Consider the following 57,671-nt stretch of genomic DNA (forward strand, 5'->3'; position numbering starts at 1 on the left):
TTGAGGATTATATTCGTTCTCAAGAGCCTGTTGGTTCTGCAGCTTTAGCAAAACATCATCAGCTTGGTGTAAGTTCCGCTACTATTCGTAACGATATGTCGGCTTTGGAAGAAGAAGGCTACCTTGTGCAGCCGCACACTTCCGCAGGTCGCATCCCTACCCAAAAGGGGTATCGCTATTTTGTTGACGGCTTGGCTGCAGTTATTCCACTTTCTGAACCGCAGCGTCGCGCTATACGCAACTTTTTAAGCGGATCTGTTAGTTTGCAAGATACTTTGCAACGTTCCGCGCGTCTTCTTGCAAGTATTACGGGTCAAGTCGCTCTCGTAGCATCTCCAGCATTGTCTAAGTCAAAAGTAAAAAGAATTGAGATTGTTCAAGTATCGTCTTCTACGCTTTTGGTTGTTGTGATTACAGATACTGGAGGCGTAGCTCAGCACATGATTCAAGCAACTACTATAAATTCAAATGACTTATTGCATCTAACTAATATGGTTAATGAGTGCTGCATTGGGCTATCTCTTTCATCTGCTTCACAACGCGTTTATGCGCTCGCAAATCGCAAGGATTTAGCGTCAGCTTTGCAAATTATTAGTCAACTTGCTAACGCTTTAGAAGATATGCATGACGGTGAGCATACTCACGACTTATATATGGCTGGAGCTTCTCAACTTGCGCATAGACAAAGTATTGTTGATTTTGCTTCACTTTTTGACGCACTCGAAGAACAGGCTGTTATTATGCGACTGATGACTTCGTTAAGTGAGGAAGCAAGCGATTGTGCAAGTGGTGTTAGTGTTGCAATCGGCTCGGAAACGCACACTCCTGGTTTGCTTAACGCTTCTGTTGTAACAAGCACTTACGGATACAATGCTGATTCTGACTCTGCGTTTATTGGATCAATTGGTCCTACGCATATGGATTATGCTGCAACGATGACTGCTGTTAAGGCTGTTGCGCGCTACCTTAATTCGTTTATATCCGAAAATTCATAAAACGTGGCTGGTTTATGGCTGGTTATTCGGCTTATGTCTGGCTGTGCCTTATGCAAGAATGATTTTAGAAAAAGGTAAAAGGGGAATTAATTGACTGATTACTACAAAGTTCTAGGCGTTGATCACAATGCTAGCGACGACGAAATTCGCAAAGCCTATCGCAAAATGAGCCGCAAATATCATCCTGATATTGCAGGCGCTGAGTTTGAAGAAAAGTTTAAGGAAGTAAATGCTGCCTACGACGTGCTTTCTAATCCTGAAAAGCGTCGAATGGTAGACATGGGTGTTGATCCTAACGATCCTTCTGCAGGAAGTGCCGGAGCTTCAGGTGCTGGTTTTGCAGATATGGGCATGGGCGACATTTTCAGCCAGTTCTTTGGCGGTTCTTTCGGTAATTCGCAAGGACCAATTTCGCGTGTGCAGCCTGGCGATGATGCGTTAGCTGAGGCTCGTATTGATTTGAAAACCGCTATTTTTGGCGGAAATGTTAGCGTACGGTTAACTACTTTTGGCGTTTGCAAGGATTGCTCTGGTTCCGGTTCTGCCGACAATTCCGCTCCAGAACAGTGCTCTGTGTGTCACGGTTCTGGCTTCTGCCAAAAAGTTGTGCGCACTATGCTCGGTCAAATGATGTCTTCGATGCCTTGTGAGCATTGCGAAGGTCACGGCACGATTATTAAGAATATTTGCCAAAACTGCCACGGTCATGGTCGTGTGCGTTCAATTCGTGAAGTTGGAGTGAACGTGCCGGCTGGAATTCGTGACGGTAGTCGTTTGCGCTTAGCTTCCCAAGGAAGCGTTGGTGAGTGCGGCGGTCCTGCCGGCGATTTGTACGTTGATATTCATATTCGTGCAGATAAGCAATTTACTCGTAACGAGGATGATTTGCATTGTTGGATTACAGTTCCTATGAGCTGGGCTGTTCTTGGTCGTAGTCTTGAAATCGACACTTTTGATGGTGCTCAGAAAATAACGATTCCTGCAGGCTGCCAAAATGAAGACACTATTACTTTGCCAAATCTTGGTGTGACGAAGCTTCGTTCTAAAGATCGCGGAAATATCGTGGTTCATGTGCTAGTGCAAACGCCTTCTAAGTTGAATGATGAAGAGCGTGCTTTGATTGAAAAATTTGCTAAATTGCATGATAGTTCTATGAAGCAAGTGCAGCAGCATTCGTTAAGTGAGCAGTCGAGTGAGCGTAAAGGTTTCTTTAGTAAATTAAAGGAAGCTTTTGCCGGCTGATTTTACGGATTTAATTTACTGCTTTAAACGGCTTTAATTTACGGCTTTGATTTAAAATAGTGGGGAAATATGGCATTACCAATATTGTTTGCTGGAACTCCGGAAGTTGCGGTTCCGTCTCTTCGCGAGTTAACTAAAGATAGTGAGCATTTTGATGTTCGCGCTGTTCTTACGCGACCGGACGCTCCGACTGGTCGCGGTAGAAAGCTTGTGCCAAGCCCTGTGAAACAGGCTGCTCTTGAGCTCGGCTTGCCAGTGCTTGAGTCGGATCCTAAAAATGAAGATGTGTTTCTTGAACAGCTTGCGGCAACCGGTGCAAAAGCTGCAGCAGTTGTAGCATACGGCAAGATTTTGCGACAGAATGTTTTAGACGCGTTGCCGCTCGGCTGGTATAATCTTCATTTTTCGCTTCTTCCGCAATGGCGAGGTGCAGCTCCTGTGCAGCGCGCAATTTGGGCTGGGGATGATATTACAGGTGCTACGGTTTTTCGCATTACGCGCGGCATGGATTGTGGGCCTATTTTGGCGCAGTTTACTACAAAAATTGAGTCTCACGAAAATTCTGGCGATCTTCTTGCACGACTTGCAAACGACGGCGCGCCGCTTCTTGCAGCATCTCTTCGCGGCATGGAAACTGGTGAAATTGTGCCGGTTGAGCAAGATCAAACTCCTCAAGAAGTTGCGCAAAAAATCACTGTTGAAGATGCTCATATTGATTTTCATGCGCCAGCTTTTGCAGTCGATCGTCAAATTCGCGCTTGTACGCCAAATCCGGGCGCGTGGTGCGAGCTTCATGCGGACGATGAACATAATGCGGATCCGATTACTTTGCATGTTTTACGCGCAGTTCCGGCAGATGCTAACGATCCGCATGCTCAAGATTTTAATCAGCTTGATCCTGGAAAATTGCTTGCTGGCAAGAAGCAAGTTTGGGTCGGTACTTTAAGCGGCGCACTTGAGCTTTTGGAAGTAAAAGCGCAAGGTAAGAAAGCTATGAAAGCGGCAGACTGGGCGCGCGGAGCTAGGCTTTCGGCAGCAGCTTACTGCGCATAAAATTATGATTATGAACTTTTCTTCGGTGTTGCCAACTTTGTCTAAACCAGGGCTTTTGGTTATGGATGTTGATGCAACGCTTATTGAGGAAGAAGTTATCGATTTGCTCGGTGCAGAAGCTGGATGCGGCGATGAGCTTTCTGCGATTACAGCGCGAGCAATGCGTGGCGAAATTACTTTCGATACTTCCTTGCGTTCGCGCGTGAGTATGCTTCGCGATTTGAATATTGACGAGTGCAAAAAGCGTATTATTTCTAAAATTCATGTAACTAAAGGCGCGAATGTTTTAATTGACACGCTTCATGCGCACGGATGGAAAGTTGGCGCAGTTTCTGGCGGTTTTCATGAGATTTTGGACGAATTTTTGCCGAGTTTGAATATTGATTTTTGGGCGGCTCACCATTTAGAGTCTATTGACGGCAAGCTTACTGGCAACGTACTTGGAAATATTGTTAATGCTAATGCAAAAGTTGAAGCGCTTAGAACTTGGGCAACTAATCTTGGAATTGATCGCGAACAAACTGTTGTAGTGGGGGATGGAGCGAACGATATTTCAATGATTAAATTCGCTGGATTAGGCGTAGCTTTTTGCGCAAAACCAACAGTTCAAGCGGCTACTCCTTACTGCATTCTTACTCGCGATTTAAGCGCTGTCTTACGTTTTTTGAATGCGAATTAATACGTTTTTAAAAGTAAAAGTTGAGTAATGTACGTAGGCAATGTAAAATTGCGAATGATGATTAAAGATTAATGATTAAATTTTTTGTGAAAGTTCTGTATCTTTTAACCGCAGAGCTTAAATGTGTTGGTGAATCTTTCTATTGTTGAGTAAAATAAAGTTAATTTATGGGAGAGAGAGTGTGCATAAATACGGGAATTTATGCATTTAGGGTAGGGAGTGTAAGTTGAATTTACGAGAAGTTGCGCTTGAAGTTGCGCGTATTTTGGAAGATGTTGGTAAACATGCGTATCAGGATCAATTAAGCCCTCAAGATATGACGTCGATTGCGTTGGGTGATCCTAATAAATCTGAATCTGGTTTTGGCGATAAGCTCGTGCGTTTTATTCAAAATCGTTTGACTTATGTGAATCCTTTCCAAGGTTTTTGGCAAACTAAGCCGGAGCAGTGCAATCCAGGAGAACGTTTTTGGTGCGTTGGAAACGTTGACGGTGCTATTAATTTTAATCGCGATATGGCTGAGTGGACTCTTACGGTTTCGCTTTTTGAGTTTAACGATGAAGGCTCCGCTCGTCCGGTTCTTGGCGTTGTGCACGCTCCTGCGTTGGGATTGACTTATTTGGCTGCAAAGGGTCAGGGTGCTATTCGTATTCGTAGAACTCCGCAAGGAGAGAAGCGTGAGAAGATTACGCCTTCCACAACTTCTACTTTGCAAGGATCTGTGGTTTGTTATGGAATGTCTTATATACCTGGTGAATCTAAGCGCGCGCTTGACGTAGTCGCTTCTGTTGAAGAGGGCTGCCCTGCGGATATTAAGCGTATTGGACCTGCGTCGCTCGACTTGTGCAAGGTGGCAGATGGCACTTATGACGCTTATTTTGAGCCTCACTTGCATCATTGGGATATTCCAGCTGTTTCTGCTGGTGCCGTGGTTGTGCTAGAAGCGCAGGGTCAGGTTTGCCAGTGGGATGGAAACCCTATTCATTGGCGACGCGAAAATGACGTAGTTGCTTCTAACGGTTTGCTTATTAACGAGTTAAAGCCGTATCTTAAATAAGCAATATTCTTGCGTAAGTAACTAATATTCTTGCGTAAGTAGTTAATAGTCTTACGTAAGCAGTCAATAACATTACGCAAGTAACTCGTAGCCTTGCGTAAGCATTCAATTATCTTGCGGCGTATCGTAATTTTTTTTCATAAATATTATGACGTCTTAACATGTAATTTATACGTATTCATGCGTGATTTGCGAATTATGTGATTTACGCTACACAAATTATTGCATGAAAAGGTTTGCAATGTATGAATAGTTGAGTACCATATAACTTGTACGAATGTCAGTTTGCACATTTTTATGCATGCTTGAAACGTATTAAGAGAGTATGAAGCGTTGTGTAAATAGCAAATTGGTATGAAACAAAGAGGCGAATGCTAATTTGTTTGGCTGCTGCATTATTGCATATTACAAGTTATGCATAAGCAGAAACATAAAGAATACACATTATTGAAGTGAGGAATAATGACGAAGAAGATTATGAGTGCGAAGCATCTTGCCGATTTGCAAAAGTCTATGCAAAAGTCGAGTAACAGCGTTATTTACGCGCCACTTTCTAAGAGCGTGTGCGCAGCTATGCTCGCAGGTGCTATGGTGCTCGGGGGGGGGGTATTCGTTTCCTCGCCTGCCTATGCTGACGGTTATGTAGACGGCACTGGCAACAATGTTTATTACGGTTTCAAAACTGATGCAAAATATGCCGAGGCTCATTTCAACATTGACGTTGAATATTACGATACCTTTGAGCACGCCAAAGCTGGCGGTACTGAAGGCATAGACCCTCTTGGTAAATTTGTTCGCGTTCATTATCTTTCTAATTGCCACAACAATGCTACAGCTGACGATTGGCGATTCCGTCCAATGTGGTGGTTTGGTGTTCCTGCTGGTTTGAAAGATCCTCAAGATATTCAATTTAAGCGTATTGAAAAGTTAACAAAAAATGGCAAGGAGCAGGTTAAACCTGCTGGTTCTTCGCAATATATTACAACCGACGCAAACGGTTATGGCGTTGTTTCTGACAAACATTTTAATAGTCCTAAGGAATGGACTAATATTTCTAATTATTATTTTAGTGACGAAAATATTCTTGCCAGCAAAGGCTGGAAACAGCTTATGGGCTTGGGTACCAAAGACAATAAAGGCTACGATAATGCGGGCAATACCGCACAACAATGGGAAGAATACCAAAAGCAAACTCAAGGCCTTAAGGGTATTTTCGTAGACTGGGAGTCTGCTGGTCAGCGTTGGTATGACATGACTTACGTTTCCGAGATGGAAGACAATGCATGGAAAGAGCGTGACACCAATCCGCTTCGTTTTGCCGCTGGCGTTTACCGTTTTGCAGGTAACTGGCACTATGCGGTTGGTCAAAAGCACAATACGCCAAAGATTGCGGATTATTTGAAGCTTGCGTATCCAGAGGTTACAAAGGTTAAGAAGACTAACGCTTTAAGTGAAGCCGAGCAAAAGGCTATTAAAGAAAAAATTGAAAAAGCGAATGAAAACACCAAGTACTTCAAGGAATTAGTTGCTGATAATGGTGTTGTGGTAAATAAGGATGGCTCTGCAACTATCACTTTCAAAGACAAGACGACTCGCACGATTCCTGCAAGCCTTCTTGTTGCACAAGATGAATCCGACAGCGACAGATATAAGCCAGTTATGCCAGATCGCATACCTGTTGTAAAGCCTGATTCGTTAAGTGATGATGATAAAAAGGCTGTTATTGATGCGTTCAAGAAGGCGAACCCTGATAGCAGCGAATTTAGCAAGCATCTTGCCAAGGATAATGCTATTGCTTTCGATAAAGACGGCAAGAACCTTGTTGTGACTTACGAAGATGGCTCAAAAGCTACGATTCCTGCGTCTGAGCTTGTGTTCCAAGGGCCAAAAATCTCCGATTGGGCGCCTTACGTGGTACCTGATCCAATTGAGGTTGGGAATCTTTCTAGCTTGACTACAGAAGAGCAAAAGCAAGTAACCGATGCTTTTGATAAAGCAAACGCTGACTTGGATGTTTATAATGCAGCCAAGAAGGATGGCAAAACTCCTGTAAGCTTCGATAAAGACTTCAAGAACGCCATCATCACTTGGGCAGACGGTTCAACAACAGAGATTCCTTCTTGGCAATTCTTAAAGCAAAAGGCTGCTGAGGAAAATCCAACTCCAAAGCCGCCTGCTCCAACTCCTGCTGCTGAAAAAGAGTTCATCGTTGAACGTCCTGAACAACAATCAAGGGTTAATTTCGATCCCTTTAACGCTACACAAAAAGACGTAAATGATAATAAGGCGCAGCTTGATGCTATTGTCTCTCAATTTATGAAGAAGCTTAAAGCTAAGGATGCTAAGAATCCTGATACGTCTGTAACAATCAAAGGTGTTGAATTTAAGATAGTAGAGGGTAAGGGCGTAGTAGTATTCCATGCTGACAACTACAAAGATGCTACATACCCAATGAGCGTATTCCTTAAGCAAATGGCAAATAAGCAAACGCCTCAGACACCTTCTACGGAAACTAAGACGGAAACTGACAAAGACAATCCAGGGAATACCTTTACTTATAAAGTTACAAAGACTGAGATTAAGGGTAATACACCAACTGTTCCAGAAGCTGTGAAGGCATTAAAGCAGTTTGTAAAAGACAATTACGATAATGTAACTGAAGATGATTTAGCTACTGTTGCAGATAGCGTTGAGGTTAAAAAAACTTGGACTCCAAAAGCCGGTACTAAGAATATGGGTCCTTACGGTGTACATGGTAATAATGGTGGACCTATGCTTAGTATCAGTTTACGCGATGATAAGGGTATCAAGGTTATTGGTCGTCCATGGGCTGACAACGATGATGGGGGAGATTGGGATTCTGCCTCGCAAACCGAATTGATTACCATCCAAGCTAACGATTTGTATGTTAAAAAGAACAGCTCTCAACCTCAAAAAGACAATACGATTGACAATCTAAAGCAGCAAGCCAAGGATTTGCTGAAAAAGCGCACAGATGAGGGTCTTACTAAAGATGATTTGAAGCGCGCTGGCATCGACAATCCTGATCAGTTGGATGATTCCAAGATCGATAGCATGGCTCAAGGTCAAACAGCCGAGAAGGACCTGCGCGATCTTATTCGCAAGCTCACCGATGCCAAGAAGGCTGAGCGCAAGTACAATCCAATTCCTGAGATTGAAGTTACCGACCCAGAAAATCTGTCTGAAGCTGATTTCAAGAAAGCTGCGGAAGCATTCTTGAAAGCCAATTACGATGGCACGGATTCACTAGCAGGAGATAAGGCGCCGTATACCGTTCCTACGAGTCTCACGCCAAAAACAGATACAGTTAAGATGGAGCTTAGCTCAACTTCTAATGCTAATGGCATTGCAAAGGTTACATATAAGAATAGTGATTTTACAACACTTGTGTTCCAGGATTCTGCTAATAATGATTTGTTCTCCGTTAAGGTAACTTATAAGAAGGCGGGAACCCCTGCGCCAACGCCTGATGCTGGTCAACTCCAGCAGATGAAGGATGATGCGAAGAAGATTATCGACCGCAATCCAAAGCTTACTGAGGAGCAAAAAACCCAGTATAAGAATGAGATTGATAATGCTAAAGGTGCTGATGATATTCAGAATATTCTTAAGAAGGCCAACGAGCAGGCTGGCAAGAATAATGTAACTCCTGAACAGTTAAAGGAAAAAGAAAAGAAAGACAAAGAAAATAAGGAAAAAGAGCAGAAAAAAGAGGAAGATAAAAAGCAGGAGCACCAGAAGAAGCAAGAGCTACAGGATAAGAAAAAGAAAGCTTCTGATGCAATTGATGGTCTTGGCAATCTGACTCAAGATGAAAAGGATAAGCTCAAGGAAAAGCTGAATGGAAAGAGTGGGGATGCTACCAAGCCTGGTGCTAAGACTCCTGAAGAAGTTCAGCAGATTTTAGATGAAGCTAATAATCTTAATGAAGCGCACAAGGATGTTAGTGCTGGCGCGCTTCCGTTCCTAAGCCACGGCAATTCTAGTAGCGAGGACGATAAGGCTCTTAAGGAGTTAATTGGTTCTGATCCAAGCAAGAAGGATGCAGCACTCACTGCTTTGGAAGATGCTCTTGCAAAGAAGGATCCTGCTGCTACTGCAGAAGAGATTAAGAATGATCTTGACGCAGCCAAGCGCCAGAATGCGATTAACGAGCAGAATGCTAAGAATGCTGGTATTGCCAAGCTTGATGCTAAGAAGGCAGAACTTGATGCAGCATACAAGGCGTTGAATGATGAGCAGAAAGCAAAAGCTAAAGATAAGTATGAAGCTGCCACTAAGGCAATCGATGATGCCAAGAACACTGTTAACAGTGCAACAAAGCCTTCTGAAATCAAGGATGCTGTTGATGGCGTGAAAACTTCGTTTGATGACGCAAACAAGGCAATCGAAGATGCTAAGGGCAAGCGCGATATTTCTCAGAACACATACGATGATCAGTCTGTACTTAATAAAGAAAAGGAAGATCAGAAGAAACGCATTCAAGATAGTGATCTTCCAGATGCTGAAAAGCAGAAGGCTATTGATGACATCAATGATGCAAAGAAGATTGGCGACCCAACTGCTATTGCTAATCGCGCTTTGAAGGCTAAGAAGATAGAGGATGCTAAGAAGCAGATTGCTGCGCTTGATCATTTGAACAATGCGCAGAAGGAAGCTTTCAAGAAGATTATTGAAGATACTGATGCTTCTGATCACAAGAACGCTGACGGTACAACTTCTGACGACATCGACGACGCGCTTGCCAATGCTACTGCAACCGATACTGCCATGGCTCGTCTTGAAAAGCTGAAAGAGATCGCTGATAAGTTCGCTAAGGGCGACAAGTATAAGGGTCTGCAAGAAGGCAATGAGCAAAAGAAAGCGTTTGACGATGCTGCTACTGCTGCTGGAGCCGTGCTAGACAAAGCTAATGGCGATCCTAAGGATGCGGATCAGGTTAATGAGCTGTATAAGGATCTTCTTAAGGCAATGCAGGATCTTGACAACACAGTTAAGGGCGTTGGTGTTAATACCGCTAATCTTCAGGCGGAAGTTGATAACGATAAGGCTCTTAAGCCAGACGCTACGGCAACTCCTGCAACTAAGGGTGATTCGGTTTATACCACCGCTTCTAAAGATAAGAAGGATGCGTTTGACGCGGCTTTGACTGAGGCTGAAGCTGCTTTGAAGACTGCTAACGAAGAGAATGAGAACGCGAAGAATCCTAACTCGACTCCTCTTACTCCTGAGCAGGAAGCTCAAAAGCAGAAGGCTGTTGACGACGCTCTTGACAAGCTCGTTAAGGCTCGCCTTGCTTTGGATGGTGTTAACACCAAGCCGTTGCAAGAAGAGATTGATAAGGATAGCAACGTTAAGAACTCAGATAGGTATACGTATTCTACTACGACGGAAAAGAAGACTGCGTTTGATCAGGCTCTTCAAGATGCTAAGGATCTTATCGATAAGCTAACTGGTACGAAGAAGGCTGCTGCAGGCGAGGAAGATGTAACAACTAAGACTCAAGCTGAAAAGCAGAAGCTTGTTGATGATGCTCTTGCAAAGCTTAAGACAGCTGAAGAGGCTCTTGACGGTAAGAAACCAACTCCTGGTTCTGGTTCTGAAGCTGGTTATGGTGTGAATGATAATGCGCCTACTACTGTGGATAAGGGTGAGTTGAATGTTCAGATTCAGGGTGCTGAGTCTGATTCACAGCCTGGAAATGCTGGTAATGGTAACGCTGGTGCTGGCGTAAACTCGGGTAATGCAGGTAACGCTGCTAACACCAATGCTGCCAACGCTAACGCTAATAATGCTAATGGCGCAAGTTCTGCTGCTGTGAACGCTGCGGTTGAAAGCAATCCGGCTGTGAAGCAGGCTGATGCTCAAGTTTCTAAGGCTCAGGCGGCTTTGGATGCTGCTTTGGCTGAGGCTAAGAAGGTTGCTGCTGATCCTAACGCAACTCAGGCTCAGGTTGATGCTGCGGCTAAGAAGCTTTCTGCTGCTCGTAAGGCTTTGGCGTCTGCTAAGGCTCATGCGGCTGATGTTCATGCTTCTGTGCGCGCTCAGGTGTTGAAGAGTGGTAGTGTTGCTCAGCTTAGTAAGACTGGTAGTGACGTGTCTGTGTTTGGCTTGTTTGCTGCAACTCTTAGTGCTGCTGGTGCTGCGCTTTTCTCAACTAAGCGTCGTGGTACTTCTCGTCACAGTAGTAAGTAAAATATTTGCTAGCTGGTCTGGTTATTGCAGATCAGCTAGTTTTAGAACTGCTTAATGTTTGCTTAATTGTATTCAGTAAGTTTGCTGAGTATTGAGTTAATCAGCATAATGAAGTTAATGTAAAAGTGCCTCACTTTGCGTCTTTCTTTACTACGCAAAGTGAGGCATTTTGCTATGCGAATATTTTTATCTAACACGAATTGAAACAGTCGTGAAAATATGGGAGAATTACCACATGACTACAGTTATTATGCATACTTCTGAAGGCGATATAAAAATCAATTTGTTTGACAGTAAAGCGCCTGAAACCGTCAAAAATTTTGTTGGCTTAGCTACTGGTGAGCGCGAGTGGCTTGACTCATTCAGTGGAAAACCTTCGCATGAGCCATTCTACGATGGTTTAACTTTCCACCGCATCATTAAGGATTTCATGATTCAGGGTGGCTGCCCACTCGGCAATGGAACTGGCGGTCCTGGATACGAGTTTGACGATGAAATTGACGCATCCTTGAAGTTCGATAAGCCTTATTTGCTCGCTATGGCAAATGCTGGAAAGCGTCGCGGTCGTGACGGTCGTTTGCATGGCACTAACGGTTCGCAGTTCTTCATTACAACTGTGCCAACTCCATGGCTTGATGGCCACCATACAATTTTCGGCGAAGTTGCTGACGATGAATCGAAGGCGGTTGTCGATAAGCTCGAGGCTGTCGCAACGGATCGATCTGATGCTCCTCTTGAGCCTGTAGGTATTATTTCTATTGAAGTTTTGTGATTAAACGTTATTTGATTTAATACTCTTTAATATTCTTTAGTACTAAAGTTCTTAATTGCTAATCCGACATTTTCTATACGCTTGTGTACAGAAAATGTCGGATTTTTGCTGTAAGGCGGCAGAAACTTTACAACGCATGCAACGGAAAGGTTGTATTAATAGAATTTAAATGCGGATATAAAGAAAGCGAGTCTTATAGCAAGCATAATAGCTCACTATAAAACTCGCTTTGGTTCATATCAACCTTCTTCTATTATTATTCGTTGTAAGTATTGTTATTGAAGCACTTGCAATTCAGTTTTTGCTTCCGCACTTCCGTACCTCATCATTTTATGCTTTCACGCTTTGATACAACGATGAGCCGGATTCTTGGAACTTTTTGCTCATCTCTTTCATACCATCGGCAATTGCCTGACTGCGTGCTTCTTCAACGAGCTGCTCCTGCTGAGCTGCTCCGCCAAAACGCTTACGAATATTTTGCGAAATAGCCATCGAGCAGAACTTTGGTCCGCACATCGAGCAGAAGTGCGCCATTTTTGCCGGTTCTGCAGGAAGTGTTTCGTCGTGGAAGGCGATTGCGGTATCTGGATCATAGCTTAAGTTGAACTGATCCAACCAGCGGAACTCAAAGCGAGCCTTACTGATTGCGTTGTCGCGATCCATAGCATGTGGATGATGCTTAGCAAGATCAGCTGCGTGACAAGCGATCTTATACGCAATCACGCCTTGCTTCACGTCATCCTTGTTAGGCAACCCCAAATGTTCCTTAGGAGTCACATAGCAAAGCATTGCGGTGCCGTATCGCGCAATCTCCACGCCACCAATTGCGGAAGTAATGTGGTCATAGCCAGGTGCGGTATCCGTAGTCAAAGGACCAAGCGTATAGAATGGAGCATTCTGGCAAATTGCCTTTTCCATCTCAATATTCATACGCACAGTGTCGAATGGCACGTGACCAGGACCTTCAATCATCACCTGTACGTCATGCTTCCAAGCGATCTTCGTAAGTTCGCCAAGCGTCATAAGCTCGGAAAGCTGAGCCGCATCGTTAGCATCAGCCAAGCTACCTGGACGCAAACCATCACCCAAAGAGAATGCAACATCGTACTTTGCGAAAATCTCGCATAATTCTTCAAAGTGCGTATACAAGAAGCTCTCTTGATGATGTTGCAAGCACCATTCAGCCATAATTGAGCCACCACGAGAAACAATACCGGTTACGCGGTTTGCAGTAAGCGGCACGTAGCGAAGAAGCACGCCAGCGTGAATAGTCATGTAGTCAACGCCCTGCTCGCACTGCTCAATAACAGTGTCGCGGAAAAGCTCCCAGCTGAGCTTAGAAGCATCATCCTCAACCTTTTCCAAAGCCTGATACATTGGCACTGTTCCAATTGGCACAGGGGAGTTGCGCAAAATCCATTCGCGCGTTGTGTGAATATCGTTACCGGTGGAAAGATCCATAACGGTATCCGCACCCCACTTCGTGGCCCACGTAAGCTTTTCTACTTCTTCGTCGATAGATGACGTAACAGCAGAATTACCCATGTTTGCGTTGAGCTTAGTCAAGAAGCGCGAGCCAATAATCATAGGTTCAGCTTCAGGATGGTTAATATTGCAAGGAATTACAGCACGTCCGGCTGCAACTTCTTCGCGAACCAGCTCTACATCGCAATTTTCGCGCGTTGCAACATATTGCATTTCCGGAGTAGTGATTCCGTGGCGAGCGTACCACATTTGTGTAATCGGATGATCCGCGCCCTTCATTGGCTTATGCGTGCGTCCACGCCATTCTTTAGAAGCTTTGCCTCGCTTAATTGCGCGCTTGCCGTCGTCTTGAAGATTGCGCCTGCGACCCTCATATTCCACAACGTCACCGCGGTCGCGAATCCAGTCAAGGCGAAGCGGAGCCAAACCTTCCTTCGGATCGCACTTTGGACCTTCTGTATTGTAATCCTTAAAAGGCGGGTTAGGACCTAGGCCAGGAGTATCCGAAAGCTTAATTTCCGTATAAGGAACTTCCAAATCATAAAAACCATATTCATACTCAAAATGAACTGGAGTTGTTTTGCGAATATGAGCTTTATCGCGCTGAGTGCATCCGCGAGCTGCAATGTCAACTCGCTGTTGTTTAGCTAATTTCGCAGCATCCTTTGCTTCTTTCGCATTAATAAAAGTTGGCTTCTTTTCTTGAGTTTCTGAAGATTTTGATTCAGAATTTTCTGCAACTATCACTCGCTTAGCGTAGCCGTGCTTTTCTTCACCTCGCACAGCTTTCCAATGTTCAACAAATTCACGCATAGTTGATTCTGGTGTTTCTGAAGAATACAATGCTTCAGAAACGAACCATCCTGCAGCCTTGGTGTGAGCGATTGTATCGATATCGTCGAGTGCAGTTCTTCCGCCAACTAGAACTGGAAAATCACTTGCGGAACAAATCGTATTAATTTTCGCTTCGTCCAGCGTTGTGTGATTTGCTTCCAATTCGTAAGCGGCAGTGGTGCTTTCGCATCCTTCTTCAGGATTGCGCATTGCTGTTACGCAAATGTAATCAATGCATCCATCTGGAAGTTCGTTTATTACTTTAACTAAGCTTTCGGTTTCAACAGATAAGCCGATTACAGCATCTTCGCCAAGAAGAGCGCGAGCCTCTCTAGGCTCCATGTCGCTTTGTGCTAAATGCACTCCGTCAACTTTGATGCTTTGATTGCGAGCTTGCCAAACGACATCAACACGCTCGTCGATAACAAAAGTTACAGAATCGCATTTGTTATTGTCTTCGATGATTTGTGCAATATCGCGTGCAATAGTAGTGATTTCTTTAGCGTTTTCATTGTTGCAATGAAGACGAATAAAAGTCGCTCCAGCGCGCAAAGCATCATCGACAATATCGGTAAGCGGACGATTATTACAAGCTTGTGGGTCTGCAATAAAGCAGGCGCTTAGATTAAATTGATTACGCATTGATGCGTACGGATAATTCGATGTCATACTAAAATCGTTGCTCCCTACGTTGTATTAACTAACAGGTTCGAAGGGTTAGGCAAACTAATACCATCTCAGCCTTCTTTCGAAAGCACCCCTGCAAAATGTCGAATTACCAGCAAGTTTACACGATTATGTGCATTTAATTGGTGGTGGGTATGTTGCGAATTTCTTTAGCGTTCGTGATGATTGATTGCGCGTGAAATAAAATCTCCCAAGCTTTGCACAATCTGCACGAGGATAATGCAAAGAATAACAGCCACTGTCATCACATCGTATTGATAACGCTGGTATCCGTATCGTATTGCAATATCTCCGAGTCCGCCTGCGCCAACTGTTCCAGCCATTGCGGAGAATCCAAAAAGCGTAATAAATGTAAGCGCAGCTCCGCGAATTAGCGAAGGTAAAGCTTCCCACAGCAACACTTTGCAAACAATTTGCAATTTGCTTGCTCCAAAGCTTTGTGCTGCTTCAATTAAGCTTCCGTCAACTTCGGCTAAAGATTGTTCAACTACTCTAGCAACGAATGGTGCAGCCGTAATCACCAGAGGCACAATAGCCCCAGGAACTCCCAAAGAAGTGCCAACTATGAGACGAGTGAAAGGAATTATTGCAACTAATAAAATAATAAACGGCACAGAACGCACGATGTTAACAATCCAGCCTAGAACTGCGTTAATTGGCGCGTTGGGGCAAATGCCTTTTTTGTTTGATGTAATGAGAAGTACGCCAACTGGAAGTCCAATAAGGTATGCAAAAAGTGTTGCAACTGATGTCATTACGAGTGTGTCTTGCACGCCTTCAATAAGTAAGTTGCCGTAGTCGTTAAAAAATTGTGTAGCAGCTTCTAACATTGTTATTTCACCTCGTTGGTAAGCGCGTTTGTTTGTTCGTCTGTTTGTGCGTTTTCTGGCTTATTGTTAAGCTCGCTTGCAATCGTGCTTGTAATTTTAGCGCGATGATTTTCCTGTTTTTCATCTGCAATAAGAGTTCGCAAAATATCGCTTTGTGGATTTGCAAAAAGCGTATCAGTGTCACCTAATTCCACAATGCGTCCGCCATCAATCATTGCAACTCGGTCGCAAATATTTCGTGCTACAGCCAGCGAATGCGTAATAATAACAAGCGTTACGTTGAGTTCGCGGTTAATTCGGCTCAATAAATCAAGGATTTGCGCAGTAGTTGTGGAGTCAAGTGCGCTTGTTGCTTCGTCGCAAAGCATAATCGACGGATTATTCGCCAATGCTCGTGCAATTGCTACGCGCTGCTGCTGTCCGCCTGAAAGCTGGCTAGGGTAGCGGTTTGCAAAATCTTGTAAACCAACTAAGTCAAGTAAGTAGTTTGCGCGTTCTTCTCGTTCCTTTTTTGCAGTGTGATTCAGCTCTAATGGGAAAGTGACGTTTCGCAATACTGTACGCTGCTGGAAAAGGCTAAAATTCTGGAAAATCATGCCAATATTAGTGCGTACTTTTGCAAGTTCTTTATCTTTTACTTCGCTAATATCATTTCCGTCAATAATAATTTTGCCGGAAGTTGGTCGCTCAAGCAGATTCATGCAACGAACTAGCGAAGACTTTCCTGCACCAGAAGAACCAAGGATTCCGAATACTTCTCCCGATTCAATAGTCAGATTAATGTCGTGTAATGCTTCGTTCGCTTTGCTACCTTTGCCGTAGCTTTTGTGAAGATGTTCGATCTGAATCATGCTTTTCCTTAACAGATTATTGCTTTCTGTGTGAAATATACTTCGTTACTAACTAGAGTTACTAACTAGCGTCATTAACTAGATTATTAACTAGCACGCACATTACGTATATTACACGCTTATAAAATAATGCCGCAAAGCATACACGAAGCATACACATGCGGCATTAGGTGGCTACATTGTGAGTATTTTTTAGAAAACAGGGAGCACAGCGCCTTTGTAAGTTTTAGTAATATAGTCGCGCACTTCGCTTGTCTTCAAAGCTTTGAGTAAGGCTTTGATTTTTGCAAACTTTTCAGAGCCCTTCTTTACTACAATAATATTTTCATAAGTTTTAGCCGCAATGCCTCCAACTTTTTCTGAAGTAAGTGGGTCTTTAGTTGGGTTAAAACCAGCTTGAATAGCGTAATTGCCGTTCATGGCAGCAAGATCCACATCCTTAATGGCAGTAGGAACTGTTGCCGCTTCAAGTTCTTTAAACTTCAAATTCTTAGGATTCTCAGTAATATCTTTTGTAGTAGCGTTAATATCCTTTGGATTCTTCAACTTAATCAATCCGGCATCTTGCAAAAGAAGCAATGCGCGAGCCTCATTAGTAGGATCATTTGGAACTGCAACAGTTGCTCCGTTTGCTAATGCTTTAATCGTCTTGGTTTTTCCTGGATACAATCCAAATGGTTCAAAATGAATTCCACCTACTGAAACAAGGTGAGTTCCCTTTTCCTTATTAAAGTTGTCAAGATAAGGCAAATGCTGATAGTAGTTTGCGTCAACTTCGCCTTCTTCAGTAGCTGTATTTGGCTGCACGTAGTCAGTAAATTCCTTTACTACTAGCTTGTAGCCTTCTTTTTGCAAGATTGGCTTTACAACTTTATTTAAGATTTCAGAATGCGGGGTAGGTGAAGCTGCAACAGTAATGGTCTTGTCATCCTTTGCGCCTGCTTTTGAGCTACCGCAGCCACTTAAAGTGAAAGTCGCTAATGCTGCCAGTGCTGTAATTGATGCAATAACTTTAATTTTTCGCATATTTCCTGCTCCTTGTTCGGTGAAATTTGTTTAAAGTTAAATCCCCTTCGCGAGTAACGAATTATCAATATAGGCGAGAAAAATCAATAATTCTACACTTTGCTTATTAGTATTATTTATGACGTGTTAATAATTCGCATACTTGCAGTGTGGAAAGAGAAAAAATAAGTTTTTCAACACGTCGCTTACTTGCAATGAAGCTATCTACTAGACTGTAATGTATGAGTTTTTTGCGATTGGCGTTAGCGCAGATAGATACCTGCGTTGGGAACATTGATAGCAACGTTGAAAAAGTTTTGAAGTATGCTGCGCGCGCAAAGCAGTCGGGTGCTCGCATGGTTGTGTTTCCTGAGATGACTTTGACTGGGTATCCTATTGAAGACCTCGCCTTGCGTGCCACGTTCCGCACAACTGCACAAAAAGCTGCAGACTTGCTTGCAACAAAACTTGCGGAAGAAGGCTTGGGGGAGCTTTACGTAGTAGTTGGAACTGTTGGCTTTGACGAGTCTGCTGGAAAGCCTCGAAACAGGCTTCTCGTATTGCATGAAGGTAAATCTGTGTTGCAATACGACAAGCATTTCTTGCCAAATTATGGTGTTTTTGACGAGTTTCGTATTTTCTCTTCTGGCAATAAGTGTGAGCTGCTGGAAGTAGATGGAATGCGTCTAGGTTTTGCTATTTGCGAAGATATTTGGCAAGACGGCGGTCCTGTTGCGCGTTTGGCAAAACTTGGTATCGATGCGCTAATAACTATGAACGGTTCTCCATATGAGGAAGGTAAAACTCATGTGCGCTTGAGTTTGGCTCAAAAGCGCGCTGTTGAAGTCAATGCGCCAGTCGTATATGTGAACCAAGTCGGCGGCCAAGATGATTTGGTTTTTGACGGTGGAAGTTTTGTTGTTGATGCTGACGGAACTTTACTTGAACGCTCGGCAATGTTTGATGAAGATTTGTCGTTTGTTGATTTTGATAACTCGCTGAAAAAGCAGAAAGTTTCAAGCATTGCTCCAAAACTTGACGCAGACGAAGAAGTGTATTGTGCGTGTGTTGTAGGTCTTAGAGATTACATGCGTAAGAATGGTTTTAAGGGTGTGTGCTTAGGACTTTCTGGAGGAATTGATTCTGCTTTAGTAGCTACTATGGCTGCCGATGCTTGCGGTGGAGCAAATGTGTATGGCATTTCTATGCCAAGCATGTACTCTTCGGACGGTTCTAAAGACGATGCGCGCGATTTAGCAGAGCGAATTGGCGCTCACTATGATGTGCAACCAATTGAACCGCTTTTTAAAGCTTTCCAATCGCAACTTTCATTAGAAGGTGTTGCAGCAGAAAACTTGCAAGCTCGCGTTCGTGGCGTAATCGTAATGGCTTACTCGAATTCGCGCGGTGTTTTGGCGCTCGCAACTGGTAATAAATCGGAGCTTGCTTGCGGATATTCTACTATCTATGGCGATGCGGTAGGAGGGTATGCTCCTATTAAGGATTTGTTTAAGACGCGCGTTTGGGCACTTTCTCGTTGGAGGAATCGCGCTGCGAATGCTGGAGTAGGCATTGGTATGCTGCCAATTGTTGGATATGAGGATTCTGAGCAAACAGAAGTTACGAAAGCGAAAGCTCCGCAAGATGGTGTGCTTATTCCGGTTAATTCTATTATTAAGCCTCCGAGTGCAGAGTTGCGTCCAGGGCAAAAGGATTCTGATTCTTTACCTGAGTACGATTTGCTTGATCGTGTTTTAGAGGCTCATATTGAGCTTGCTCATGGTAGAGCGGATTTGCTTGAAGATGGTTTTGACGAGCATACTGTTGACACGGTTATGCGTTTAGTTGATCGCGCAGAATGGAAGCGCAGGCAGTATCCGCTTGGACCAAAAGTAAGTGCTATTGCTTTTGGCAGGGATCGCAGAATGCCTGTTACCACAGCTTTTCGTGAATAAATGTGATATATTTCACTAGATTTTTTGCAAAACTACTCGTGTATGCGTTTACTTATGCTCTAACATTGTTATTAAGGCAGCGTGAAGATGCGTTGCGGGTACAAAAGGAGTCTAAACATGACATCAGTTGATGCGCCAGTTCTCAGTGAAGAGGATCTTCGTACCGAAGCGTGGAATGGTTTTACTGACGGCAATTGGAAGAAAGACATTGACGTACGCGACTTTATAATAAAGAACTATACGCCATATGAAGGTGACGAAAGTTTCTTGGCAAATGCCACTGAAAAAACGAAGCACATGTGGAAGTATCTCGACGACAACTACTTAGCTGTTGAACGTGAGCGTCGTGTTTATGATGTTGAAACTCATATCCCAGCAGGTATTGACGCAATGCCAGCAGGCTACATTGAAAGCCCAGAAGTAGATAACGTAATCGTCGGTTTGCAAACTGATGAGCCTTGCAAGCGCGCTATGATGCCAAACGGCGGTTGGCGCATGGTTGAGCAAGCTATTAAAGAAGCTGGCAAGGAAGTAGATCCTCAAATCAAGAAGATTTTCACCGTCTACCGTAAGACTCATAACGATGGCGTGTTTGGCGTTTACACCAAGAATATTAAGATTGCTCGCCACAACAAGATTTTGACCGGTTTGCCAGATGCTTACGGCCGCGGTCGTATTATTGGCGATTATCGTCGTGTTGCTCTTTACGGCGTGAACATGCTTATTGAGTTTAAGAAGCGCGACAAGGATTCGATTCCATACCGTAACGATTTTACCGAGACCGAAATTGAGCATTGGATTCGCTTCCGCGAAGAGCATGACGAGCAGATTAAGGCTTTGAAGCAGCTTATTAACTTGGGTAACGAGTACGGTTTGGATTTGACTCGTCCAGCTAAGACCGCTAAGGAAGCTGTTCAGTGGACTTACATGGGCTATCTTGCTTCTGTTAAGAGCCAGGATGGCGCTGCAATGAGCTTCGGTCGCGTTTCCGCATTCTTCGATTGCTACTTTGAGCGCGATTTGAAGGCAGGTTTAATTAACGAAACCGACGCTCAGGAAATTATTGACGCTCTTGTTATGAAGCTTCGTATTGTGCGCTTCTTGCGTACTAAGGATTACGACGCAATCTTCTCTGGTGATCCTTACTGGGCAACTTGGTCCGATGCAGGCTTCAGCGAGGATGGCCGCACTTTCGTAACCAAGACTTCGTTCCGTTTGCTCAACACTTTGACTCTTGAGCATTTGGGACCTGGTCCTGAGCCAAATATCACTATTTTCTGGGATCCAAAGCTTCCAGAAGCTTATAAGCGTTTCTGCGCACGAATTTCTATCGACACTTCTGCAATCCAGTACGAGTCCGATAAAGACATTCGTGAGCACTGGGGTGACGACGCTGCTATTGCTTGCTGCGTTTCTCCAATGCGCGTCGGTAAGCAAATGCAGTTCTTCGCAGCTCGCGTGAACTCTGCAAAAGCTTTGCTTTACGCTATTAACGGCGGCCGCGATGAAATGACCGGCATGCAAGTTATCGATAAGGGTGTTATTGACCCAATCAAGCCAGAAGCTGACGGCACTCTCGACTACGAGAAGGTTAAGGCTAACTACGAGAAGGCTTTGGAATGGCTTTCCGAGACTTATATTGAGGCTTTGAATATCATCCACTACATGCACGATAAGTACGCTTACGAGTCCATCGAAATGGCTTTGCATGATAGGGAAGTCTACCGTACGCTTGGTTGCGGCATGTCCGGCTTGTCTATTGCTGCAGATTCCTTGGCTGCTTTGAAGTATGCAAAGGTTTACCCAATCTACAACAAGGATGCTAAGACCACTGAAGGCCACGAGTACGAGTACATCGAGGGCGGCGACGACGACTTAATCGTTGGCTACAAGACTGTTGGCGAGTTCCCAGTTTACGGTAACGACGACGATCGTGCAGACGACTTAGCAAAGTGGGTTGTAAGCACTGTTATGGGTCAGGTAAAGCGTTTGCCTGTGTACCGTAATGCTGTTCCAACTCAGTCCATCTTGACTATTACTTCTAACGTTGAGTATGGCAAGAACACTGGTTCCTTCCCATCCGGTCACAAGAAGGGCACTCCGTACGCTCCAGGCGCAAACCCAGAAAACGGCATGGATTCGCACGGTATGCTTCCTTCGATGTTCTCCGTTGGAAAGATTGATTACGATGATGCTCTTGACGGCATTTCGCTTACGAACACCATTACTCCTGACGGTTTGGGTCGTGACGAAGACGAGCGCATTAGCAACTTGGTTGGCATTTTGGATGCTGGCAACGGTCACGGCTTGTACCACGCAAACATCAACGTGTTGCGTAAGGAACAGCTTGAAGATGCTGTTGAGCACCCAGAAAAGTATCCGCATTTGACGGTTCGAGTTTCCGGCTACGCAGTGAACTTTGTAAAGCTCACTAAGGAGCAGCAGCTCGACGTTATTTCTCGTACATTCCACCAGGGTTCAGTTACTGACTGATTTGGTTGATTAGTAAACACCGCCGGGAGCGAGGCTAGTTTCGCTCCCGGCTTTTGTTAATTGCGTATATTATTTATTATTTATTTATAAATAGTTTGGAGGGCAGTTAGATGGCTGAAAACACAGCGTTTCGTACCACAACTCAGCATATGTTGAAGGAGTCAAAAGAGTATGCTCGCCAAACTTTAATGGGTGGACTTTCTGGATTTGAGTCGCCAATTGGGCTGGATCGTAAAGATCGCTTAGTTGCTCTTAAAACTGGCGATATTGGATTTGTGCATTCGTGGGATATCAATACTTCTGTTGATGGTCCTGGAACTCGTATGACGGTGTTTATGAGCGGTTGCCCACTTCGTTGCCAGTATTGCCAAAATCCTGATACTTGGAAAATGCGTGACGGCAAGCCAGTCTATTTGGATGCAATGATTAAAAAAGTTGACCGCTATCAAAGTCTTTTTAAAGCAACAGGTGGAGGAATCACATTTTCTGGCGGCGAGTCCATGATGCAGCCAGCTTTTGTATCTAGAGTATTTCGCGCTGCAAAAGAGATGGGCGTTCATACTTGCTTAGATACTTCGGGCTTTTTGAATCGCAATTATACAGATGAAATGATTGACGACATTGATCTTTGCTTGCTTGACGTTAAATCAGGAACTGAAGAAACGTATAAAAAAGTAACCGGCGGCTTGCTACAGCCAACTATTGATTTTGGTCAGCGCTTGGCGAAGGCTGGTAAGAAGATTTGGGTGCGTTTTGTGCTTGTTCCAGGTTTGACTTCCAGCGAAGAAAACGTTGAAAAAGTTGCCGAGATTTGCGATTCGTTTGGTGATGCTGTTGAGCATATTGACGTGCTTGGATTCCATCAACTAGGACGTCCAAAGTGGCATGAGCTTCGAATTCCGTACCCTCTTGAGAATCAAAAAGGGCCTTCTAGGGCGCTTAAAGAGCGAGTTGTAAACCAGTTCAAAGACCACGGTTTTGTTGTGTACTAGACTGCGTTTAGATTGCATTTAGACTGCATTTAAATTGTGTCAAAAATGTAACTGTAATTTAGGCAATCTTTGCGTATCGTATTGTTTTTTGAAGGATTTTTGTATAATTATACAAATACTCTTTTTTAGAGAAAGGATACGCAATGAAGCGCAGAATAGGTTGTTGGATTGCATTAGCTTTTACATTAGCGTTAGCTGTTTTTGTGCGGTGTAACGATCAGTTTGGTTTTGCTACAGCGCTTACTATTTTCGTTATTTTGCCAATAATTTTATTGCCAATAAACATTGTTGCATCTTTCGATAAGAAACTTCTTATTGAAGTGCCAATAATATCTATTGTTATAGCTGTTGTTACAGAACTTGTCACTTTTCCAATAGTCAACTTTTCGGATTTAGGTTTACATGCTGGCTACGTTGTTCCAACAGTTTTAGCTTCGGTAGTCGCATTTACTCTTACTAGATTCCTTAAAACTAGGCTTGTTAAGCGCATAAATGACGAAGTAGCAAACAATAAAACAGATTGATTATTTAATTGATTATTTATTTGATTTTTTATTTTTGAATAGTCGTAGTTGTGTGCGAAAGTTGAAGCCGTGTTAAAAGATGCATAATCTATAACACGGCTTAAATATTTTTTACGGATATTTTGCAAAAAGTACAGAATAAGTTGCAAAAAGCGTAAGAATTTGGGTAAAGCATGCAATCGGGAGGCGTACTTGAACGAGGAACCAAAGCTTTTAAAAGAGCCTAGAGAAGGAGTTCCAGAAGTCATTGATACGCTTGAAGCATATAAAGATTATTGCAGCTTGTTGGCGGCAGGCTCCGGTCCTTTAGCTGCAGACGCTGAGCGAGCTTCCGGTTTTCGCTACAGTCATGAAGATTGGTTGATTCAGTTCAAACGCAAGGGTGCAGGAATTGGATTATTAGATCCTATAGAACTTACAAAACTTGGAGCTGATTGGAACGAATTTAACAAGGCAGTAGGGGATGTGCCTTGGATTATTCACGATTCGATGCAAGATTTGCCAGGATTTTTCGATATTGGTTTGCGCCCGCGTGCTTTATTTGATACTGAGATAGCGGCTAAATTACTTGGCAGAAAGCGCTTTGGTTTAAGCTCTGTAACTGAATATTATTTGGGTCTTACTCTTGCAAAAGAACATTCTGCAGCAGATTGGTCTTACCGCCCACTTCCTAGAGATTGGCGAAATTACGCAGCTTTAGATGTTGAATTACTTATTGAGCTAGAAGAAGTAATGCGCGTCGAACTTAAAAAGCAAGGTAAACTTTCTTGGGCGGAAGAAGAATTTAAACACTTACTTAGTAAGGGTGCACAAAAGAAAGCTCCGCATCCACGTCCATGGCTTAAAATATCGCATATTAGCGTACTTATGCACGATCGTGTTGGTTTAGTTATTGCGAAAGCATTGTGGCAAAAGCGAGATGCTTTAGCGCGTGAATATGATATTGCGCCAACTCTGCTACTTTCTGACGCTGCGATTATTGAAGCTGGTAAGCGTAAACCTAGTAATGCGCGTGCGTTTCGTGCTATTCGTTCTTTGAATGAGCGAGTGCGAATGCACACTGGCAGTGAGCAAGACAAAATGTTCGAGCGTTACGCTCCAATTCAGCGCAAAGTTAAACCATCTATTTGGAAAAACGTTATAGAGAATGCTATTTTGCGCGCTAAATCTGGTGAAACGGCTATGGATGATGTGCATCCAGTATTACCGAATGGAGCTATTCAACTTAATTCGCGCGAATCTCGTAAAACGAACGTACTTAAGTCAACAGATACTGACGAGTCGCAAGGTTCTAATGATTGTCAGGATTGCCATGATTTATCGGATTCGCAGTACTTGCAGGATATGCAAGATTTCCAAAGCGCTCCTAGATCTATGAAATATTGGCGAGAACATCACCCTAAGCGTTACGAGCGTTTACAAAGAGTAAAAGCTGAGTTAAATCAAATTTCTGAATACACTCATACTCCTGCAGAAATTATTATCAAACCACAGATTATTCGTAATCTTTGCTGGCATGATGATGCGCAAGATATTGATGTTAAAACATTCTTAAGTGAGCATGGTGCTCGCGAATGGCAAACCCGATTGGTAGCTGAGTCCGTAACTCGCGCTATCATGTAACGGTTGTGCCATACGGCAGAAGCTAGAAAAAACGTAATTTCAGGAGCGCAAGCGTGAAAATCAGCGTCAGGAATCTTGAGCCAACTAAAGTTAAGCTCACCATTACCGCAGATCTCGAAGACTTCAAGCCATTCTTGGAAGAAGCTCGTAAGGAGATTGCTAAGCAAATTAACGTGCCAGGTTTCCGTAAGGGACATGTGCCAGGCAAGATTGTAGATCAGCGCGTCGGTTTCGCAGCTGTTGCCGGCGAAGCCGTAAATTCCGCTGTACCAGAGCTTTATTCCAAGGCTTTGGAAGAAAAGAAGATTCGCCCAATGGATCAGCCAGAATTTGACGTTCAGGAAGTTCCAACGTCGACTGATGCAGATGCAAGTCTTAAGTTTGTAGCAACAGTTGAGCGTCGTCCAGATTTCAAGTTGAACAAGTTCAAGGGCGTTGAGATTGAAGTTGAGAAGCCAAAGGTTTCCGACAAGGATGTCAAGGAGCGCTTGGAAAGTCTCCGTCAGCGTTTTGCTACTTTGGTTGGTGTTGACCGTCCTGCAGCTAAGGGTGATTACACTAACATTGATTTGGAAGCTCGTATCGATGACGAAGTAGTTGATGCACAAGAGGGCGTAAGCTACGAAATCGGTTCCGGTGTGTTGCTTGACGGTTTGGATGAGGCTTTGGATAGCCTTTCTGCCGGTGAAGAAACCACCTTTGAAGGTACTCTCGAGTCCGGCAAGCATAAGGGCGAGAAGGCTCAAATCAAGGTTAAGGTTAATTCCGTAAAGACTCAGGAATTGCCAGAGCTTGATGATGATTTTGCTCAGGAAGCTTCCGAGTTTGATACTTTGAAGGATTTGAAGGCAGATATTCGCAAGGCTTGCGAGCAGGCTGCTGAAGGTCGTCAGGCAACTAATGCCCGTGACGCATTCCTTGTTAAGCTTCAAGAAGAAGTTGAAATTCCTGTACCAAAGGGTGTTTTGGATAAGGCTGTTTCAGAGCATTTGAAGGGCATGACCCCTGATCCTGAAAAAGCTACCAAGAAGCAGAAGGACGAAGCTCAGCAGGCTGCTGAGAAGGAACTTCGCGACCAAATGGTTCTTGACGCTTTAGCTGAACAGATGGATGTGACTGTTTCCCAGGCTGATGTCACCAACTTCTTGGTTTCTGTTGCTCAGCAGTACGGCATGGATCCAAACCAGTTCATTAACGCAATCGTTAACAACGGTCAGCTTGGTTCTGCTGTACAGGAAGTTGCTCGCTCTAAGGGCTTGCTTGCTGGTATGCGTGCTGTAAAGTTCGTTTCTGGCGGAGAAGCTCTTGACTTGAGTGCATTCTTGTCTGAGGATGATGACGAAGACGAAAGCGTGAAGGCTGCTTCTGCTGCTGCAGAAGTTGCTGACGAACTTTCTAAGTAGTATTTTTCAAACAAGAAAAAGTTTATACTTTCTCATATTCGCTAAAAACCCAGGGCTTTTGCTCTGGGTTTTTGTGTTGTTGTTATACTTTAAAAAAAGTGAAAAACAAATAAAATGAAAAACAAATAACATAAGGAAGGCTGCTGCTAATGGAAAAACGCAATTTGCAAATAGTAGGCAGTAAAAAACCTAGTAAGTGTTTGAACTATGTTTTTACATGTTTACGATTAAGTCTTATTGCTTTTTTTGTTGCAGTTATGGCTGGGGTTGGTGCAATATTATTAACTCTGTTACTACATGCTGTGCAAAACGTAATGTTCGGATTTTCAGAATCTGCTCTTAAACCTTCGCCAGTTGGATTGCCAGTATTGCATTATGTTGCTGTTGTATTAATTGTCATGTCTGTTGCTGCAATTATTTGGATGTGGTTATGGACAAAATCTTCTAATCGTATTGTCGATATAGCTCATGCTGTTCGTGGTCAATCAATGCCATTTAATACGACGATTATCCATGTATGTTTACAAATTTTTATAGTTGCTTCTGGCGCAAGTTTAGGTAGGGAAGTTGCGCCTCGAGAATTGGCTGCAATGCTTACTCAGAAGTTACTCTGCTTTATTCGAGTCAGTGAATTTCAAGCTCGCGTTTTGGTTGCAAGTGCTGCTGGTGCTGGTTTAGCTGGAGTTTATCGCGCTCCAATAGCGGGTGCGATTATGGTGCTAGGTTTGGTTGCAATTCCACGTTTTTCTCATGACTCGAAATCTTCTTTAAAGCGTTCGAAATGGTATTGGCTTATACAAAAATTTAGTATTTTTGCTATTGCGTTATGTATAAGTGAAATTGCATCATTGACTACTATTTTTGTGCTTGGGTATGAGCCTTACTATTGTTTGTCAAGTCTTGATGACATCCATATTGTCAACACGACTGTGTTGCTGCTTGCAATTATAGTTGGCATTGCTTGCGGTATTGTTGGCACTCTTTTCCATAAGATGATTCATTGGGCTCGCTCTCAGTGTGCTCACAATTACCAAATTTTATATTTTTTGCCATTAATGGGCTTAGTAACAGGATTAGTTGCATCATGGAATCCAGCCATTATGGGCAATGGTCGAGCTTTAGCGCAATACGCATATAACATTGCAAAAACAAGTATTGCAATTGACAAAAACTCTTTGGTAACTTTGCTTCTACTGGTTGTTGCAAAAATAATTTTAACAAGTTGCACTCTTCGAGCTGGCGCAAGTGGTGGTGTGCTTCAGCCGAGTATGTCGTCTGGAGCTTGCGTAGGGCTGATTATAGGTTTTATAAGTATGAACATTCCAGTTGTTGGTGGCATGTTATCAAGTCAGCCCAAAATATTGGTAATAGCTGCTATTTTTGGTGCTGCAAGTCTGCTAACTGCAAGTCGAAAGTCATTGTGGTTTGCGCTTTTTTTGGTAGCACAATTAGTGAATGTGCCTATGATTATGATTATTCCAATGGTTGTTTCTTGTGCTGTATCTAGAAGCATAATGATGATACCAAAAATTTTTAGCCGCAAATAATGTTTAAATTTTTTTAGTATGGAAAATACAATATATGCAAAATAAATGCGCCTATGCTAGTTCAGTATTAGCAAAGGCGCATTTGTTATTAGTAAATATTTTTTTAGTTATTTTTTAATTAATTATTAAAACTGAATTCTTTATCTGCAATAAAAGTTCCATCATCGTTTGAGAAGGAGAAATGTATGCGCACTGGTGCAATAATTTTTTCTTTCATTTCATCCGATGCTGATTGTGGCATCAAGTTCGAGAGGCTATCGCCGTATGTTTGCATTCCAGTCTTTAACGCTGTAATTTCTAAATCAGATAGGTGCTTTTTGAACTTTGCATTTATATTGAGCTGATCACCTTTAGTGGCAAACGTTATGTTGAATGGTGAGCTGCTAGTGGCATCATTAAATCCATTAGTGAGTTTTTTAGCTTCTTCTGAATGGCAATGTACGTATTCTTCAATATTTGCGCTTTTAGGTGCAGAGCAATTGTAATGTGGCTTAAGATTAGTTGAATTGTAATGTGGTTTTGAAATTACGTAGCCACCTACTGCAACTATTGCTACTACTATGACAACAATAAGCCAAGTGTATTTTGACTTATGAGCACTTGTATTTGTTGCATTTGGATAAGCGTTTGCAGGATAGTTGTTGACTGGTTGTTGATTATTCTGATATACGTTTGGTTGGTAACCATTATTTAGATTTACATTATTAGGGTAATTGTTGTTCTGGTATCCGTTATTTGGGTATACGTTGTTTTGATACTCATTGTTTTCATAACCATTGTTTGGGTATCCGTTATTTGGATTTACATTATTTGGGTATGTATTATTTTGGTAACCATTATTTGGATACTCGTTATTTGGCATCGGAGCAGGCGAGTAGTTGTTATCTGGCAATTGGTTAGAATCCATAATTACTCCTTATAATGAATTGATAATCCGATAAAAATATACTCAATAATGCATACTAGTGTAGGATAATAAGTAAAAATTACATCTGTTGATATGAATAAAATTCTAGAAATTTGGTGTAAAACATTCAATTCAAATCATATTCGCAATATTTTCTATGTGGTCATGCGCACAAGGTAGTGTAGAAATAATTACGTGGTAACAAGGAGATATAGTGACTGAGCTTTTTACAGCTTCTCCTGTGATGGAACAGGCTGAAGCGTCTACATCAACTGATTCTATTTTTAATCGATTGCTAAAAGATCGCATTATTTGGTTGGGATCTGAAGTAAAAGACGAGAATGCCAATGTTATTTGCGCACAAATGTTAATGCTTGCTGCGGAAGACCCTAAGAAGGATATTTGGCTGTATATTAATTCGCCTGGAGGTTCAATTACTGCTGGTATGGCAATTTACGATACTATGCAATTAATTGAGCCAGATGTTGCGACTATTGCTGTTGGCATGGCTGCATCTATGGGTCAGTTCTTGCTTAGTTCTGGCACTCCTGGTAAGCGTTATATTACCTCGCATGCGCGTGTGCTTATGCATCAACCTTCTGGCGGTGTCGGTGGTACTGCTACAGATGTACGAATTAATGCAGAGCTTATTATGGATATGAAAAAAACGCTTTCTGAATTGACTGCAAAGCAGACTGGTCATACGGTAGAGGAAATTTACCGAGATAATGAATACGATCACTGGTTTACAGCTCAGCAAGCTTTGGAGTATGGTTTCGTAGATAAGATTGTGACCACTCCTGCTTCTATGCGCGGTGAGGAGTAATTATGGCAAGTGAAGAAGCAAAGTTTGTTGCGCGTGCCGAGCGTTTAGCTGGTTTTGGCGGTGTTACTTCTGCTCAGCGCATTACTAATCGTTACGTGTTGCCTCAGTTTGGCGAGCAAACTCCATACGGCATGAAAACTCAGGATCCTTACACTAAGCTGTTTGAAGATCGCATTATTTTCATGGGTGTGCAAGTAGATGACACTTCTGCTGATGACATTATGGCTCAGTTGCTTGTTTTAGAGAGCATGGATTCTGATCGCGATGTGATGATGTACATTAATTCACCTGGTGGTTCGATGACTGCTATGACTGCAATTTATGACACCATGCAGTACATTAATCCAGATGTTCAAACTGTTTGCTTGGGTCAGGCTGCTTCTGCTGCTGCTATTATTCTTGCTGCTGGAGCTGCTGGTAAGCGCATGATTTTACCAAATGCGCGTGTGCTTATTCATCAGCCTGCAATGGGCCAAGATTTTGGTAAAGCTACTGAAATTGAGCTTCAGGCTAAGGAAATGTTGCGTTTGCGTTCTTGGTTAGAATCAACTCTTGCAAAACATACTGGTCAAGATATTGAGCGTATTCGTAAAGATATTGAAGTTGATACTATTTTGACTGCTTCAGAAGCCAAAGCTTATGGAATGGTTGACGAAGTGCTTGAGCGTAGAGCATAATTCAATCTTTACAACTTAGCGGATATTTATCAATATTTGTATTTCTTAACAACAAACCCTGGTCGACACGCCGGGGTTTGTGTTTTAGTGCGGATAGTTGTATATTAGTTAAGTTGCCGGAAACAAGGACATGGTTCTTGAGGCTGGAAACATGCGCCAGTAGCCCAACGGATTAGAGCATCTGACTACGGATCAGAAGGTTGCAGGTTCGAATCCTGTCTGGCGCACAAATGAAACGTGAAGCTTAAGGGAATTCACTTAGGGATTTAGTTTCTAAAAAATTATCGGCGTACTCGGTAGTAATACCGAGTACGCCGATTTTTGGCTTATAGGTCAAAAGGGGCTTAGGAGGTAATTCTGTACACACCTTTGTCTGCTAAGCGCATTTTTCAACAAGATAAGAATTATTTTATAAACCAATATTGTTCATGTAATAATTCAGCAATAAGTTGATTGCGATTTTTTACGTGTAGCTTTCTGCAAGCACGATTTATAAAAGTTTCAACAGTTCCTTTGGTAATGTGAAGTTGCTTGCAAATTTCATCAGCAGTAAATCCTGTAGCAAATAATTCAATTACCTCTTTTTCGCGTTTGCTAAGAGACAAATAAGTAGTTTTCATTCTGACTTGTAATCTATCGCATGCTATTTTACTGTTGTCAAAATGTATGCCATTTATATCTTTTGGCACGAATAATTCATTCTTTATATCTGTAAGTATGTCTAATAGATTTTTTGGATCATTTTTACTTACAATAGACTGCGTTCCTGCAATCGCTGCCAAATATGCATAATCTTCTACCGGCAATGAGGTAATAGCAATGATAATAATCTTAGAATAATTTTTTCTAAGATTATATATTAGATTTAAGCTAGATATGCTTGACATGTACATTTCTACCAATAGAACATCTGGTGGTGAAGAATTGCACTTTTTAAAAATATCTTTTTCAGAAGACGCACACCAAATTTTTGTTGAGAATCGTAAATTTTTATTTAAATAGGAACACAATCCATATAGTGAAAAAAAGTCATTTGTTATGATACCTATAGAAAAAAATTTCGATTCAAGCATGGCTACCCTTCTGATGCTTCGTCACATTTTCAGTTTACAGCTTAACTTGTGAAGTTTTACGATATATGTAACCATCAAATATAGTTTTTTTCCAAGATTTTATATCTTCAAAATTCCACTGTGAGAGTGAGGCTATCTGTTTAATTTTTCCTTGTATTACAGCAACAATAAGACCATTATTGTTAGAAGCAATGAGATAATAGTGTCTTGCAAGATTATCTCCAATTTCGTCTAAATCGCTTCCTGCACCAGTGAAAATAATAAGATCTAGCAATTGAATAATCCAAGAGCGTTTTTTAGTACGAATCAAACTATAAACAATTACATCGTTATTTTTATGTCCAAGTGTATTAATTATGTATTCACTTAGTAATTGTTCATCTTCTTTATAACTCATAGTGTTGCCTATTTCCTTTCTTTACTTTGCAACGACCGAATTGGTAACAAGAATTTACTGTAGGTAAATAAAGTAATATTGTTATTGTTAGAAAAATTAATGGAACCCAATCTGGTGCTTTCATAAACCACGTGCATATAACTACTGCGCTTGTTAAATATTTAACAAGCGCGCGAAGTGTACGTATTAATAAATCAGATTCTGTTATACAAGTAGTATCTATAACAAAATTAGTTAACAACAGCAATTCCAGAAATATTATATCATGTAAATTAAAATTGTCAACAGCAAGTAAAAAGCATATTGCAATTATTGATACAATAGGTATATTAATTGCTAGTATGAGTAGTTTTCCTCTAAGCAAATGATGAGAATCTAAAGGAAATCTCGTATATGAAAATTGATGATCATCGGTAAGGAGATATAACTTTCCTTGGTTTCTTGTCATAACAATATTCGTTTGACAGATTGTGAAAATAATAAGGGGGAAAGCCGCATTTCCTAAATTAGTACCAATACTAAGCAGTATGAGAATAGATAATTGACTTAATGATGCCAAAAGTATTCTTTGTCTTTGCAAAAGCACATCTCTAAACAACATTACAGAGAATGTGCGTATCCAAGACCAATATTTTCGCGCGTTGCAACGTGTGCCAAATCTTACTTTTATTTTGTGGCCAGTATAGTAAAGTATTAAACAATAAATCAAAGCTATAAATGGCAATATCGCAGTTGTAGTATAAATGCTACTAAATAAAGTATAAGAACCTGCTATTTGAAAAACAACTAATAACAATATCGGCAACAATAATCCTATAAGCCATATTGTTCGTGCTTTAGCGGTAAGGCGAGATGAAAAAAATATTTGAGCAGGAATTATGAGCAGATTTAATAAATAGCTTACTAGAAAGCAAACAAAATATGAAAATTTTCCAAGTAAAGACAAGCTTATCGCCAGTATAGATAAACATACTATATTCGCATAGTACATATCACGAAGTACATAATGAATAATGTAAAGTATGTGAAATCTAATAGAGCCAGAATGAATATGAAAAATATCTAAATCATGCTCATTTAGAAAAACTGTATTTGTATGAACGGAAATTACTTGTATAAGATAACAATAAAACCAGAGGAAAAATATAAGCCATTCTGGATAAAACCAAGCAAATATTGTAAGTATAATTGATACGAATATACCTGTAACAAGTTCTCTCAGTATATTGTGATTGAAACGACGTATACAGGTAGATGCAAAGACAGTGTAAATATTACTCATAATTTTGCTCTTTGCTCAATGTTTGATTTTCAATCATATATGTAGTTTCAACGCAACGTTTAAGCCAATTAAAATCATGACTGACAATAATATAGTTACCTTTCCTGCGTAACAATTGCTGAATAAATCCTTCGTTTGACCAAGAATCCACAGATTCGAATGGCTCATCTATGAGTAAAAGTTCAGATGTTGAACACAAAGCTAGAAGTAAAGGTATTTTCTTTTGTGTGCCTTTTGAGCATTCGCCTAGTGGAGTATTAGTAAAAGGTTGTAATCCTAAACTTTCAATATATTCATGAACATGTTCTAATGTGAAAGAATGCATTGTTGCGCATATGTCGAGTAAATCTGTATATAAGAAATTTCGGTATTTACTCATATCGCTATCTGCATAATAAACAGATTTAGTTGTTGATATAGTTCCTGAATTAGGTGTTATATATCCTGCTATTAGACGAAGTAGTGTTGTTTTTCCTACGCCATTACGTCCAACAATACCAACATGTTTTTCTGGAATGTTTAATGTAATGTTTTCTAGTAATGGCTCTGCATTGAAGCTAAAAGTCATTTGGTTAAAGCACAACATTTGCACTCCATTCTAAGCAAGCTCCAAAAAATGTAATAATAACAATGACAAAATATATTAAGAGTAAATGTTTAAGAACACGTTTTGTTTCATTTGTTGTAATTTTGTCAATCGTGTAGTCATTAGCTAAAATTAGCAAGCGATAGCTTATATAAATAGACAGTAATAATGCAAGAACTTCAAAAATAGAATGACGAAATAGTAAAATGAATTGTTGTTGTATTGGTAAATGTTGAATTGTGTATATGATACTTCCCATTACAAAAAATTGGAAAATAAAAAATATTGCATTTACTACTGGTGTTATTGCTACAAGTGAAAATAAACAAATATTATTGCAAAAAATTTTGACTAATTCGTTATTCGTTACTGTAATTTTAACAAGATTATTATTAAAAAAATAACTATTTAATGAAAGATATGAGTTTAGCATTTTTTGCATAAAAAATCCGAATATTATGAGTGCAATAGCGCAGAGAATATGCACTCGTAGAATATCTTTTATGCGCATGCTCTATCCTTTCCAATACAATAGTAAGAGTGGTCAAGTAAACATCTAAGATTGAAGCGTTGATGTCTGCTTGACTACTCTTAACTTTACAGCCAGCCTCCAACGCCGCCAACAATTGCACCAAGTGGTCCTGCAATACTTCCACTTGCTCCAAGTAGACCAGCAATATACCCTGCAGCAGCAGTAACACCAGCTTGAGCTACTTTAGTAACTATTTTTTTGGCAACCATTTTCCCTACAGATCCTGACAGCCAAGCAATCACGCCATTGGTTCCCAATTCTTTTAACTTACCTTCAACAAATTTTCCAACTAAGTATCCAGCTTCCATTTTTACACCTCCTTTCTCTCCTATAACACATATTATAACCATAAGTGTTTTTTGTTAAAATGAATTTAATTGTATATAGAATCATTACAAAATAATATAAAGATAGAAAATCAGCATATACTGAAATCTGTGGGGTGTTGCAAAATTTGAGGAGTAACAATGGAGAGATTTCATTTGTTGAAAAATCCAGTACAATTGTTCACTCTTAGCTTTTTTTATTTGATTTACTTGGTATCCGTAGTTTGTTTTAATTATACGCATGCCGCTAATACTATTTTAGTATTAGTTAATAATAAACTTTTATTTTTACTGTTACTTTTTTCTATAAATATTTTATTAACATTGCCAGCAATATGGTTGATAACAAAATTTACTGCATTTACTTACAAACTTTCCTCGATTGAGCACAGAGTTGATAAGTACTGTGTATTTTTAACTTGTTCTTCAATATTTATTATTGAGTTGTATAGTAAATTGATTTTTCTTTCATTGTATGCTTTTTTCAAATTCTCATTATTATTTATTGTTCTTTTTGTTCCTGTTATAACAGTTTTTGTTGTATCGATATTAGATAAATCTTTGATTAAATGCAAAAAAATAACTGCATACATACCATTATTATTATACTTTTTAGTTGACATAGTTATTGTGTTTTTTAATTGATTAGTTTCTGTTGTATGCAACAATATTTTTACGTTACTGTGTAGTTTTATTAACTCATAATACGAAAGAAAAAGTGAGTGTGTTAATATCTCAGTTTATACCTTTAAGATATACTAAAAATATTAATAAATTTTGGTATTGTGCTTCTTATGTTCTACATAATATGTATACCTATTTAAGGAGGAAATATTTACAATATGATACGACGCAGTTGGAGAATAGCTTGCAATATTGCAAATAATGAGCGAATTTCTGGATTAATTATGCTTGGTTTTGCTCTTACTGGCTTATTGCTTGCAAACATTCCTTTAACAGCGCCAATATTTGAAGCCATATCGCATACTCATGTAGGCATTCCGTGGACGAATATACATATGTCAATTGGTCATTGGGTGCAAGACGGCGTGCTTACTATTTTCTTCCTGTCAGTTGGCTTAGATTTAAAACACGAACTTATTGCTGGTTCGCTTTCTGATCCTCGTGCAGCTGCAATGCCAATGATTTGTGCTGTTGGTGGAATGATTGTACCTCCTTTACTGTTTGTTGCTACAGTAACTGTATTTTCTGAATTGCATGCCGGGCAGGAGATTATGCGTCTTACTTCTGGCGCTTTACCTTCGCTTGATATGGTTCGTGACGGGTGGGCGATACCTACGGCAACGGATATAGCTTTCTCTCTTGCTGTTCTTGCTTTATTTGCAAAAACTTTGCCACATGCTTTGCGCGCATTTCTTATGACTCTTGCTACAGTAGACGATTTGCTTGGAATAGCACTTATTGCTGTGTTCTTCTCGTCTCTTAACGCATGGTATTGGTTTGCTGGAGTAGTTGCTTGTGGTTTGGTTTGGACTACTTTAGTGCGTTTAAAGCGTGTTCCGTGGCCGTTGGTTGTAATAGTAGGAATTATGGCATGGATTATGATGTATGAAGCTGGTGTGCATCCAACTTTAGCTGGAGTAATGGTGGGTTTGCTAACTCCGGCGCATTTAGTTCATGGTGAACAAACGCTTCGGGCTGAACGCTATCGTGAAAAAATTCAGCCTGTTTCTGCGTTATTGGCTCTTCCAATTTTCGCTCTTTTCGCTACAGGAGTGCATTTTGAAACATTGACTTGGGAGTTGTTCTTCTCGCCAATTTTGATTGCCATCACTATTGCTCTTGTTGTTGGTAAACCTGTTGGAATTATGGCAACTGCTTGGATATCAAAGCGTGTTCTAGGTTTGAAAGTTCCTGATGGTCTTCGCGTAGTAGACTTAATGCCTACAGCATGTGCGTGTGGAATTGGTTTCACTGTTTCTCTTCTTATTGCCTCGCTTGCGTATTCTGACGCAGATTTGTCTGCTGAAGCACGTTTTGGCGTTCTTGTTGCTTCTATTATTGCTGCAGGAGTTTCTGGCTTCTTACTTTCTATGCAAGCAAAGCATATGGAAGAAGAATTAGATGAAGTTGAAGACTAGTTTTAATTATTATTTCCAATATATTTGAAAGTAAATTTCTAGGAGAAATCATGTTTAATAGTAAAGAAGATTTTTCAGTAGATGTTCCACCTTGGAATAACACGTATCATCGTGGTTCTGTTGTGATGCGCGGTTCTATGATTCCTAAGGAGAGCACTACAGAGACGCTTCTTCGTAACGATAACAATCAGCAGCTTGTTTCTGGAGTTGGTGTAGAAGTAGATAAAAGATGGGATTGGCGTAGTGCGGATCCGTGGCGTGCGCTTCGTATTCAAGCTGAGTTTGTTGATGGTTTTGACGCGCTTGCATCGTTAGGTAAAGCTGTTAGTATTTTTGGTTCTGCTCGAATAAAAGAAGATGATTCTGAGTATTCTTTAGCTCGTACTATGGGTTCAGAGCTTGCAATACGTGGTTTTGCTGTTATTACAGGTGGCGGTCCTGGAATTATGGAAGCTGCAAACCGTGGTGCTGCAGAAGCTGGTGGTACGTCTGTAGGATTGGGGATTGAGCTTCCTCATGAGCAGGGTTTGAATAAATGGATTAATCTTGGCATGCAATTTCGGTATTTTTTCGTGCGTAAAACAATGTTTATGAAGTATTCTTCTGGAATTATTGTGTGCCCTGGCGGTTTTGGCACAATGGATGAAATGTTTGAAGCTTTGACTTTAGTGCAAACGCATAAGGTTGCGCGCGTGCCTGTTGTTCTTTTCGGTACTTCGTACTGGAATGGTTTGATTGACTGGCTGAAGTCTACAGTAACTCAACGAGGTTTTATTTCTTCACTCGATCCGCACTTGTTTGCTGTTACAGACGACCCAATAGAGGCGGTGCGCATAGCATCTGGAATTGAATAATCTAAGAGTTTTTGCGCTCGTTTACAAGCGTTGTAAGCTGCCAAATTTCTTCGCCAATATCAATTCCGCGAGGGCACTGTCTTGAACATGCTCTAACTGACTGGCATGCGTTAATACCGTCACTGCTGTCTATTAGATCAAGGCGATGCTCTGTTGCGTTGTCTCTGGAATCGTAAATAAAACGAGCCGCGTTAACCAATGCTGCAGGCCCAATAAAGGCTTCTCCGCCTGCATAAATTGGGCAAATTCCTTCGCAAGCACCGCACATAATGCAATTGCTCAAAAGCTCAAATTTTTTAAGTTCCTCAGGATGTTGCAAAAACTCAATAAGCTGGAGTTTCCCTTCAATATTTCTCGTAGAAACGTTAGATGCTTGCAAATAAGGTTCTAAGCGTTTTATTTGCGAAATCATAGGCGAAATATCGCAAATAAGATCTCGCTGAACTGCAAATCCTGAAAGTGGAGCAAGCTCAATAACACCAAAAGTGCCATTTTGCAAAGTGGTAGTCTCTTTAGATTTTTGCTGTAGAGTTGGCGATTTTGTCGACTGTGAGGAGCTGCTAGTAGTGCCAGTTTTTCTAAAGCCTCGAGATTGCACGCTATTTGTGCTTTCAGGACGTGCGTTTGCACCAATAGTTGCACTGCATAGTAATGTTGGCATGCCATTTACGTTTGCAGCGTCGGAACCGCAAACGCCGTGACCGCATGAGTAGCGGAAAGCTAAAGTTGGGTCGATTGTGCGTTTAATAGTCAGTAAACAGTCAAGAATAGTGTCAGTAGAATGAACGCGTAAACTGTAATCTTGAACCCAATGCTTACCTTGAATTCGTTTTGGAGAAGATTTGTAAGGTTCACCGGATTCACTAGATATTCTGGATTCACTAGATTCGGAAGAATTATTTATGTTATTTTTTGAAGAATCTAGTTTTGCGAAAGGGTTACTGCGCTTTCTGCGCGCAAAAGGACTTTCTCTGCGCTTGCGCTCTGTCTGTTTACTGTTTGAATCATCTTCAGATTTATTACATGGAGTAAAGCGTGAAATACGCAAAGTAACAAGCGCAGTGTTATCACCAAGCTCATTACTCATTGCAAACCTCCAATACGTACTGTTCTAGTTTGCCACAATACTTGCACAGAAACATTTTTTAGTACTTGGCGCATCCTCACGTTAGGCTTGAACTATGACTGACGCTTTATTTTTGCTTGATACTGATCACGATAATGCTCCTGTGCTTGCAGAAGGAATCGAAGAAGGGTGGACGATTACGCTTCCATCGCAAGTAAAACGTCACGCTATATCTGCCATGCGACTATTAGAAGGCGATGCTTTGCAACTTTCTGACGGCAAAGGCTTGCGCATTCATGCAAAGGTGACGGATGTTGAAAATGGCTTAGTTCGTGTAGAAGCGTTTACTAGGGAAGCTCCTCGCATGACTAGACTTGCACTTGTTCAAGCTTTGGCAAAAACAGGGCACGATGAGCAAGCAATTGATATGGCTACGCAAATTGGTGTGGATGAAGTAATCCCTTGGTGTGCGGATCGTTCAATTGCAAAGTGGAAACCTGGTCGCACAGATAAGCGTTGGAGCCAAGTTTTACAGTCTGCTACAGAGCAATCTCGTCGCGCATGGATGCCTGAACTTCAAGAATGTGTTTCAAGCAAGCAAATAGTGGCAATATGTAGGCGTGCGTGCGTTTACGGAAATCTCGTAATTGTATTGCATCAAGACGCAACTGATTGCTGGAATCAAATAGAACAAGCAGTAAATACTCTTAGCGAGCGCTGTTTGGAGGATGGTAAAGAGCGCACTGTTTACGTTTTAGTTGGGCCAGAAGGTGGTATTAGTGATGACGAAGTGTCAATGTTTATTGATGCTGGTGCTAAAAGCTGCGTTTTAGGCAGTAATATTCTTCGCGCATCTACTGCAGGACCTGTAGCTCTTTCTCTTCTTTCGCGCGCTTTAGGACGTTACGAATAATCGCATAAATCGTATCTAAAAGTGCTCATAATTGTGTAAAATAGTAAGAAGCATGTCGATTGCTTTTGGTTTAAGGCATTGATTTCATTTAGTAACAAATAGGGGAGAAACCATGAGTGGTATCACTTACAATACTGATGCTGATTGCATTTTTTGTAAAATTGTTGCTGGAGAAATACCAAGCAGCAGAGTTTATGAAGACGATTCGGTAGTTGCTTTTAAAGATATTAATCCGCAAGCAAAAGTGCATGTGCTGATTGTGCCGCGCAATCACTATAAGAATGTTGCTGAGCTTGCTAGTAAGGCTCCTGAAACTTTGGCTCATATTGCTGGTGTTGCGCAAAAAATTGCTGATGATGAATTCAACGGTGATTATCGACTCGTATTTAATACTGGTATTGATGCTGGTCAAACAGTGTTTCATGTTCATGCTCATGTATTGACTGGCGAAAAACTTGTAGAAGGTAGCTTGTAAACCGTGACGAAAAGTACTACGCGTTTTGTGCAAATTCCTAGCGAATTAAGCTCGGTTGCAGTTTTAGGTGCTGCAGATGCTGGTTTGCGTGAAGTAGAACATGCTTTTCCAGAAGCAGATATTACTGTGCGAGGCAAAGATGTTCAAATTGTTGCTCGTTCAGCTAGAGCAGATGAAGATGCAGCTAAAGCTGAGTATGCGTTTAGGCGCATGATTGATGCAGCTTACGAGCAACCTATGGATGCGTACGAAGTAAGACGCATGCTTGAGCGTGATATTTTGCATAACGATGAACACAATGTGCGTATAAACCGTATCGGTCATGATGGTGGAGTGCTTGGGAATAGTATTATTTCTTCGTCGTATGCAATTAATAATTCTGTTTCGCGCGCTGAAAATGAGTTTTCAAGAGATTCAAGTGAGCTGTTGCCTTCTAGTGAAGAAGCTCATCGCCGTGCTATGAGCAGAAGAGCTCGAATGAGTAAAGGCGTGATTACGTTTGCTGGAGGAAATCCTGTTCGCGCAAAAACTGCTGGTCAAACAGCGTATGTGCAAGCAATGGATTGCAATATTGTAACGTTTGGAATTGGTCCTGCTGGTACTGGAAAAACGTATTTAGCAGTTGCTAAAGCTGTTCGTGCATTGGAAGATGGAAGAGTCCGCAGAATTGTTCTTACTCGTCCTGCTGTTGAAGCTGGCGAAAACTTAGGATTCTTGCCTGGTACTTTAAACGATAAGGTTGATCCATATTTGCGTCCACTCTATGATGCACTTTCTGATATGCTTGGATCTGCACAATTAAAACGCTATCTTGACGAGAATGTTGTTGAAGTTGCTCCTCTTGCTTATATGCGAGGTCGCACATTAAACGATGCTTTTGTTATTCTTGATGAAGCGCAAAATGCGACTGTTCAGCAATTAAAAATGTTCCTAACTCGACTCGGTTTTAATACAACCATGGTGATTACAGGAGATAGTACGCAGGTTGATTTAGCAGTTGTGCGTTCTGGTCTTGTTTCTATTGAGAAGATTTTGGGCGAAGTTAAAGATATTGCTTTTGTGCATTTGCAAGCAGAAGACGTTGTGCGTCATGCTTTGGTTGGTCGTATTGTGGAAGCATACGAAAATTACGATGCAATGCTTGAGCGTAAAAAACGTGAACGTACTAAAGAATCTACTGAGAGGAATAACAGATAAATCATGAGCATTGAAGTCATGAATGAAACAGTGTGGAATATTGACGCTAAAATCTTCTCAGATCTTGGAATGTGGGTTCTTCAACAAATGAAAGTAAGTACGCATTCGGATTTATCGATTACTTTTGTTGATCCAGAGCCAATTGCCTGTTTGCATGAACGTTGGATGAACCTAGAAGGCCCAACGGATGTTATGAGTTTTCCAATGGACGAGCTTACTCCTGGAAGCGATGAAAAAGTTTCTGAAGGAATGCTTGGAGACTTGGTGATTTGCCCGTGGGTTGCTCAACAGCAGGCGCTCGCAGCTGGGCACAGTACTATGGAAGAAATGTTGTTGCTAACTATTCACGGTATTTTGCATTTGCTTGGCTATGATCACACTACTCCGGAAGAAGAAAAGCAAATGTTTGGTTTGCAACGTCAACTAATGCTTACTTTTTTCGCTGCTCGATCTGGAGAATTGTATGATGCTACGTTGCCGGAAGGTGCAATAAACGAGCTTGAGCGTTACGATGCTGAGCATGAAGCGAGTAGCGTCAAAAATAAAAATAAAAATAAAAAACAGCATTAAAGCGCATTAAGAGCATAATTATGGAATATATTAAACGAATATTTTCTAGCATATCAGTTCCGCAATTGCCGTTGCATGTCTGGATTGGTTTAGCCGCATTGCTTGTGCTGGCAATGCTGCTTGTATGGCTTTCGCTTGCGATGGCTGCTGCAGAAGGTGCAGTGCCTAGAGTTACTCGTGCAAGCTTAAATAATCTTATGATTGAAGCGCAAACGCATGATGATGAAACTAGTGCCATAGTGCGTATGCGTCGAATTGCTAGAATCCATCGTGTAAAAAAACTGATTGCTGACCGTTATACAACTTCTGGAGCATGCGCTTTTGTGCGTGTGCTATGTAACGTTTTAGATGGAGTTTTGTTTGCTTCTTTAGCTGCATTTTTCGGCTCGCCTTTATGGGTAACTCTTATTATTGGTGTTGTTGTTTCAGTAGTTGTAGCTGTGATTTCTATTCTTGTTCGCCCACGTTCGGTTGGTGCGGCTCAACCTGTAGCAAAGTTGATGCGGCTTTCTCGCATTGTGTCTATTGCTATTGCGATTAATCCTTTAGTGCATATTGCTAGCGATGTTGACGTCACTTCTAGGAAAAAGCATGTTGATCCGTCAGATGATGAAGCTTTGGAAGATATTCAGCTGGATCAAGCAAAGGCTAGTATTGACCGACTTGTTGAAGCGAATGATTTCGATCCGGAAGTTTCGGAAATGATGCGCAATGTGCTCACGCTTTCAGATACTTTGACTCGCGAAATAATGGTACCTAGAACCGATATGATTTGCGTAAAAAGCGACGAAACGCTGGAAAATTTCCTTAAATTATGCTCTCGCTCAGGATTTTCTCGAGTTCCCGTCATTGGAGATTCTGTAGATGATTTAGTAGGTGTTGCTTATTTGAAGGATGCTGTACGCGCTACTGTGTTTAATCCTGCAGCATCTTCTAGAGCAGTTGAAACAATTAGCCGAGACCCTATGCTTGTTCCTGAGTCGAAGCCGGTTGACGATTTATTCCACGAAATGCAGCGAATTCGCCAGCATGTGGCAGTAGTGGTTGACGAATATGGTGGAATTGCTGGTTTGGTTACTATTGAGGATGCTATTGAGCAAATTGTTGGCGAGTTGGAAGATGAGCACGATCGCACTCAGCATGCAGATCCGGAAGAAATACGTGACGGCGTGTGGAAGATGCCTGCTCGAACGTCAATCGCAGATTTGGAAGATATTTTTGAAGTTCATATTGACGAAGACGATGTGGATACTGTGTTTGGTTTGCTTACGAAGTTGATTGGTAATGTGCCGATTGTTGGTTCCAGTGCTATTACAAGAGGACTAAAATTAACTGCTGTAGATTCAGCTGGTAGGCGAAAGAAAGTATCTACTATTTTAGTAGAACGAGATGCGCAAGTTTTGGAAGAGTCTAAGGATAATCAAAATGACATTAGCTCTTCCGAAAAATCTGCTGAAAGCAAACAAACCAATGCTTTGAAGCAAGCTAGTACTATGAAACAAACGAATATGCTGAAATAAAGAACTGGACGGTAAGAATAACGTGAATAATATTAACAACTTTGACGATACTGATGACTTCGATGACACTGATGACTTTGACGACGAGATGTTTGCAAATCTAGACGCTTCAACTTGCGCAACGATTTCTACTCCTGATTTTCACGGTTATCGTTCCGGTTTCGTAGCTGTAGTTGGTAGACCAAACGTTGGTAAGTCTACGCTTATGAATGCTCTTATTGGTACGCAAATTGCTATTGCGTCTTCTCGTCCGGAAACTACGCGTAAGGCTATTCGAGGGATTGTTACTACCGATAATGCACAAATGGTGTTGGTTGATACTCCTGGTATTCACCGTCCTCGTACGCTTCTTGGTCAGCGTTTGAACGATATTGTTGACGAGTCGCTTGCAGATGTTGACGCGATTGCATTTTTGCTCCCAGCAGACCAGGAAATAGGACCAGGAGATAGGCGAATTTTAAGCCGTCTTCGCTCTGATTTTGCTAAAAAAGATGAGAAGGGCAATTGGACTTGGAAAGTTCCGCTTATCGGTATTGTTACGAAAATCGATACGCTTAGTCGCAGTGAGTTAGTTACGCATTTGCTTCAAATTCAGCAGTTTGCTGATTTTACGGATATTGTGCCTGTGAGTGCGTTGGAACGTGACAATGTTGACGAAGTTAAGAATGTTTTGATTCAAAACTTGCCGGAAGGTCCGCAAATGTATCCGGCGGATCAGCTTAGTGAGGAAAGCACAGAAAGCATGATTTCGGAGCTTATTCGCGGCGCATTTTTGGAAGAGTTGGACGACGAGTTGCCTCATTCTTTAGCTGTTGTAGTTGACGATATTGTGTATCCGGGGGATGGCGAAGATACTCAATACGAAGACAACAAAGCGCATGTGCTTGTATCTGTTTATGTTGAGCGTGATTCTCAAAAGCCGATTATTATTGGTCATCGTGCGGAGCATTTAGTGCGCGTAAAGAAGCGTTTGCGCACGGCGGTAAATCGTATTACTGGAACAAAAGCTGTGCTTGAATTGCACGTGAAAGTTGCAAAAGGATGGCAGAGCGACCCTAAGAAGCTTGAGCGTTTAGGGTTCTAGTAGAGCATATTTTGCTTATTTCGATATTATTGGACAATTACTTAATTTTATTGTGCCTTAAGCCTAATGTGTTTGCACAAAATTGTCGTAAATTAATGCAAAGCCGCGGCGAGCAAGTTGAATAAAACAAGTTAAGCCGCGGTTTTGCGATATGCACTTAGTTAAGTTAATTTAAACAAACTACTTTTTGCGCGTCGTATACATTTGTGTATTAAGTAAAGTAGTGTAGCGCTTAATAACTCGTGGACGAATAATCTTCATAGACGCAGTCATTAAGCCGTTTTCTTGCGTAAACTCTTCTGGCAAAATAATGAACTTTCGCACAGATTCTGCGCGTGACACGCCTTCGTTGGCAAGATCTATAAATTTTTGCACTTCAGCACGAACGACAGCATTATTAGCAGCCTCTTCCATGCTCATAGTAGCGTCAAGACCCTTGAGTTTAAGCCAATTTCGTAAAGTTTCTTCGTCTAAAGTAACAAGTGCAGAAATAAACGGACGCTTATCTCCAAGAACGAGAGCTTGAGACACAAGTTCGCATCTCTTAATCATCTCTTCAATAGGTCCAGGAGCAACATTCTTACCGCCAGCAGTAATGATCAAATCCTTCTTACGTCCGGTAATATAAAGCATGCCATCGTCGTCAATTCGTCCCAAATCGCCTGTTGCATACCATCCATCTTTAGTAAATGAAGTTTCTGTTGCTTCATCGTTTTTGTGATACTTATGGAATACGCAAGTGCCTTTAATTTGAACTTCGCCGTCGGATGCGATTCGCAAAGTAAAAGCTGGGAATGCAATGCCAACAGAACCTTCTCGGAATGGAACTCCAATAGGAGTAAACGCGCATGGTGCAGTAGTTTCTGTAAGACCATAACCTTCGTAGACAGGAACTCCTGCTCCGCGGAAGAATGAAAGCAATTCAGGATCTAGAGGAGCTCCACCTGCAACAATCCAGCGTGCGCGACCGCCAAGAGCTTGGCGAAGTGGACGATAAACAAGCGGATCGTAAGCAGTGCGGCGAGCTTTAGTAAGAGCTTTAGCATCACCAAATTCCTGAACTTCCTTCATATACTGTTGAGCCGTCACAACAGCACCCTGGAAAGCCAAGCCTTTAGCACCGTGACCAGCCTTCTGCGAAGCTGCGTTATAAACCTTCTCAAGAACTCGAGGGACAACGATCATAACCGTAGGTTTTGCAACTTGCAAATCAGAAATCAAAGTAGGAATACCTTGAGCAATATAAATGCGCAATGTACTTGCAACAACAATATAGTTAATTGCTCTTGCAAAAGAGTGTGCTTGAGGAAGGAACAAAAGCACAGAACCGTCTTTTTCGCTAAGCAAATTTGGCAAGTAAACAGGCAAATTCAACGCTGTAGTGCAATAGTGTTCGTGAGTCATTTCCACGCCTTTAGGTGCAGCTGTGGAACCAGAAGTGTAAACAATAGAGCACAAGTCTGTTTTCTTTACAGAATCAATGCGAGCATCTAGTTCCTCATCGCTAACAGCGTATCCGAAAGCTTGAAGTTCTGCTAAACCGCCTGTTTCAATGCAAATAATGCGTTCCAAGCTTGGGCATTCTTCAATAGCTCCATCAGCTTTATCTCGCATGTCAGTTGTTTCAACAATAAGGAAACGCGAGTCGGAATTATTCACAATATTGCGAATTTGCTCAGCTGAATCCGTGTCATAAATAGTTGCAAGAACACCACCACAAGCCATAACTGCTGCGTCGGTGACGTCCCACTCATATGATGTTTTGCACATAAGGGCAACGGCGTCGCCTTTGCGCAATCCGTAGTGCATCAAACCTTTTGCAGCATCGCGTACTTCTTGAAGGAACTGATTAGCTGTTTTTGTGACCCACTTATCGTTTTCTTTATAAGTGTAAAGAGGATCGTCGCCCATACGTGCTGCGCGATCTGCGTATAAGTCATAAATGCTTGTGCCTTCGTCAAGAGGTGCTGCGCTTTCGGTTTTTGTGGTCAGCAAGCCTGTTTTCGGATCGATAAACGTCGTTGTTGGCATTTGCGCGCCCCACTCTTCTACGTGTGGAAGGCGTTGCTTTTGTGAAAGTAAAGTATTTGTGTTTTCTTGATCCGTATTAAGGTAGTCTGGTTCGCCTGCACGGTCATCGCTGACTGGGTGCGCGAAGTTACTGCCAATACGCAATGCTTTACGGGCAAGATTAAACGCTTGCTGTTGGAGTGCATTAAAAACGGACACATTTGCTCCTTCATTATGCCAAACGGCTTGCGGATTAAGCGCACATCATAGTATCATGCTATGCACTTTCATACTATTAACTATAATAATCGTTCGTATGCTCAAGTAGCAGTTATATTCGATTTGATTAGTAATAATTTTGTATTTGCCATAAGTCGTAGCCTGTCGTTAGAATAGCAAAGTTGCTTTGGCGAGGGAATATGCCGCTAGCTTTGTGGCAGAGTTCCGTTATCGACTGGGCTGATAGCCTCTTATGGTTTTCGGCGCGTCGGTGCGCCTGAAGCTGGATTAACAAACTAAACTATCCAGACCATAAGGAGACCGATATGGCTACAAAAATTACTCTTGAAGGCGAATTGCGCACTGAGTTTGGTAAGGGTGTTGCTCGTCGTTTGCGCGTAGCTCAGCTGATTCCAGCAAGCCTTTATGCTGGCGGTGCTGAACCAGTGCATGTTACTCTTCCAATGCGCGAAACCACTTTGGCTTTGCGTCACGCTAATGCTTTGTTCACTATTAAGTTTGGCAAGGAATCTCGCATTGCAGTTGTTAAGGATGTTCAGCGTAACCCTGTTAAGCGCATTGTAGAACACATTGACTTCTACGAAGTTAAGGCTGGCGAAAAGATTGACGTTGAAGTTCCAGTCTTCGTTGAAGGCACTCCAAAGGGTGCTGCAGTTGCATTCGTGGATGTCCAGGAGCTCAAGGTTCGCGCAGACGTTGCTAACTTGCCAGAGCGTTTGGTTGTTAACGTTGATGGTTTGACCGACGGCATCAAGGTGTTTGCTAAGGATGTCAAGCTTCCTGAGGGTGTTGAGCTCGATATGGATGGCGAAGAATCCGTTGTGAGCGTCACTGTTCCTGAAGATGCTGCTACAGCCGAAGCTGCTGCTCCTGCTGCAGATGCTGCTGCCGCCGCTCCAGCTGCTGCTCCTGCTGCAGAAGAAAAGTAAGTTAACGTATTTACTTATAGATTATAAAATAGTATAAAATTTTAAGCCGCATAAGTCAGTTCTTATGCGGCTTTTTTCATATAAAATCAACAAATTTGCTAAATAATTTTTACTTTAAAGCATATTTTTTGAAATATTTCTTAAGATATTTTGGCGTGTAAGTTTTGCGAAAAACAAGAATCGTATTATTCTATACGTTAATTGCGGTAAAAGGCAAGTAGAAATAATCCACATAGAAAAGAGACATAATGGCTGATTTAGAAGTAGCTCCAGAGTTTTCTGACGCTTATGAGTCTTATGATCATAGCGATACAACTCTGTTGAACAAATTGGCTGGCAACTTTGAAGTTCTGCCGAATGATAATCCAGTTTCGGACGCAAAGCGCAACGAACTTATTGATAAGCCTGCTTTCGGTCAGATTTTCTCCGACAATATGGTTCATATGTCTTGGACTAAAGGCGAAGGATGGTCTGATCGTCGTGTAGAGCCTTATGGTCCATTGAAAATGGATCCAGGTGCATCTGTGTTGCACTATGCTCAGGAGTGCTTTGAAGGTTTGAAGGCTTATAAGCGCGCCGACGGCTCTATTTGGCTTTTCCGCCCAGATATTAATGCTGCTCGTTTCCAAAATTCTGCTAAGCGTTTGTATTTGCCGGAACTCTCTATTGATGATTTTATTGGATCGGTTGCAGCCTTGGTAAAGCGAGATAAGCAATGGGTTCCGAGCCGTCGAGAGTATACGCTTTACATGCGTCCATTCATGTTTGCTTCCGAGCCGTTCCTCGGTGTGCGCGAAGCTCACGAAGTTGAATACTGTGTTATCGCTTCTCCATCCGGCCCATACTTCAAGGGTGGTTTGAAGCCTGTTAGCATTTGGGTTGAAGATCAGTGGTTCCGTACTGGTCCTGGTGGTACTGGTTTTGCTAAGTGCGGTGGAAATTACGCTGCTTCCTTGCTTGGTGAATACAAGGGTATTGAGCACGGTTGCGAGCAGGTGTGCTTCGTCGATGCTGCAACTAAGACTTATTTGGAAGAGCTTGGTGGCATGAATATGTTCGCACTCCACAAGGATGGCCATTTGGAAACTCCATCTCTTACTGGCAGTATTCTTCCTGGCGTTACGCGTCGTTCTTTGATTCAGCTTGCTGAGGAAGCAGGACATAAGGTTGTTGAAACCATGATTCCTCTTCAAGGGTTGCTTGACGACATTCGTTCTGGCGAGGTTACTGAAGTCTTTGCTTGCGGTACTGCTGCAATCATTACGCCAATTGGTCGCTTTAAGTCCGATGAATTCGATCTTAAGGTTGCCGATGGTGGCGTTGGTGAGTTAACTCAGGCTTTGCGCGATGAGTTACTTGGCATTCAGCTCGGTGATGTCGAAGATAAGCATAACTGGATGTGGAAAGTTTGCGACTGATTTATATAAGTTAGTTAATATTATCTAATCTAATGTTGCTTATGGCGCGTTGTACTCTATATATTTAGATATCGTATAGAGTACAACGCGTTTGTTTGTTATGCGCGCAGTGTTTTGGTGAATTTATTTGAAGGGAAATGCTTTGGAAGGTGCGTTAGGGGATAACATCTTTTTTCTTATAGTTGAGTATGTTGCTATGGGATGTTGTGGCATGGTTGGCGGCATGTGGGCTATTCGTAAGAATTATGATGTTTTTGCGATTATTACTACGTCTTGGATAACTGCATTGGGTGGCGGTATTGTTCGTGATGTGTTGCTTGGAGCATTGCCACCTGTTGGTATTGCTGATCGTGGTTTTGTTATTACAGGTCTGCTTTCTGGTGTTATTGTGGCTGTTGCTCACCCTGAGATTGATAAATGGCGTTGGTTTATGCTTACGCTTGATGCCTTGGCGTTGGGCCTGTTTGCTGTGAATGGCACAGCAAAAGGTTTGGACTTCCACATGTCTGGTATGGCTTCAGTATTTTTAGGAATGGCAACTGCTTTAGGAGGTGGTTTGATTCGCGACATGATTTTGAATCAAGTTCCTGTTATTGTGCGGGATAAGCATTGGTATGCTTTCCCTGCTTCAGTGGGATGTATACTAACCGTTTGTGTTGTAAAAGCAAGGTATGCAGGTTATTTTGGTTTAACTGTTGAAATATTGCTTGATGTCCTTATTGTTGCTCTTGTTGTTGCAATGCGTTTGTTGTCTGTGAAACTAGATTTAACTTTATTTGGAGCAATGAACCGCACGGAACCTATTAAGGTTAGACGTCCTCGTATTCGTCATATTAATAATCGTCGTCATCGTTAATATTGGGTAAGCGGCAAAAAAGTGTGTCTAAAAACCCGAGTTTTCGTTGAAATACCAAGGGAAGCTCGCTGTCATTAAGCTAAAAAGCTTAACATTTAGTATTACTTGACATTGAAAACAAATAGAGGTATAAGGCGTGCGATGTGCTTAATACATGCCTAGATTAAGTAGTAAACGCTGCCCAATATGCTCTCATTCAATGAAGAGAAATGGTAGAACACGTAAAGGTGCTATCCATTGGAGATGTACTGCATGTGGAATGTCTTTTACAAGGAAACGTGAAGATATTACACATGTAGCACAATTTGATAAATTCATTCATTGGATTATGGGAAACCAGACTCAATGTGAAGCCTGTCCTAGTGGTTCTGATAGAACATGGCGATATCGGATTGAATGGTATTGGAATGTTAAACCAGAATTACCCGAGACAGGCGAAATTTATGACTATGTTCAAATCGATGGAACATACCTTCCATACGGGTGGTGTTTATTAACCGCGGCAAGCAAGGGTAAAGTTATTGCTTTGCAATGGTGTAACAAAGAAAATTATTGATGACCAGCAATCAATTGGGTCTTCGGGTTTCGATACAAGCTTTGACTTATGTAGGGCAGATTACCACCCAGATATATCAATTAGAAAAGGAACACTACACTAACGACACGCCTGAATAAACACGTTTACAGACACACTTTTGCCGCTTACCTGATTATGACGGCGTTTCTATCAATCAAGTATTATACTGTTGACTTGTGAGCATAACAACGTGAGTCACTCACCACATGTTTGGCCAACATGCTGTTTACTGGAATACGCTTACTCACTAATTGATAAGGCCAATATTAGAGAGATTATCTCATGATAAAGAAAGTTAGTTCATTGTTAATAGCTGCAGCATCATTACTTGGAAGTATGGTGTTTGCAACTCCATCTTTTGCAGTTCAATCAACATCACAATATGGGAATTTTAAGTCTGAAATGAGAGGATTGCGTTCTCCAGATGGTCGACGTTCAATTGTTCCAGTATCTGGACAAGGATTGAATGTGCATACGCTAGCTGGTGATACTATCGTAGTAAAGAATAATATAGCTACTTGGAGAGATGCAACAAATCATACTATAGCAACTATCAATTTAACAGTTCATGACGGGCAGCATGTTGATTTTGGTTATAGCAAAGTTCTTCATAGGATTGCTCCTACTGTTTCCTTAGAGACAGCTTTAGAACGTGGTGGAAAGAAACATCATTGTATTCCTAAATGGATTGGTGTGGGATGGAATGTTTTATGGGATGCAACAGTTTGTACTCCATTATCACTTGGTATTTCTGGATTGGCGTCACCAATTGCTGGTGTTTCGGCTGATATAGCTTGTAGCGCTGCAGGTGGCACTTTGACAGCAGCATTGGGGTGTTAATATGGATGATGCAACTATTTCGAAGAAGCATGCCACAACAGGGCATCGGTCATGGCTTGCTTCGTTTGCTACCATTTGGCTGACGAGTGTTGTTTTCTCGTGCATCAATCATTTACCTTGGTATGCCAATGCTATTTCAGGGGTAATCTTGCTGATCGCAGCGTTTGTATGCCATGCATTGTTGCAGCATCACCATGTGAAGCCTATGGATTACGTGGTGTTTGCTGCTGCCGTGGCAGTTATACTCGTAGTGGTACTCGTATTGGCGTATATCGTCTAAATTACGTTGCCGATAGAGTGATATAAATAATCCCCAGCACCGATTGGTACTGGGGATTTTCCTTACATGCTGTGTTATGCAGTTACCTGCACAAACTTCACAGAGCGTTAATCGCTACAGCAAGACCAGACTTGCGGTTTGCAGCCTGATTCTTATGAATCACGCCACGACCTGCAGCCTTGTCAAGCTTCTTAGCGGCTACTGCGAAAGCGGCCTGCGCTGCAGCCTTATCACCAGCGGTGATGGCTTCACGAGTAGCACGAATAGCAGTCTTCAAAGCAGACTTTACTGCTACGTTACGCTTATGTGCTTTCTCGTTAGTGAGAACACGCTTTTTCTGCGACTTAATGTTTGCCACTGTTACTCCAAACGACGTTTGCTATATAAGGACATACAAATGATAAGTGTATCATGCTTATTAGATAAATATAGTAGTTTATATAATTAATTTGTTATTGTTGGTTTAATTAAAAACTTATTGAATATGCTATTTAATAAATAACTTTCGTATTTTGCACTTTACGCTAAGGTAGTAGATTTGCTAGTATTGATTAGTTATAGTGCTTGATTTATGTTTGCATGTTTTCATGTATTCGCATTCTTAAAAGGAGATATTTGCCTTGATTACACCGCATAACCAGCCAGGATTTACGGATCAATCGTTGATACGCAATTTCTGCATTATTGCGCATATCGATCACGGCAAGTCTACTGTAGCTGACCGCATTTTACAACTTTCAGGAATCGTGCCAGAGCGTGAAATGCGAGACCGTTTCTTGGATCGCATGGATATTGAGCAAGAGCGCGGTATTACTATTAAATCTCAGGCTGTTCGAGTGCCGTGGACTTTTGAAGGCAAAGAGTATTCGCTTGGCATGATTGATACTCCTGGTCACGTCGATTTTACTTACGAGGTTTCACGCGCGCTGGCAGCATGCGAAGGTGCGGTGCTGCTTGTTGACGCAACTCAGGGCATTGAAGCGCAAACGCTTTCTAATCTTTATATGGCAATCGACCACAATTTGACGATTATTCCTGTGCTTAACAAAATCGACTTGCCAAGCGCAGAGCCAGACAAGCATGCTGAAGAAATAGCTGGATTAATTGGTTGCAAGCCGGAGGACGTGTTGCGCGTTTCTGGTAAAACCGGCGAAGGTGTTAAAGACTTACTTGATCAAATTGTGCTGGAAGTTCCAGCCCCAAGCGGAAATCCTGATTCTCCTGCTCGCGCGCTCATTTTTGATTCAGTCTACGATTCGTATCGCGGAATTGTCACCTATATTCGTATGGTTGATGGCGAACTTAAGTCGCGCGAAAAATTGCATATGATGGGAATCGGCATGACGCACGATCCTATTGAAATCGGCGTTATTAGCCCAGATATGACTCCAACAAAGGCGCTTGGGGCTGGCGAAGTCGGCTACGTAATTACAGGCGCAAAAGACGTGAGTCAATCTAAAGTCGGCGACACTATTACTAGCGCCGTAAATCCTGCATCTGAGCCTTTGGATGGCTACCGCGACCCTAAACCTATGGTTTACGCAGGTCTTTTCCCAATTGATAACGCTCAATTCCCAGATCTTCGAGATGCTCTCGACAAGCTAAAACTTAATGATGCAGCTCTTATTTACGAGCCAGAAACGTCTGTTGCGTTGGGCTTTGGTTTCCGTTGTGGATTCTTAGGTCTTCTACACATGGAGATTGTTTCAGAGCGCTTAAGCCGCGAGTTTGGCTTGGATCTTATTTCCACTGCTCCTAACGTAACTTATGACGTCACTAGCGAAGATGGTAAAGAACATCACGTAACAAATCCTAGCGAGTTTCCAGAAGGCAAGATTAAGCGCATTATTGAGCCAATGGTTGCTGCAGATATTATTACGCCGAAAGAATTTATTGGTGCTGTAATGGATTTGTGCCAGGATCATCGCGGAGAAATGGGCACAATGGAATACATTAGTGCAGACCGCGTGGAAATGCATTACAGGATTCCTCTTGCAGAAATCGTTTTTGACTTCTTTGATCAGCTTAAAAGCCGCACAAAAGGCTATGCTTCTCTTGACTACCACGAAGATGGCGAGCAAGCTGCCGATTTAGTGAAAGTTGATATTCTTATTCAGGGAGATAAGGTTGACGCTTTTAGTGCGATTGTGCACCGAGATAAGGCTTATTCTTACGGCGTTATGATGACTAAGAAGCTTCGTGGACTTATTCCTCGTCAGCAGTTTGAAATTCCAATTCAGGCTGCAATTGGCTCTAGAATTATTGCTCGTGAAACTATTAGCGCTCTTCGAAAAGACGTGCTCGCTAAATGCTACGGCGGCGATATTACGCGTAAACGTAAGCTTCTTGAAAAGCAGAAGGCTGGTAAGAAGCGCATGAAGATGCTCGGACATGTTGAAGTTCCGCAGGAAGCATTCGTTGCGGCTTTGGCTACAGACGAGAGCGCAAACGATCGCGATACTAAAGATAAGATTCGCGCAGCGCAAAAGTCTGAAGGATGAGTTTAGAGTTGGATGCTGAATTAAATAAATCAGCTATGCAAACTGAAAGTATGCCTTTTGAAGTGTACGTGCACGTGCCGTTTTGCTTGCGCCGCTGCGGTTATTGCGATTTTAACACGTATACTGCTCGCGATTTGGGTGAAGGTGCAAGTCGCGAAGGTTATGCGGATGTTGCGATTCAAGAGATGCGTCTTGTAAAAAAATGGCAGGAATATCACGGAATTTTCGAACCTAAAGCGCAATCTGTTTTCTTCGGTGGAGGCACTCCAACAGTTCTTAAAGCGCAAGATTTAGTGCGAATTTTGCAAGAAATACGCAACTTGTGGGGGTTTAATAAAGACGCGGAAATAACTACTGAAGCAAATCCGGATACTGCAGACGAAAAGTATATTGAAACGCTTGCAGAAGGCGGATTTACGCGAATATCTTTCGGAATGCAATCAGCAGTGCCGCATGTTCTTAAAACTCTTGACCGCACGCATACTCCAGAAAACGTAACTCGCGGTGTAAAAGCAGCAAACGCATGTGGTTTGCGTTCAAGTGTTGACTTGATTTATGGCGCTCCGGGAGAGAGTCTAGACGATTGGCGAGAGTCAGTAGAAATGGCTTTAAGCCTAGGTGTTAACCATATTTCTGCATATGCGCTAACGGTAGAGCCGCGCACAAAAATGGGTCGTCAAATCGCTGCTGGCACTATTCAAGCGCCAAACGACGATGATGAAGCTCAAAAATACGAGTTGGCAGACGAACTTTTTAACTCTGCTGGATTACAATGGTACGAGATTTCTAATTGGGCGCGTCCGGGTTTTGAATCTCAACATAATCTTGGCTACTGGCGAAATATTGATTGGGCTGGAATTGGTCCTGGAGCACATTCGCACTACAATGCTGCCAATCGTATTAGTAAACAAAGCATGGATGATAGTGCTTCTTTAGCTAATCCAAACGAGTTTTATAACCTTCGCTCATGGGATATTTTGCACCCAAAACGATGGGCGCATGCTATAAATCTTGGAAATGTGCCGTGGCAAAACTACGAGTGTATAAATGCTGAAGATGCGCTTATTGAAGAAGTAATGCTTGGGCTTCGCATTAAAGAAGGTCTTAATATTTTGCAATTGTGCGAAAAGATGCGCGAAACTAATAAGGTGTTCGATGATTCGCATTTGCAAAAAGTGTTACGCGAAGTGTGTAAGGAAGATTTGGCAGTGTTGCACGAAAATCGCATTATCGCAACACGCAAAGGTAGGCTGCTCAACGATTTATTAATAGAAAGAATTGTCGACGCGTGTGAAGAAGGCCTTACCGTGCTAAAATAGTGCGTATTGTGTCATAAATGCTTGATATACGAAAATTCAATGTAGAAAGGAACAATCATGGCAAACCGCAAAGAGCGTCGCGCGAAGGAAAGGCAGAGCCGCAAGGGGATTCCTTCTCAATATGATGAAACAAAAGGTCGCGCTCGCGGAGGCATGATTGACGAATACAATTTACAAGAACGCTCTAGAAGACTTCAAGAGAGGGGAACTGGTCCTTGGAAGCCAACTTCTAACGTGACAGCTGAGGAGGAGAGACTGGCTCGCAATGTTAAGCGATCTCAGTTGGGCGATGATACTTGGAATGTTGTTCGTAAAGTTGTCGGAGTGTTTTCCTGGGCTGTGATTTTGCTTTCCGCGCTTGCTTTCTTGGTGATTATGTGGCTTCCTAGCCAGCCTATTGTGCTTGTTGTGGTAGTTTCCATTTTGTTTGCATTAGGCGTGTTTGGCTTGTTCTTTAGCTTTAGTAATTCTAGGCAGAATCCGCGCCTTGACGAGCACGGCACTGCGATTTAGATGTACTTATAAAATAAGAATGTTTTTTAATGATTAAGGTGGGCACTTGCTAATAACAACGTGCTCGCCTTAATTGTTTGTGTGCGCTCCGACCTGCTTTCGCGCTTAGAGCGTAGCGCGCGAAAGCAACTCGGAGCGGAAACTCGCTTAAGTTGGAAGTCCAGTGGACTTCCAACGCGAGTTTCGTAAGCGAGCGCGTTACCCGCGCGAGCGCATACTGCGTTACGGTCTCTAGTTGGCGCTCTTCGGACATTCGCGCATTTACACAATAGGATGCTTAATGTAGTAGTCGTGCATTGACTTCTTGGAAATTATTTCCTCGCTGCCTTGATTTGCAGATATGCCGATTCTCGCGCGAATCCACGGATCTTCTTTATGCGTTCTTTCGCTGAGCTGATTTCCTGTAAGATTTCCAAGTTTTGCGCACACTTCCTCTATAATCTTGACCTGCTCATATTCTAAAGTTGCGCATCTTTCTGGAAGAGAAATCAGTAGTTCTTCTTTGCGAATTGTGAATCTTCCTCGATGCCTGTTAAATAGTTCCAATGAAACCGGACCGTTCGTCCAAGCTTCAAAATCTTCCGGAAATAGTGACAATCCAGTTGTAGCTAAGCTGTGCGCTTGAGAATAATACACAAGCTTCTGCAGCTTCATAGTTGTCATTGGTCCCATAATTTCCAATATTTTTGCCGCTACATTAATAATGCCCATCACGCATCTCCTTTTTCTTTGCAACAAATTAATAGCGATTTTATGAATGGAAAAAGTGAGCGTCAATTCGATTAAAGAAATGTGGACAACTTGTATTATGAGTTATTTTTTAGTTTGTGTTATTTTGCAAGTTCAACTTATTTGATTGTTGTTTTGCGAACTAATCATTTAATAGTTCAACATGCAATAAGTTAATAAGCGAGTAAGTTAATAAACTAATTTCGTGAATCTATAAGCGCGTAACCATGTCTTACAAGCACAGATTTAAGTTGCGTAAGATAAGCGAGTGAAGCTCTTGAAAGCTTCGTGCGCTCGTTGGTAATCCAGCCAACAAGCATAGTGTCATCACATTCAAGCGGAATAGTGACAATTTTTTCATTGTTTAAATCGCCGTTATCTATTCCAGTGCAAACAGTGTAACCATTCAACCCAATAATAAAGTTTAAAATGGTAGCGCGGTCAGAAACGTTGATCTTTTTCGGTGGGCGAGTAGGCCAAACCGCTTCTTCTGCGAAGAAGAAACTTCCTTCTTCTCCCTGTTCGTATTGAATAAAAGGATACGGTTTCAAATCTTCCAAACTCAAGCTTTTTCGCACTGCAAGCGGATTATTTCTAGAAAGAAAAACATGCAATTTTGCTCGGAAAAGCGGGTGGAATTCCAAATGTTTTTCACGAAGCAGCTTGCCGATTACATCCTTGTTGTAGTCAGAAAGATAAAGAATTCCAAGGTCTGCGCGCATATCGCTTACTTGCTTAATGATATTTTTTGTGCGCGTCTCGCGAATTGAAAACTCGTATTCGTTAGAATGAATACTGCGAATCATATCGACGAATGCTTCAACAGCAA

Annotated in this window: 48 protein-coding genes, 1 tRNA gene, 2 pseudogenes and 1 riboswitch (2 of these 52 running past the window's edge); of the genes and pseudogenes, 34 read left to right on the top strand and 17 right to left on the bottom strand. The window is 41.9% G+C overall.

All coding sequences use genetic code 11. From position 1 onward, the window contains the following. The 7 genes from hrcA to HXT40_RS02625 all read left to right on the top strand — a co-directional run. Positions 1 to 995 carry the 3' portion of a heat-inducible transcriptional repressor HrcA gene (gene hrcA, locus HXT40_RS02595; protein WP_162861136.1) on the top strand. 22 nt of this gene lie to the left of the window's left edge, so the window shows 995 of its 1,017 coding nt (coding positions 23-1,017); its start codon lies beyond the left edge, outside the window; its stop codon occupies positions 993 to 995. 90 nt (positions 996 to 1,085) lie between these two features. Then, positions 1,086 to 2,237 carry a molecular chaperone DnaJ gene (gene dnaJ / locus HXT40_RS02600; protein WP_004108655.1) on the top strand — a complete coding sequence of 384 codons (1,152 nt, stop codon included), beginning with the start codon at positions 1,086 to 1,088 and terminating at the stop codon, positions 2,235 to 2,237. A 69-nt stretch (positions 2,238 to 2,306) separates the two neighbouring features. Then, a complete protein-coding gene (gene fmt / locus HXT40_RS02605; RefSeq protein ID WP_064621923.1) occupies positions 2,307 to 3,290 on the top strand; it encodes a methionyl-tRNA formyltransferase in 984 nt (327 codons plus the stop codon). 4 nt (positions 3,291 to 3,294) lie between these two features. After that, a complete protein-coding gene (gene serB, locus HXT40_RS02610) occupies positions 3,295 to 3,969 on the top strand; it encodes a phosphoserine phosphatase SerB (protein ID WP_174182566.1) in 675 nt (224 codons plus the stop codon). A gap of 226 nt (positions 3,970 to 4,195) precedes the next feature. Beyond that, complete coding sequence (locus tag HXT40_RS02615) at positions 4,196 to 5,026, top strand: inositol monophosphatase family protein (protein WP_004108666.1); 831 nt, start codon at positions 4,196 to 4,198, stop codon at positions 5,024 to 5,026. A gap of 462 nt (positions 5,027 to 5,488) precedes the next feature. Next, positions 5,489 to 11,242 carry a GA module gene (locus HXT40_RS02620; RefSeq protein ID WP_421777317.1) on the top strand — a complete coding sequence of 1,918 codons (5,754 nt, stop codon included), beginning with the start codon at positions 5,489 to 5,491 and terminating at the stop codon, positions 11,240 to 11,242. 235 nt (positions 11,243 to 11,477) lie between these two features. Beyond that, positions 11,478 to 12,014, top strand: a complete 537-nt coding sequence (locus HXT40_RS02625) for a peptidylprolyl isomerase (protein WP_004108678.1) — start codon at positions 11,478 to 11,480, stop codon at positions 12,012 to 12,014. A 330-nt stretch (positions 12,015 to 12,344) separates the two neighbouring features. Here HXT40_RS02625 and thiC read toward each other — a convergent pair whose 3' ends face one another. The 4 genes from thiC to HXT40_RS02645 all read right to left on the bottom strand — a co-directional run bounded on the left by thiC (position 12,345) and on the right by HXT40_RS02645 (position 17,727). Beyond that, entirely contained in the window at positions 12,345 to 15,002 is a 2,658-nt protein-coding gene (thiC, locus tag HXT40_RS02630) for a phosphomethylpyrimidine synthase ThiC (protein WP_421777318.1), read from the bottom strand. Continuing rightward, positions 15,000 to 15,105, bottom strand: a riboswitch (TPP riboswitch). It overlaps the preceding gene by 3 nt. Before the next feature lie 64 nt (positions 15,106 to 15,169). Next, positions 15,170 to 15,850, bottom strand: coding sequence for a methionine ABC transporter permease (locus HXT40_RS02635; protein ID WP_004108684.1), 681 nt, complete (start codon positions 15,848 to 15,850; stop codon positions 15,170 to 15,172). A 2-nt stretch (positions 15,851 to 15,852) separates the two neighbouring features. Beyond that, complete coding sequence (locus HXT40_RS02640) at positions 15,853 to 16,701, bottom strand: methionine ABC transporter ATP-binding protein (RefSeq protein ID WP_004108686.1); 849 nt, start codon at positions 16,699 to 16,701, stop codon at positions 15,853 to 15,855. 192 nt (positions 16,702 to 16,893) lie between these two features. After that, positions 16,894 to 17,727 (bottom strand): MetQ/NlpA family ABC transporter substrate-binding protein, encoded by an 834-nt coding sequence (locus HXT40_RS02645; RefSeq protein WP_004106340.1) that lies wholly within the window; start codon positions 17,725 to 17,727, stop codon positions 16,894 to 16,896. Positions 17,728 to 17,948: 221 nt separating this feature from the next. On the opposite strand from HXT40_RS02645, the gene HXT40_RS02650 reads away from it, so the two are divergent. The 7 genes from HXT40_RS02650 (at position 17,949) to HXT40_RS02680 (ending at position 28,243) form a co-directional block, all read left to right on the top strand. Beyond that, positions 17,949 to 19,661: an NAD+ synthase gene (locus HXT40_RS02650; RefSeq protein ID WP_004108689.1), complete on the top strand. Its 1,713-nt coding sequence runs from the start codon at positions 17,949 to 17,951 to the stop codon at positions 19,659 to 19,661. A 117-nt stretch (positions 19,662 to 19,778) separates the two neighbouring features. Beyond that, positions 19,779 to 22,154, top strand: a complete 2,376-nt coding sequence (gene pflB / locus HXT40_RS02655; RefSeq protein ID WP_004108690.1) for a formate C-acetyltransferase — start codon at positions 19,779 to 19,781, stop codon at positions 22,152 to 22,154. A gap of 110 nt (positions 22,155 to 22,264) precedes the next feature. After that, positions 22,265 to 23,146, top strand: a complete 882-nt coding sequence (gene pflA / locus HXT40_RS02660) for a pyruvate formate-lyase-activating protein (RefSeq protein ID WP_004108692.1) — start codon at positions 22,265 to 22,267, stop codon at positions 23,144 to 23,146. Between the two features lie 143 nt (positions 23,147 to 23,289). After that, the gene (locus tag HXT40_RS02665) at positions 23,290 to 23,670 is read left to right on the top strand and encodes a hypothetical protein (protein ID WP_004108694.1); all 381 of its coding nucleotides are present in this window, start codon (positions 23,290 to 23,292) and stop codon (positions 23,668 to 23,670) included. A gap of 192 nt (positions 23,671 to 23,862) precedes the next feature. Next, a complete protein-coding gene (locus HXT40_RS02670; RefSeq protein ID WP_410310370.1) occupies positions 23,863 to 25,293 on the top strand; it encodes an HRDC domain-containing protein in 1,431 nt (476 codons plus the stop codon). 53 nt (positions 25,294 to 25,346) lie between these two features. Beyond that, positions 25,347 to 26,696, top strand: a complete 1,350-nt coding sequence (gene tig / locus HXT40_RS02675; protein WP_012914242.1) for a trigger factor — start codon at positions 25,347 to 25,349, stop codon at positions 26,694 to 26,696. Between the two features lie 149 nt (positions 26,697 to 26,845). Beyond that, positions 26,846 to 28,243 (top strand): chloride channel protein, encoded by a 1,398-nt coding sequence (locus HXT40_RS02680; RefSeq protein WP_421777319.1) that lies wholly within the window; start codon positions 26,846 to 26,848, stop codon positions 28,241 to 28,243. A gap of 118 nt (positions 28,244 to 28,361) precedes the next feature. Here the strand turns inward: HXT40_RS02680 and HXT40_RS02685 are convergent, their stop codons facing one another. Then, the gene (locus HXT40_RS02685; protein WP_076002907.1) at positions 28,362 to 29,150 is read right to left on the bottom strand and encodes a hypothetical protein; all 789 of its coding nucleotides are present in this window, start codon (positions 29,148 to 29,150) and stop codon (positions 28,362 to 28,364) included. Between the two features lie 214 nt (positions 29,151 to 29,364). Here HXT40_RS02685 and HXT40_RS02690 point away from each other — a divergent pair, with 214 nt between their 5' ends. From HXT40_RS02690 to HXT40_RS02700, 3 genes are all read left to right on the top strand, one after another. Next, positions 29,365 to 29,976 (top strand): ATP-dependent Clp protease proteolytic subunit, encoded by a 612-nt coding sequence (locus HXT40_RS02690; protein ID WP_004108703.1) that lies wholly within the window; start codon positions 29,365 to 29,367, stop codon positions 29,974 to 29,976. A gap of 2 nt (positions 29,977 to 29,978) precedes the next feature. Beyond that, on the top strand, positions 29,979 to 30,653 hold the full coding sequence (locus HXT40_RS02695) for an ATP-dependent Clp protease proteolytic subunit (RefSeq protein WP_004108705.1): 675 nt from the start codon (positions 29,979 to 29,981) through the stop codon (positions 30,651 to 30,653). A gap of 153 nt (positions 30,654 to 30,806) precedes the next feature. Beyond that, positions 30,807 to 30,880, top strand: a tRNA-Arg gene (locus HXT40_RS02700). Positions 30,881 to 31,057: 177 nt separating this feature from the next. Here HXT40_RS02700 and HXT40_RS02705 read toward each other — a convergent pair. From HXT40_RS02705 to HXT40_RS02735, 7 genes are all read right to left on the bottom strand, one after another. Continuing rightward, a complete protein-coding gene (locus HXT40_RS02705; RefSeq protein ID WP_033888447.1) occupies positions 31,058 to 31,726 on the bottom strand; it encodes a response regulator transcription factor in 669 nt (222 codons plus the stop codon). Positions 31,727 to 31,760: 34 nt separating this feature from the next. Next, entirely contained in the window at positions 31,761 to 32,123 is a 363-nt protein-coding gene (locus tag HXT40_RS02710; protein ID WP_004108709.1) for a hypothetical protein, read from the bottom strand. Then, positions 32,113 to 33,405 carry a hypothetical protein gene (locus tag HXT40_RS02715; protein ID WP_004108711.1) on the bottom strand — a complete coding sequence of 431 codons (1,293 nt, stop codon included), beginning with the start codon at positions 33,403 to 33,405 and terminating at the stop codon, positions 32,113 to 32,115. Before HXT40_RS02715 ends, HXT40_RS02710 begins: the two co-directional genes overlap by 11 nt. Further along, the gene (locus HXT40_RS02720; RefSeq protein WP_033888446.1) at positions 33,398 to 33,991 is read right to left on the bottom strand and encodes an ATP-binding cassette domain-containing protein; all 594 of its coding nucleotides are present in this window, start codon (positions 33,989 to 33,991) and stop codon (positions 33,398 to 33,400) included. The genes HXT40_RS02715 and HXT40_RS02720 overlap by 8 nt, the downstream gene beginning before the upstream one ends. Beyond that, complete coding sequence (locus tag HXT40_RS02725) at positions 33,978 to 34,502, bottom strand: hypothetical protein (RefSeq protein WP_410310371.1); 525 nt, start codon at positions 34,500 to 34,502, stop codon at positions 33,978 to 33,980. The genes HXT40_RS02720 and HXT40_RS02725 overlap by 14 nt, the downstream gene beginning before the upstream one ends. Positions 34,503 to 34,588: 86 nt before the next feature. Continuing rightward, a complete protein-coding gene (locus HXT40_RS02730; RefSeq protein WP_004108718.1) occupies positions 34,589 to 34,831 on the bottom strand; it encodes a hypothetical protein in 243 nt (80 codons plus the stop codon). A gap of 383 nt (positions 34,832 to 35,214) precedes the next feature. Next, entirely contained in the window at positions 35,215 to 35,472 is a 258-nt protein-coding gene (locus HXT40_RS02735) for a hypothetical protein (protein WP_410310372.1), read from the bottom strand. A gap of 219 nt (positions 35,473 to 35,691) precedes the next feature. On the opposite strand from HXT40_RS02735, the pseudogene HXT40_RS02740 reads away from it, so the two are divergent. Both HXT40_RS02740 and HXT40_RS02745 read left to right on the top strand, forming a co-directional pair. Further along, positions 35,692 to 36,930 (top strand): annotated as a pseudogene (locus HXT40_RS02740) (Na+/H+ antiporter NhaA); the annotation flags it as partial. Between the two features lie 71 nt (positions 36,931 to 37,001). Continuing rightward, positions 37,002 to 37,805: a TIGR00730 family Rossman fold protein gene (locus tag HXT40_RS02745; RefSeq protein WP_410310373.1), complete on the top strand. Its 804-nt coding sequence runs from the start codon at positions 37,002 to 37,004 to the stop codon at positions 37,803 to 37,805. A gap of 1 nt (position 37,806) precedes the next feature. On the opposite strand, the gene HXT40_RS02750 is transcribed toward HXT40_RS02745, so the two are convergent. Further along, positions 37,807 to 38,892, bottom strand: a complete 1,086-nt coding sequence (locus HXT40_RS02750) for a succinate dehydrogenase/fumarate reductase iron-sulfur subunit (RefSeq protein ID WP_102703146.1) — start codon at positions 38,890 to 38,892, stop codon at positions 37,807 to 37,809. A 94-nt stretch (positions 38,893 to 38,986) separates the two neighbouring features. Here HXT40_RS02750 and HXT40_RS02755 point away from each other — a divergent pair, with 94 nt between their 5' ends. The 6 genes from HXT40_RS02755 (at position 38,987) to era (ending at position 44,630) form a co-directional block, all read left to right on the top strand. Further along, positions 38,987 to 39,784 (top strand): 16S rRNA (uracil(1498)-N(3))-methyltransferase, encoded by a 798-nt coding sequence (locus tag HXT40_RS02755; RefSeq protein WP_004108731.1) that lies wholly within the window; start codon positions 38,987 to 38,989, stop codon positions 39,782 to 39,784. A 112-nt stretch (positions 39,785 to 39,896) separates the two neighbouring features. Further along, entirely contained in the window at positions 39,897 to 40,259 is a 363-nt protein-coding gene (locus HXT40_RS02760) for a histidine triad nucleotide-binding protein (protein ID WP_004108733.1), read from the top strand. A gap of 3 nt (positions 40,260 to 40,262) precedes the next feature. Continuing rightward, entirely contained in the window at positions 40,263 to 41,456 is a 1,194-nt protein-coding gene (locus HXT40_RS02765) for a PhoH family protein (RefSeq protein WP_004108736.1), read from the top strand. A 3-nt stretch (positions 41,457 to 41,459) separates the two neighbouring features. Beyond that, positions 41,460 to 42,026, top strand: a complete 567-nt coding sequence (ybeY, locus tag HXT40_RS02770) for an rRNA maturation RNase YbeY (RefSeq protein WP_004108739.1) — start codon at positions 41,460 to 41,462, stop codon at positions 42,024 to 42,026. Between the two features lie 20 nt (positions 42,027 to 42,046). Further along, the gene (locus HXT40_RS02775) at positions 42,047 to 43,546 is read left to right on the top strand and encodes a hemolysin family protein (protein ID WP_004108742.1); all 1,500 of its coding nucleotides are present in this window, start codon (positions 42,047 to 42,049) and stop codon (positions 43,544 to 43,546) included. A gap of 22 nt (positions 43,547 to 43,568) precedes the next feature. Next, the gene (era, locus tag HXT40_RS02780; protein WP_004108744.1) at positions 43,569 to 44,630 is read left to right on the top strand and encodes a GTPase Era; all 1,062 of its coding nucleotides are present in this window, start codon (positions 43,569 to 43,571) and stop codon (positions 44,628 to 44,630) included. A gap of 180 nt (positions 44,631 to 44,810) precedes the next feature. Here era and HXT40_RS02785 read toward each other — a convergent pair whose 3' ends face one another. After that, a complete protein-coding gene (locus HXT40_RS02785) occupies positions 44,811 to 46,859 on the bottom strand; it encodes an AMP-dependent synthetase/ligase (RefSeq protein WP_004108746.1) in 2,049 nt (682 codons plus the stop codon). Between the two features lie 326 nt (positions 46,860 to 47,185). Between HXT40_RS02785 and HXT40_RS02790 the strand changes: the two genes are divergently transcribed. The 6 genes and pseudogenes from HXT40_RS02790 to HXT40_RS02815 all read left to right on the top strand — a co-directional run bounded on the left by HXT40_RS02790 (position 47,186) and on the right by HXT40_RS02815 (position 51,780). After that, on the top strand, positions 47,186 to 47,809 hold the full coding sequence (locus tag HXT40_RS02790) for a 50S ribosomal protein L25/general stress protein Ctc (RefSeq protein ID WP_004108747.1): 624 nt from the start codon (positions 47,186 to 47,188) through the stop codon (positions 47,807 to 47,809). Positions 47,810 to 48,057: 248 nt separating this feature from the next. Then, positions 48,058 to 49,227 (top strand): branched-chain amino acid aminotransferase, encoded by a 1,170-nt coding sequence (locus HXT40_RS02795; RefSeq protein ID WP_004108753.1) that lies wholly within the window; start codon positions 48,058 to 48,060, stop codon positions 49,225 to 49,227. Positions 49,228 to 49,369: 142 nt separating this feature from the next. Next, complete coding sequence (locus HXT40_RS02800; protein WP_410310440.1) at positions 49,370 to 50,083, top strand: trimeric intracellular cation channel family protein; 714 nt, start codon at positions 49,370 to 49,372, stop codon at positions 50,081 to 50,083. 154 nt (positions 50,084 to 50,237) lie between these two features. After that, positions 50,238 to 50,633, top strand: a pseudogene (locus HXT40_RS02805) (transposase-like zinc-binding domain-containing protein); the annotation flags it as partial. A gap of 309 nt (positions 50,634 to 50,942) precedes the next feature. Then, on the top strand, positions 50,943 to 51,500 hold the full coding sequence (locus HXT40_RS02810) for a hypothetical protein (RefSeq protein ID WP_004108760.1): 558 nt from the start codon (positions 50,943 to 50,945) through the stop codon (positions 51,498 to 51,500). Position 51,501: 1 nt separating this feature from the next. Continuing rightward, positions 51,502 to 51,780 (top strand): hypothetical protein, encoded by a 279-nt coding sequence (locus HXT40_RS02815; protein ID WP_033888441.1) that lies wholly within the window; start codon positions 51,502 to 51,504, stop codon positions 51,778 to 51,780. 97 nt (positions 51,781 to 51,877) lie between these two features. Here the strand turns inward: HXT40_RS02815 and rpsT are convergent, their stop codons facing one another. After that, a complete protein-coding gene (gene rpsT, locus HXT40_RS02820; protein WP_004106518.1) occupies positions 51,878 to 52,138 on the bottom strand; it encodes a 30S ribosomal protein S20 in 261 nt (86 codons plus the stop codon). Positions 52,139 to 52,400: 262 nt separating this feature from the next. Here rpsT and lepA point away from each other — a divergent pair, with 262 nt between their 5' ends. From lepA to HXT40_RS02835, 3 genes are read left to right on the top strand one after another with little or no spacing between them, the layout of a single operon-like run. Beyond that, on the top strand, positions 52,401 to 54,281 hold the full coding sequence (lepA, locus tag HXT40_RS02825) for a translation elongation factor 4 (RefSeq protein ID WP_012914227.1): 1,881 nt from the start codon (positions 52,401 to 52,403) through the stop codon (positions 54,279 to 54,281). Then, positions 54,278 to 55,600 carry a radical SAM family heme chaperone HemW gene (gene hemW / locus HXT40_RS02830; protein WP_004108768.1) on the top strand — a complete coding sequence of 441 codons (1,323 nt, stop codon included), beginning with the start codon at positions 54,278 to 54,280 and terminating at the stop codon, positions 55,598 to 55,600. The genes lepA and hemW overlap by 4 nt, the downstream gene beginning before the upstream one ends. A 57-nt stretch (positions 55,601 to 55,657) precedes the next feature. Beyond that, positions 55,658 to 56,113: a tripartite tricarboxylate transporter TctB family protein gene (locus tag HXT40_RS02835; protein WP_421777320.1), complete on the top strand. Its 456-nt coding sequence runs from the start codon at positions 55,658 to 55,660 to the stop codon at positions 56,111 to 56,113. Positions 56,114 to 56,374: 261 nt separating this feature from the next. Here the strand turns inward: HXT40_RS02835 and HXT40_RS02840 are convergent, their stop codons facing one another. After that, complete coding sequence (locus HXT40_RS02840) at positions 56,375 to 56,824, bottom strand: Panacea domain-containing protein (protein ID WP_004108773.1); 450 nt, start codon at positions 56,822 to 56,824, stop codon at positions 56,375 to 56,377. A gap of 215 nt (positions 56,825 to 57,039) precedes the next feature. After that, positions 57,040 to 57,671: the 3' portion of a LysR family transcriptional regulator gene (locus HXT40_RS02845; RefSeq protein WP_012914223.1), read on the bottom strand. 301 nt of this gene lie beyond the right edge of the window; 632 of the gene's 933 nt are visible here — the last part of the coding sequence; its start codon lies beyond the right edge, outside the window — the gene reads right to left on this strand; its stop codon occupies positions 57,040 to 57,042.

Origin of the sequence: Gardnerella sp. DNF01180P, from assembly GCF_049244205.1 — a bacterium.
Classification (GTDB): Bacteria; Actinomycetota; Actinomycetes; order Actinomycetales; family Bifidobacteriaceae; genus Bifidobacterium; species Bifidobacterium swidsinskii.

Coding starts and splice junctions, on each gene's coding strand:
- HXT40_RS02790 (WP_004108747.1), top strand. CDS start 47,186: ATGGCTACAAAAATTACTCTTGAAGGCGAATTGCGCACTGAGTTTGGT.
- HXT40_RS02795 (WP_004108753.1), top strand. CDS start 48,058: ATGGCTGATTTAGAAGTAGCTCCAGAGTTTTCTGACGCTTATGAGTCT.
- HXT40_RS02705 (WP_033888447.1), bottom strand. CDS start 31,726: ATGCTTGAATCGAAATTTTTTTCTATAGGTATCATAACAAATGACTTT.
- HXT40_RS02650 (WP_004108689.1), top strand. CDS start 17,949: ATGAGTTTTTTGCGATTGGCGTTAGCGCAGATAGATACCTGCGTTGGG.
- pflB (WP_004108690.1), top strand. CDS start 19,779: ATGACATCAGTTGATGCGCCAGTTCTCAGTGAAGAGGATCTTCGTACC.
- HXT40_RS02645 (WP_004106340.1), bottom strand. CDS start 17,727: ATGCGAAAAATTAAAGTTATTGCATCAATTACAGCACTGGCAGCATTA.
- HXT40_RS02725 (WP_410310371.1), bottom strand. CDS start 34,502: ATGCGCATAAAAGATATTCTACGAGTGCATATTCTCTGCGCTATTGCA.
- HXT40_RS02665 (WP_004108694.1), top strand. CDS start 23,290: ATGAAGCGCAGAATAGGTTGTTGGATTGCATTAGCTTTTACATTAGCG.
- HXT40_RS02715 (WP_004108711.1), bottom strand. CDS start 33,405: ATGAGTAATATTTACACTGTCTTTGCATCTACCTGTATACGTCGTTTC.
- HXT40_RS02730 (WP_004108718.1), bottom strand. CDS start 34,831: ATGGAAGCTGGATACTTAGTTGGAAAATTTGTTGAAGGTAAGTTAAAA.
- HXT40_RS02840 (WP_004108773.1), bottom strand. CDS start 56,824: ATGGGCATTATTAATGTAGCGGCAAAAATATTGGAAATTATGGGACCA.
- HXT40_RS02710 (WP_004108709.1), bottom strand. CDS start 32,123: ATGAGTTATAAAGAAGATGAACAATTACTAAGTGAATACATAATTAAT.
- HXT40_RS02640 (WP_004108686.1), bottom strand. CDS start 16,701: ATGATTCAGATCGAACATCTTCACAAAAGCTACGGCAAAGGTAGCAAA.
- ybeY (WP_004108739.1), top strand. CDS start 41,460: ATGAGCATTGAAGTCATGAATGAAACAGTGTGGAATATTGACGCTAAA.
- HXT40_RS02760 (WP_004108733.1), top strand. CDS start 39,897: ATGAGTGGTATCACTTACAATACTGATGCTGATTGCATTTTTTGTAAA.
- HXT40_RS02695 (WP_004108705.1), top strand. CDS start 29,979: ATGGCAAGTGAAGAAGCAAAGTTTGTTGCGCGTGCCGAGCGTTTAGCT.
- serB (WP_174182566.1), top strand. CDS start 3,295: ATGATTATGAACTTTTCTTCGGTGTTGCCAACTTTGTCTAAACCAGGG.
- HXT40_RS02835 (WP_421777320.1), top strand. CDS start 55,658: ATGGCAAACCGCAAAGAGCGTCGCGCGAAGGAAAGGCAGAGCCGCAAG.
- HXT40_RS02635 (WP_004108684.1), bottom strand. CDS start 15,850: ATGTTAGAAGCTGCTACACAATTTTTTAACGACTACGGCAACTTACTT.
- HXT40_RS02620 (WP_421777317.1), top strand. CDS start 5,489: ATGACGAAGAAGATTATGAGTGCGAAGCATCTTGCCGATTTGCAAAAG.
- HXT40_RS02720 (WP_033888446.1), bottom strand. CDS start 33,991: ATGTTGTGCTTTAACCAAATGACTTTTAGCTTCAATGCAGAGCCATTA.
- HXT40_RS02775 (WP_004108742.1), top strand. CDS start 42,047: ATGGAATATATTAAACGAATATTTTCTAGCATATCAGTTCCGCAATTG.
- HXT40_RS02735 (WP_410310372.1), bottom strand. CDS start 35,472: ATGTCAACTAAAAAGTATAATAATAATGGTATGTATGCAGTTATTTTT.
- HXT40_RS02685 (WP_076002907.1), bottom strand. CDS start 29,150: ATGGATTCTAACCAATTGCCAGATAACAACTACTCGCCTGCTCCGATG.
- hemW (WP_004108768.1), top strand. CDS start 54,278: ATGAGTTTAGAGTTGGATGCTGAATTAAATAAATCAGCTATGCAAACT.
- HXT40_RS02755 (WP_004108731.1), top strand. CDS start 38,987: ATGACTGACGCTTTATTTTTGCTTGATACTGATCACGATAATGCTCCT.
- HXT40_RS02625 (WP_004108678.1), top strand. CDS start 11,478: ATGACTACAGTTATTATGCATACTTCTGAAGGCGATATAAAAATCAAT.
- thiC (WP_421777318.1), bottom strand. CDS start 15,002: ATGACATCGAATTATCCGTACGCATCAATGCGTAATCAATTTAATCTA.
- fmt (WP_064621923.1), top strand. CDS start 2,307: ATGGCATTACCAATATTGTTTGCTGGAACTCCGGAAGTTGCGGTTCCG.
- HXT40_RS02745 (WP_410310373.1), top strand. CDS start 37,002: ATGTTTAATAGTAAAGAAGATTTTTCAGTAGATGTTCCACCTTGGAAT.
- HXT40_RS02750 (WP_102703146.1), bottom strand. CDS start 38,892: ATGAGTAATGAGCTTGGTGATAACACTGCGCTTGTTACTTTGCGTATT.
- HXT40_RS02680 (WP_421777319.1), top strand. CDS start 26,846: ATGGAAAAACGCAATTTGCAAATAGTAGGCAGTAAAAAACCTAGTAAG.
- pflA (WP_004108692.1), top strand. CDS start 22,265: ATGGCTGAAAACACAGCGTTTCGTACCACAACTCAGCATATGTTGAAG.
- HXT40_RS02815 (WP_033888441.1), top strand. CDS start 51,502: ATGGATGATGCAACTATTTCGAAGAAGCATGCCACAACAGGGCATCGG.
- HXT40_RS02810 (WP_004108760.1), top strand. CDS start 50,943: ATGATAAAGAAAGTTAGTTCATTGTTAATAGCTGCAGCATCATTACTT.